The sequence below is a fragment of the Stutzerimonas stutzeri genome (genome assembly GCF_038561965.1).
Lineage (GTDB): Bacteria > Pseudomonadota > Gammaproteobacteria > Pseudomonadales > Pseudomonadaceae > Stutzerimonas > Stutzerimonas stutzeri_AA.
This window is the reverse complement of sequence record NZ_CP139348.1, coordinates 3,158,672-3,213,137: the sequence shown is the minus strand read 5'-3', so window position 1 is coordinate 3,213,137 and position 54,466 is coordinate 3,158,672. Positions and strand designations below refer to the sequence as shown.

Sequence of the window (54,466 nt, the reverse complement as noted above, 5' to 3'; positions counted from 1 at the left end):
TTCTTGATGGCGCGCTCGAGGGTGTCCTTGGGCATCGAAGCTTTCTTGGCCTGTTCGACGACCAGGCGCAGGCGCGGATTCATGTCAGGGTCGGCGCCGCTGCGGGCTGCGATCATGATTTCCTTCGACAGTTTGCCGAAGATCCTGCCCTTGGCGTTCGCCGCCGCTTCCTTATGCTTCGCTTTCCACTGTGCGCCCATGCTCGTCCCCGTCTGAAGTGATGAAGTCAGGCGCGGATTCTATAGCGTCCGTACGGGTTTCGTCGCCGGTGGCGGTCGAGCCTGGCATCGGTGTCCGTTCGGGGCGATAGGCGGTTGGCCGGCACTGTGCCGCTCAATTCGGCAGTCACTGTATGGAGCGTTAGTCGGAAGCGGCGTCTTTAATGCTGTTTTAGGTAATAAGGTGCGTCGCCATGTCGCCTCGGGATCTGTTGCTCGCGCTGGTCGTCATCATTGTCTGGGGCATGAACTTCGTGGTGATCATGGTCGGCCTGCACGATGTGCCGCCGATGCTGCTCGGGGCGCTGCGTTTCATGCTGGCAGCCGTGCCTGCGGTGTTCTTCATCAAGCGGCCGCAGGTGCCGTTGCGCTGGATGCTGGCCTATGGGCTGACCATTTCGCTCGGGCAATTCGCTTTTCTGTTCACTGCCATGAAGCACGGCATGCCGGCGGGGCTGGCTTCGCTGGTGCTGCAGTCGCAGGCGTTTTTCACCTTGTTCTTCGCGGCAATGTTTCTCGGCGAGCGGATACGCCCAGCCAATCTGCTGGGCCTGGTCATAGCGGCCTGTGGCCTGGCGCTGATCGGTGCGCAGAGCGGGTTGGGCATGACCCTGAGCGGGTTCGTGCTGACCATCTGTGCAGCGTCCATGTGGGCGCTGGGCAATATCGTCACGCGCAAGGTCGGCAAGGTGAATCTGGTCGGCCTGGTGGTTTGGGGCAGTCTGGTGCCGCCATTGCCGTTTCTGGCGCTGTCGCTATGGCTGGAAGGGCCGCACGTGATCGAGACGGCATTGCGGGGCATTGGTTGGCAAACGATTCTGGTGCTCGTCTACCTGGCCTTTGGTGCGACGATTCTCGGTTACGGGCTATGGAGTCGCCTGCTCTCGCGGTATCCGGCGAGTCAGGTGGCGCCGTTCTCGCTGCTGGTGCCGGTGGTCGGCCTGAGCTCGGCCAGCGTGCTATTGGGGGAGCGTTTGGGATCGCTGCAGCTGGGAGGGGCGTTGCTGGTGATGCTCGGGCTGGCGGTGAACGTCTGCGGTAGCTGGGTCGTCGGTCGCTTGCGTCTGGTCAGAGCCTGAGACGCCCGGCGTCGGGCCGGGCGTAGCGGTCGATTGCTTCAGTGCGTGGCAGCGTGGGTGCCGAGCAGAGTGGTGGAGCCACCTTTCTTGTCGCGCTTGGCCATGCGTTTCTCTTGTGCGGTTTTCAACGGCTTTTTCTTGCCGTCCTTCTTCGCGTCCATTCCCTTGCTCATGGTGTTCACCTCTGATTGCGTGGCTGGACAGTTCCTGATCTATGCAGACCTCGCGGCTGGCGGCACAAGCGCTCTGCGCTGGTACCTGGGCAGGTCCGGTGTCTTCCATGACCGCTGCAGTATGGCAGCGCTGCGCTGCTTTGCACGCAATGCTTTGCGAGGGGCTCAGTCGAACAGGTCGCGCTGGTCCCGGTGACCGCGACGGGCGTCGTAGCGTTGGCGGAAGATCGCCCGATAATGCGTGGCAAGACGTGGCAGCTCGGCCAGTTGCAGCAGTGTTTCGTCGGCCAGACCTGGATCGAGAAAGCAGCGCCAGAGATGCGTAACGCTGACGCCAGGGTGCGGGCGCTCGAGCAGTTGCAGCGCATCGCCCGGCCGCACGTGGCCTTCCTCGATGGTCCGGTAGAGCCAGCCGATGCGGCCGCTTGCTGACAGCTCGCGTGCCAGGCCACGGACGCCGTGGCGGCTGTCCAGTCTGATGCAGGGCGAGCGTGGCTGGCTGACCTCTATTAGCGCGCCGCCCCAGCGCAGCCGGTCACCGATGCACACCTGAGCCTCATCCAGCTGTTCGCTACCCAGGTTCTCGCCGAAGGCACCGAGGCCAAGCCGCGTACGCAGCTGCGCAAAGCGCTGCGCCCAGTAGACGTAATGCTGCGTCGGGTAATGGCAGAGCGTGCGCTCGGGGCCACCGTGAAAGCGCTGGTCCGCAACCCGGTCGCCCTGCAAGCCGGCCATGCCCAGCCAGAGCGGACCTGCGGACGCATGCTTGTCCATGGCGGTAGCCTTGCTGCTGCCGGGCAGGGGCGAGAATCGCTCGCACAGCAGCGGGCCGCTGACCGCCCAGATTTGCGGCGCGGTGGCCGCCAGGCTTTCGTTCAAGGCTGCTGCGCCTGATTGAGCTGCTCCAGCTCGCGACGCACCATTGCAGTGTATTCGGGCGGGCTGAGGCGATACAGCTCAGTGGCGACCCAAGGCAACCAGCGCGAACCCATTGCCTCGCGCGGGTCGAGCAGCCGCTGGGCTTCGGTACGGGCGCGCTCGGCGTTGTTCTGGTGGAAATCTGCTCGGCTCACGAATCGTCTCCGTTGCGGTAGCTGGCCATGAAAGGTGCGGCGATGGTAAACCCGGAACGCTCGCGTTAGGCTCGATGGCTTATTTTTCGCCACGAGAACGATGCATGCCGGTTTCCGTGAATTTCAAGCACAAGATCTCCCGCCAACGTCCCTACGGCAAGGCAGAGGCGGGCCTCAGAGCCAGTGATGGCGACCTGGTTGCAGTGCTCGATCAGCTGGAAAGCGATCGCGGGCGGATCATCAACTCGGCCGCGGTGCGTCGTTTGCAGCAGAAGACCCAGGTCTTTCCGCTGGAGCGCAATGCGGCAGTGCGCAGCCGTCTGACACACTCGCTGGAAGTGCAGCAGACTGGGCGTTTCATCGTCCGCACGCTCTACAAGCAGCTTGGCGACAGGGCTGGCGAGTTCGGCTTGGACGGGCTCGAGCCTGCGCTGCAGAGCCTGGTAGAGATGACCTGCCTGATGCATGACATCGGTAACCCGCCGTTCGGCCATTTCGGCGAGTACGCCATCGGAGAGTGGTTCGAGCGCCATCTCGATGCGCTGTTCACTGCCGCCGTGACGCCGGGGCAGGGCGATGCCGAACTGCGCAAGCGGATGCTGGTCGATCTCAAGCATTTCGAAGGCAACGCCCAGGCGATTCGACTGGTTGTCTCGCTACAGCGGTTGAACCTGACCTATACGCAGACCGCCGGCCTGCTCAAATACGTCCGTCCCGCCTACCAGGCCAAGCCGGCGAAGGGCAAGCCCGGCGCTTACCTGCTGAAAAAGCCCGGCTTCTACCTGTCCGAGGAACCCTTCGTACGTACCTTGCAGGCCACGCTGGACATGCAGCCGTGCACCCGCCATCCGCTGGCTTATGTGATGGAAGCCGCCGACGACATCGCCTACTGCCTGGCTGATATCGAAGACTCGGTGGAGAAGGGCATCTTCAGCATCGAGCAGCTGGCGCAGCTGCTGCTGGACAAGTTTGCCCTGCATGGTTCTGTGGATGCGCCGGTACCGGGACCGGAGCGCAGCTTCCGCAGCATGGTCAATTATGCGCTGGAGCGTGCGCACAAGGAGCCGATCAACAAGGCCGGCGAGTTCTTCATCTGGCTGCGTGTGAGCCTGATCCACCCACTGGTGCAGCACGCCGCTCGGCAGTTCGTCGACAACATCGAGGCTGTATACCACGGCACCCTGGACCGGGCGCTGCTGGAGGACGACAGCCTGCCGAATGCCATCGTGCAGACCTTCAAGGACGTGGCGATGGACAAGGTGTTCTGCCACCGCGAGGTTGAAACCTTGCAGTTGCAAGGCTATCGCATCCTTCAGGGCCTGCTGGAGTTCTATGCGCCGCTGCTGCGCGCGCCGGCGCCGGTGTTCGAAGCGCTCACCCTGGGTGGCTGTCGCAGCGAGCCCCATCTGCAGATGCTTGCACGGCGCCTGCCCAATCAGCTGGTCAAGGCTTATCACGAAGCGCTCAAGGCGCATGCCGAGGACGCGGCCGACCGCCCTCTGTGGGAGTTCTACTACCGCAACCGGATGCTTCAGGACTACATCAGCGGCATGACCGACCAGCTGGCCCAAGACGAATACCGCGCGCTCTCGGCGCTCTGACTGACGCAGCGCGACGCCCGCCGCTGCGCTTGGTACGGGCATTGCTACTCCTTGGTGCAGCAGTCGCCGTGCAAGCGCCTTAATGGCGCACGACGGAACCCCGGTATTTTCCATAACCTATTGATATCAAAGGTTTCATGGTGCTTCGATTGTTGGCTCGAAGCGATCCCCGGCTGCAGGTTACGGTAATAGCTCCTGGCGCAGTGACGCATCTCGGTGCGTGCGTTTGGCCGTGGTTACCGTTTTGGTGCGTAGTGTCCGCTGAGGCTGTAGTCACTCATGGAAAACCTCGACAGTGCCGTGCAAACCCTGGTTCACGGCTCGAATACCCTGTTCATACTGATTGGTGCGGTGATGGTGCTGGCCATGCATGCCGGCTTCGCCTTTCTGGAAGTCGGCACGGTACGCCTGAAAAATCAGGTCAATGCCCTGTCGAAAATCATCACCGATTTCGCCGTCTCCACCCTGGCGTACTTCTTCATTGGCTACTGGGTCGCCTATGGCGTGACCTTCATGCAGCCAGCGGATCAGCTGGTGTTGGATCACGGCTACGCGCTGGTGAAGTTCTTCTTTCTGCTGACGTTCGCTGCGGCCATCCCTGCGATCATTTCCGGCGGCATTGCCGAACGTGCGCGATTCGGTCCGCAGCTGTGTGCAACGCTGCTGATCGTCGCGTTCGTCTATCCGTTCTTCGAAGGGCTGATCTGGAACGGCAATTTCGGCGTCCAGACCTGGCTCGAGCACCAGTTCGGTGCATCCTTCCATGACTTCGCGGGCTCCGTAGTGGTGCACGCGATGGGCGGGTGGCTGGCATTTGGAGCGGTGGTTCTGCTCGGACGGCGCAACGGTCGTTATCGGGACGGCAGGTTGGTGGCTTTCGCGCCGTCGAATATTCCGTTTCTGGCGCTGGGATCGTGGATTCTCATCGTCGGCTGGTTCGGCTTCAACGTGATGAGCGCGCAATCCATCGAAGGCATTAGTGGGCTGGTAGCCGTCAACTCGCTGATGGCGATGGTCGGGGGAACCGCCGCTGCATGGCTGGCTGGGCGCAACGACCCGGGCTTCCTGCACAACGGCCCGCTGGCCGGCCTGGTGGCGATCTGTGCCGGCTCCGACCTTATGCATCCAGTCGGTGCGCTGGCTACCGGTGCTATCGCCGGGGCGCTGTTCGTTTGGGCATTCACCGCCACGCAGAACCGCTGGAAGATCGACGATGTGCTGGGTGTGTGGCCACTGCACGGCCTGTGTGGCGTTTGGGGCGGGGTGGCTTGTGGAATCTTCGGTCAGGCGGCACTCGGCGGACTGGGTGGCGTGAGCCTGATCAGCCAGGTGATCGGCAGCGGCCTGGGCATGCTGGTGGCGTTGCTGGGTGGCTTCGGCGTCTACGGCTTGCTCAAGCTGACCACAGGTATTCGCCTGAGCCAGGAAGAGGAGTTCAACGGCGCGGATCTCTCCATTCACCGGATCGGCGCCCTGAGCCAGGATTGAGGCGCTCGAGCTCGCCTGTTGCCGCAGCCGCGCCCTAGTAACCGCGGCTGCGCTCCACCAGATCGCTCAGCGGCTGGCCATCCTGCAGCGCTCGCAGGTTGTGCACGACGACCCGCGCGGCACTGCGCATGTCCGTTGCAGCAGCCACGTGCGGCAGCACAGTCACTCGCGGATGGCTCCAGAGCGGATCGTCTGCCGGCAGAGGCTCACAGCGAAATACGTCGAGTACGGCGTGCCCGACCTGGCCACGCTCCAGCGCATCGAGCAGATCGGCCTCGACTACGTGGCCTCCGCGCGCGAGGTTTATCAGCCCGGCGCCGGGAAGCAGAGCGTCGAAGAAGCGCCGGTTCAGCAGATCGCTGGTCTGTGCGGTCAACGGCAGCAGGTTGATGACGATGTCACTGCGGGCCAGCAGGGGCCAGAGTGCATCCATCCCGTGTTCGAGCGAAAGGCCTTCCAGTGTGCCGCCGCGCAGGTTCCAGCCAGTCACCCGATAGCCTAAGGCGAGCAGGCGCATGGCGCAGACGCGGCCCATCTGACCCGTACCGAGCAGCGTGACCTGAATTTCATCGGCACGCCGTTGCGGCAGTTGCCGCCACTCACAGGTGCGCTGTTGCCGGGCGTAGGCGTAGAAGTGCCGGTGCAGCGAGAGCGTCGCCCACAGCGCGGTTTCAGCCATGGCCGCACTCATGGCCGGATCAACCATGCGCGCCACCGGCACATCAGGAAGACTCGAGTCGTTCAGCAGGCGATCCACGCCGGCCCACAACGACTGGATCAGGCGCAGATTGGGCAGCCCTTGCAACGAGCCGGGCGGCGGGTTGGCGACCACCGCTGCAGTAATTCGCTCGGCGTTTGCCGGCGTTACGGTCAGGTGCCAGCGGGCATCGGCCAGGGCGTCCTGCAATTGTGCGAGCCAGGCGTCGCGCTCGTCATCGTCGAAGCTACCGCAGAGCAGTATGTCCATGCAGATGTCCCTCCGGGATTGGTCCTGGGTCCAGGCGGAACTGTACCCAGCCATAGGGCCTCTGAATAGACAAGTAGCGGAACGCGCCCGGTGCGCCTTTCGGCCTGTTAACGAGCCCCAGGAGAACACTATGGAATTGCCCAACAAAAATCTCGGTACGCTGTTCGATCAACTTGGCCTGGAGTCGGATCCGGCGAGTATCGATGCGTTCATCGCCAAGAATGGCCGCTTGCCGGAAGACGTGCGGCTGGCCGATGCGCCGTTCTGGAACGAGTCGCAGCGCTCGTTGCTGCGCGATGAATGGATCGAGGATGCGGAGTGGGCGCCCATCGTCGACGAGCTGAACGTGCGCATGCACGAGCACTGATCGCCGATGTCCAGGCTGCGGCAAGTGCCGCAGCCCGATGTTGCCGTTCAGGTGATTCAGTCCAGCAGATCGGTTGGAACGTTTCCGCCGTTTTCGACCAGCTTGTTCAGCACCGTCTTGTGCAGCCACATGTTCATCTGGGCCGAGTCACCCATCTTTTCAGCGGGGCAACCCAGCTCGGTGGCGAGCTCCTTGCGTGCAGTCAGGCTGCTGTCCAGGCCGAGCAATTTCAGCAGATCGACGATAGAGGTACGCCAATTGAGCTTCTCCGGATGGTTGTGCGCCATGCCATCGAGCTTGGCGGCGACGTCGACCTGATCCACGGCCGGCGCAGCGAGCGCCCCGGCACCGCCTGTAGAGGCCTCAGGGGGCGTGGTGGGTGCGGTGGAATCCGGCGTGGTGTGCGTCTGGCCGAGACCGATCTTTTCCAGTATCGAGTTGAACAAGCCCATGGGGATCTCCTGTCTGCGTGGTGAGCGGTGCCTGAGTAGGACCGCTCGCCTATCGATTCGTCGCGCAAGCACTCGGGCGGCCCAAGAGCTGTGTTAGCGAGCGTCGCGAGCAGCTGACCTTGAAGTACCAGGGTGGCCATGTGGTCTACCCCTAGGTCAGGTAGGTCAGGCTTCGTCGCTGCGCTTTCGGTTCCCTGCGCCCTCGTGCTGCAACAGCAGCCTGTCTAGAATGCCGTTTTTGTTTCCGGAGCCCACCATGAGCGAGCCGACCCAACACGACCTCGATATCGATGCCCGCTACGCCTGCGCCAAAAGCCTCGCGCTGGAAGCCGCGCAGCTGGGTATGGATTTCTATCGGCAACGCGAGACGCTGGATGTCGAGCACAAGGGCAGCGACCAGCAGGATGTGGTCAGCATCGCTGACAAAAGCATCGAGGACTTCATTCGCGCACGGCTGGCCGAGCAGTTTCCGCAGGATGGCTTTCTCGGCGAGGAGAGCGGCTCGGCCGACCTCAAGGCCCGCTGCGTCTGGGTCATCGACCCCATCGACGGCACCGCCTGCTTCGTCAACGGCTTGCATAACTGGTGTGTATCCATCGGCTTGTTGGTCGACGGCGAGCCCCATGTAGGCGCTATCGCCGATCCCAACCATGACGAGCTGTTCCATGGTTGTCTGGGCCAAGGTGCTTATGTCAACCAGACCCGGCTCAGCGCCAGCGCCGCGACCCACGTGCGCGAGGGGCTGACCGGAGCGGGCACCTTCCACCCGCGGGGCAAGGAGCACTTCATTCCGTTCCTGGAAAAGCTTCTGGCTGAAGGCGGCATGTTCATCCGCAACGGCTCCGGTGCGCTGATGACGGCCTATGTCGCAGCGGGTCGGCTAATCGGTTATTACGAAACCGAGCTCAAGAGCTGGGATTGTCTGGCTGGCCTGGTGCTCGTGGCCGAAGCAGGCGGCCTGCGCAATGATTTCTTCCGTAACGAAGGCTTGCTCAGGGGGAACCCCTATCTGGTCGCGGCGCCTGGTGTGTACCAGCAGCTGGTCGAGCTCATTGGGCCTTCGCTGGACGCCTGAGCGGGTCACGTTCGTCGATCAGACTGGCCCGATCGGCACGGGCCGTACAGCCTGTGCTATACCGTTGTGACGCATTGGGCCGGCGAAATCGGCCCGTTTACAGGGGGGATAATCGGCGGTCCATCAGGTCCGTGTCTCCTGCGTGTCCTGATGGCTGCCCGCACAGAGCGAGGTAACGATCATGACCATGATGCAATGCACCTACCGCGACCATCTCATCACCGCCGAGGTGATGGAGTATCCAGGCACCCCGACCCCGTGGGCGGGTGGCTGTCGGATCACCGACCCCGCCGGGAACATGACCCGCCGCATGCCGCTACCGATCGAGCATGTCTTTATGGACGAGCTGGATAAAGCCCAGCGTATTTCCATCGCTCATGGCAAATGGCTAGTGGACCAGCACCTGGACCATGGCCGACAGTTGTTCCAGCAGGCGGCGTAGCGAAAGCTGACGCCTTGCACGCGTCGGATCGAGTCATCCGGCGCGTGTCTCACGATGCCGAGTCCCGATGTATCTATGCGGTCGCTGGCGTACCGTTCCCGCGCGTGAATAACCGGTGGCGCGCTTGCGTGGCTATCTGTCCGCCTTATGCCAGCAACGGTGTCGATCGCGCTAAGTTTCGGATAGCAAAGCAGAAACCCAATCGCCGTAGGGACAGCTTTGGCGACATTTTGGCCGTTGCTTATTAAGCGAAAGGGTGGCATAGCTATCACCGAGCCACCCGCAACGGTGGTGCTCATAAGCGGAAGTAAGGACGACTTATGCAAATCCAGGTTCACAGCGATAACCACATCGAAGGCAGTGCCCGTCTGGCAGATTGGGTCAGTGCCAGTGTCGCAAGCAAGCTGGACCGGTACGACGACGAGCTGACTCGTGTCGTCGTACACCTCAACGACGAAAACGGTGACAAGGCCGGCGCGCAAGACAAGCGTTGTCAGATCGAAGCGCGTCCGAAGGGGCTGCAGCCGATTTCCGTTACGCACAAGGCCGAATCACTGGAGTTGGCCGTTGATGGTGCGGTCGACAAGTTGAACAACGCGCTGGCGCACCAGTTCGGTAAATTGCGCAGCAAGCGTCCCGGCGCCCAACCGCAGATGATCGACGGCGCTGTCGCCGGCCGCGATGCGCTGCTGGAGGAAGATTTCCTGGCGGACGAGCAGGTCCGCAACTCATAAAGTCCACAAGCAAGGGCCTTCCGTGAGGAAGGCCTTCGCGTATCAGCCCAGCAGTTCCGGCGGAATGCTACCGCCATTCTCAGCCAGCTTCTTCATTACCGCCCGGTGCAGCCACATATTCATCTGGGCCGAATCGCCCATCTTGTCCTGCGGACAACCCAACTCGGTTGCCATCTCGCGTCGTGACTCCAGACTGCTGTCCAGGCCTAGCAATTTGAGCAGGTCGACGATGGACGTACGCCAGTTCAGCTGCTCGGCGTGACTGGCGGCCATGCCGTCGAGCTTCGCCGAAACATCCACGCCGGAAGTTGAATGCGCTACGCCTTCTGGGCTGGGCGCCACGCCCGGCGGGGTGGTGGTGGCGTTGTGGGCCGCGGTGGGCCGCTCCGAGTCGACGACCGTGTCCGGCGCATGTTCGTTCGGCGTGTTGCGTGGGTCGATCGGCTTGTGTGCTTCGTTGCTCACGCCGCCCATGCCCAGCTTTTCTTTGATCGTATCGAACAGGCCCATTTCATTTCCTCTAGTCGTCAGTGGTTGTTTTTGGACCACTGTGAGGCGCTGGGGATCGTCGCCACAGGTCGGATCAATCACGTGGCCGGCCTAGCGAGTGGAGACCGCTGCCCGTCTCTTCGTTCCGGCCTGGTCCGGCGCTGACGCGGACTCCAGACCACCGCCCAATGCGACATATAGGCTGACCAGATTCTGCACCTGCGCACGTTTGACCTCGATGAATCCCTGTTCCGCGTCGAACAGGTTGCGCTCGGCATCCAGAACCTGCAGGTAATTAACCACGCCCTCGGCGTAGCGGTCCCGGGCTAGATTGGCGATGCGCCGCAGCGTGGCGACATTTTCTTCCTGCGCGGCAACCTGTTCGGCTAGGTAACGTCGGCCCGCCAGTGCGTCTGCCACTTCCCGAAAGGCGGTTTCGATGGTGCTTTCATATGCGGCCACGGCGACATCTTCCCGTGCCTGGGCAACAGTCAGGTTGCCGCGGGTGCGGCCGAAATCGAACAAGGGCAGGGAGAGGCTTGGGCCGATGCTCCAGGTCTGGTTGTCTCGGCTGATCAGGTTGTTCAGCTCGCTGGACATGTAGCCGAAGCTGCCCGTCAGTGAAATTTGCGGGAAGAATGCAGCCCGTGCTACGCCGATATTGGCGCGCGCCGCGCGCAGGTCATGCTCTGCACCGAGAATGTCCGGGCGCAGCAGAAGTAGTTCGGATGGTAGTCCGGCCTGGAGCTGACGCGGTTCGATCTGTTCGTCGAGCGGTAACGGAACCGGCAGGTCGCGCTGTAGCGGGCCGCCGGTGAGCTGGTTCAGGTAGTTCACTTGCTCGGCGCGAAGCAGCTTCAGACTGGCCAGCTCGGTTCTGGCCTGGGTCAGCAGCGCTTGCGCCTGGTTGTAATCAAGGGCGGAGGTGATGCCAGCATCGAAGCGCACCTGGGCAATGCGCAGGCCATCGATGCGGCTTTGCAGCGTGGCTTGGGCAAGGTCCATGCGTGCTTCGGCACCGCGTATCGCCAGGTAGGTCGACGCCACGTCGGCAATCAATGAAAGGTGGAATGCGCGTTGCGCTTCGATCGTCGACAAGTACTCAGCGCGAGCGGCTTCCGTGAGATTTCGCACCCGGCCCCAGAAGTCGAGTTCGAAGGCCGAGATGCCGAGGCCAATGGAAAATCGCTCAGTGATCTGGCCGCTCGTGCCGCCAGATGAACCGGCCGAGCCGCCTGCCGGCCCGCCGGCGGCGCCTTGGCCCGCTGCGCTGCCGATGGGAAATCGTCCTCGGCTTGCATCGGCCGTGGCGGAGAGAGTCGGATAGCGATCAGCGCCTCGCACGCCGAATTGGCCACGCGCTTCCTCGATACGCGCTACGGCGACGCGCAGATCGCGGTTTCGCTGCAGCGCCGTTTCGACGTAGAGCTGCAGCCGTGGATCATCGAAGAATTCCCGCCAACCGATTTCGCTCGCCTGCCGGTCACCGCCTGCCGGCTGATAGTCGGTGGGATATTGTGTCGCGATGGGCGATGGCGGTCGCTCGTTTGGCGGTGCCAGCTGGCAGCCGGCAACCAGCCCAGCGATACACAGAGCCGCGAAATTACGCATGGCCTGGCCCCTCCCGTTCCTCTACCGGCAGTGCCTTGTCCTCAGCCGACGGCGGCCGGCGTTTGGTTAGCCAGCGACGTACGGACAGATAGAACAGCGGGATGTAGAACAGCCCCAGCAACGTCGCCACGATCATGCCGCCCATGACCCCGGTACCTACAGCGATGCGGCCTGCCGCACCGGCTCCGGTCGAGAGCACCAGTGGCAACATCCCGAGGATGAACGTAAGCGAGGTCATAAGGATCGGTCGAAAGCGCAGGCGCACCGCACTCATCACTGCATCATTCAGGCTTTTGCCGTGGCCTTCCTCCTCGATGGCGAACTCGACGATGAGGATCGCGTTTTTTGCCGACAGACCAATGATGGTGACCAGGCCCACGTTGAAATACACGTCTGCTGGAAGGTCACGAATCATTGCGAACAGCACGGCGCCAAGCGCTCCAAAAGGCACTACGAGCAACACCGCAATAGGCACGGTCCAGCTCTCGTAGAGGGCTGCCAGCACCATCAACACCACCAGCAACGACAGGCCGAGCAGCAAGCCGACCTGACCGGATGCTTGCTGTTCCTCCAGCGAAGCACCCGTCCATTCATAGCCAAAACCGCCTGGCAGTTCGGTTGCCAGCCGCTCCATCTCGGCCATCGCCTGGCCGGTCGTGGAGCCAGGCGCGGCGCTACCGGACAGCGTCAAGGCGGGGTAGCCGTTGTAGCGCTGTAGCTGGGTCGGCCCCTTTGTCCATTCAACTGAGGTAAAGGCGCCAAACGGCACACTCTCGCCCTGATCGTTGATGACTTTGAGGTCGAGCACATCCTGCGGCGTCATCCGGTAAGGCGCATCAGCCTGCAGCAGCACCTGCAACACCCGCCCGTCACGGTTGAAGTCGTTGGCGTAGGCGCTGCCGAAAGCGATCGCCAGTGTCGCGTTGACGTCGCTGATCGAAAGTCCCAGCGCCCGCGCCTTGATGCGATCGACGTTGACCCGCAGACGCGGCGCGTCGTCGGCCCCTTCAGGTCGCACGTTTTGCAGGACCGGACTTTCGCTCGCTTTACCCAGCAGCTGATTGCGCGCGTCGAGCAAGGCCTGGTAACCCAGCCCGCCGCGATCCTCGAGCTTGAAGGTGAACCCTCCGGCCACGCCAAGCCCAGGTATCGAAGGCGGATTGAGGGCGAACACTCGTGCTTCCTTGATCTGCGAAAAGCGGCCCATGGCTTCGCCCACCAGTTCCTGTGCCGAAGTGCCTTCGTCGGTACGCTGGTCCCAGGGGATGAGGCGAACGAAAGACATCGCGTGCGCCTGGCCCTGGCCAAAGAAGCTGAAGCCATAGACGGTAATGGCGTCATCCACCAGCGGGTGCTCGGCGTAGAACGCCTTGACCTGACTGATGGCTTCCTCGGCGCGCTCGGCCGTGGCACCTGGCGGGGCCTGTATGACCGTCATGATCGAGCCCTGGTCCTCGTCCGGGAGAAAGGCGCTGGGCATCCGCAGGTAGAGAAACGCGGTCAGCGCTAGCAGGCCGACGAAAGCCAACAAGAACCAGACGGGGCGGGCCAGCATCGCGCCCACCGAGTGGTGGTACCGATCCGTGGTGCGCTCCATCCAGCGATTGAATGGCCCAAAAATGCGCTGCCCTAAACCGGTTTTGCCGTCGTCGGGTTGACTGGGTTTGAGCAGTGCCGCGCATAGTGCGGGCGTGAGTACGAGCGCCAGCACCGTGGAAGTGCCCACGGCAATCGACAGCGTGATCGCAAACTGTCGATAGATGCCGCCCGTGGAGCCGGGAAAGAACGCAAGTGGTACGAATACGGCAATCAGTGCCAGGGTCGTACCTATGATCGGGGCGGTGACTTGTTCCATCGCCTTTACCGTGGCCTGGTAAGGCGGTAGCTGTTCTTCGTCCATGATCCGCTTGACGTTTTCCACCACCACGATGGCGTCGTCCACAAGGGTGCCGATAGCCAGCACCATGCCAAACAGGCTTAGCAGGTTGATTGAAAAGCCAGCCAGCCAGAGGCCAAGGCAGGTCCCCGCGAGGGTGATGGGAATGACGATGGTGGGAATGACTGTGGTGCGCCAGTTCTGCAGGAACAGCAGCATCACCAGGATCACAAGCGCCATCGCCTGCAGCAGGGTGACCACCACCTGCTTGATGGACGCCGAGATGAACGGCGTTGAGTCGAACGGCACCGTCCAGGAAACGTCGTCGGGAAAGCCTTCAGCGAGTTCGGCCATCCTTTGCTTGACGGCCTGCGCGCTATCCAGCGCATTAGCCCCAGGCGACAGCTGCACGGCGAGGCCCGCCGCTGGTTGGCCGTTGAGCTCGCTGCGTGAGGTGTAGTTCTGCGCACCCAGTTCAACCCGCGCCACATCGCGCAGGCGTATCGCCGAGCCGTCCGGCCCGGCACGCAGGATGATCGCGCCGAACTCTTCCGGGGTGGTAAAGCGACCACGGGTTTCCAGCGGCGCGTTTATCTCGATTCCTTCGGCCAGCGGTAAATCGCCCAGCGCGCCGCCAGCCGACTGGCTGTTCTGCTCCTGCACCGCGCTCAATACCTCCGTCGCGGAAAGGCCGAAATTCGCCAGGCGGTCTGGGTTGAGCCAGATGCGCATGGCGTAGGCGGTGTAGAACTCCCGGATGTCACCAACGCCCGGCACACGCCGCAGCTCGTCGAGCACTCGGGTGGTGGCGAAGTGGCCGAGCTCCAAAGTGCTCATGGTGCCGTTGTCTGAAAACAGGGAGATGATCAGCAGGAAATCCTGCGACGCCTGGAACACCTGGATGCCCTGCCGTCGAACTTCCTCCGGGAGTCGCGGTTCGACACGACTCAGGCGGTTCTGTACCTCCATTTGGGCAATGTCGATGTCGGTTCCGGCTTCGAATGTCAGCTCGATCGAAGCCGTACCGTTGGAGCGGCTCGAAGAGTCCATGTACAGGAAGCCTTCGACGCCGTTGAGCTCCTGTTCAATCACCTGCGTGACATTGGTTTCCAACACCGACGCGTCAGCCCCTGGGTACGTGACGCTGATGCGCAGGCTAGGCGGTGCAATGCTTGGGTATTGCTCGATGGGCAGCGAACGAGCCGCCAGCAGGCCGCCGAGCAGGATGCCCAGGGCAATGACCCACGCGAATACCGGCCGGCGGATGAAAAATGCTGGCGTCATGGGTTCGACCCGGCAGGGGCGTTCGGCTCCTGGCTCCCTCTGGCTTCGAACGGTACGGTTCGTACTGTTGAACCGTTACGTACGTTGGTACCGCCCTCGACGATTACCAGATCTCCACGACTCAGACCGTTTCGAATGAACCACTGGCTGCCCTGCAATTCGCCCAGCTCCACTTCCCGCGAGGCGACCGTATCGTCTTCGCCGACCAGTAGTACTCGGGCCGAACGGTCATTGATCATCACGGCACGTTGTGGGACCAACACGCCATTCGGGCGCGTGCCTGCATTAACGCGCGCGCGCACGAACTGGCCGGGCAGGAGCAACTTGTCCGGATTTGGAAACTCGGCGCGCACGCCCACGGTTCCGGTGCTCTGGTCGATACTCATGGCATAGAAGTCTATGTAGCCCGGATGGGGGTACTCGCTGCCGTTCTCCAAGATTAGCCGGACCTCGACACGACCTTTCTCGGGAAGCTCAAGCGCACCCGAGGCGAGCTGCGCACGAATCTCCAGCAGGTCGGAACTCGACTGGGCGAAGTTCACGTACACCGGATCGAACTGCTCGACGGTGGTCAGCAGCGTGCCTTCGCTGGCGCTGACCAACGCGCCCTCGGTGACCTGGGCGCGACCCGCGCGACCGGTGATGGGGGAAGTGACGAGGGTGTATTCCAGATTCAGCTCGGCCGATTGCACGTTGGCCTCAGCTTGCGAGACGTCAGCCCGAGCGGAGCGCAACGTGGCCAGTGCGGTGTCGTATTCCTGCTGGCTGATCGCCTGTTTGGCGACCAGACCCTTGTAGCGACGAACGTCCTGGGCTGCATTGGTAGCAGTCGCTTGGGCACGTTCGAGGCCTGCCTGCGCCGCCTTGAGTGCGGCGCGCATTTCGCGGGGGTCGATCTGAAACAGAGGCGTGCCGACCTCGACTTCGGTGCCTTCTTCATAGAGTCGTTTCTGGATGATGCCGCCAACCCGGGCGCGAATCTCGGCAATGCGCACGGCCTGGACCCGCCCCGGAAGTTCGATAACGTAGGCGATCGGCTGTGGGTCGACTGTTATGACCGCCACCTCGGGTGGCGGGGAAGTGGGTTGTTCGGCTGTCTTGTCTTCTGAGCACGCCGCCAGTAGTAGCGTCGTGGCGCTGATTCGCACCGCGTTTAGCAGTAAGTGCCTCATTCGGTCTGCCTTCTGTTGCACCGTCTTCGCCGCGGTATAGCGCGCTGACCTACACTCGACCGCTGCTGCCTGGCACGGTTCCGGTGCGCTTGTGCTTGAGAGGTGCGCTTGGCATCAGCACTCGCCGCACATTGGTAAGCAGGTGTTTCGAGGCGGCCGCTGCGCCAAGTCAGTGCTTTGGTGTATGCACCACGACGTTCTGCTGTGCCTGGTCCGGTAGCCTGACGCCAGCCGAGCGCAGCGCGGCAACCAGGCTCTTGCGTACCTCGGAGGCGGTGGCGACGAAGTCAGAGCGACGCGAGTCGCACCAGAACTGCACGTCGAAGACCAGATGCGTCTGGCCCAGGTCAATGAGCCGCACCGAGACCTCCGGCGTGGTGAGCACGCCGGCGGTGCGCTGGGCGGCTTCGCGCATCACCTTGCTGGTCGCCTCGATGTCGATCTCATAACCCAGCGTGCAGACGACCTTGCCGCGCCGGACCGGCGCCGCGGTGTTGTTGGTCACGCGTGAAGTAAAGGTTTCGGCGTTGGGAACCAATACCCGGCGACCGTCGTAGGTACGAATCTGAGTGGCGCGCAGTTCGATACGCTCCACGCTGCCTTCGGTTTCGCCAATGATGATCTGATCGCCCAGCTGGAACGGCCGCAGTGTCAGGATCAACAAGCCACTTACGAAATTGGAGAGGATGTCCTTGAGGGCGAAACCCAATGCGAGGCTGGTCAGGCCCAGCCCGGTCGCGAGGGTGCTCGGCTCCAGCCCGAAGGCACTCGCGGCTACGATGATGCCGAGCAGCCACACCGCGTAGTAACTCACCTGGTGCACAAGGTTTTCGACTGTCAGGTCGTTGGCCAGCCGGCTGGCCAATTTGCGCATCAGTGCGCGAACCGCGGTGGCCAAGCCCCAGAACAGCAGCAGCACCAGCAGCGCGGCAAGCACTCGCGGGATGATGTTGATGGCCGATTCGAGCAGCCGTGCAAATGCAGTTTCAACGCTGGACTGAACGGAGGTAATGAATCGCCCCCGGTCCGACTCTCTGCGTTGTACCGCAGTCGCGAGCGCGCGGTCGATCAGCGCGGCCCAGTCACGCGCGAGGCGGTCGATCGGTTGTCCGTTCGCCTCGGCATCGGCCGGCCACACTACCAGTAACGGTCGACCCGCCACGCTGATCTGCAGACCGTCGTCTTCGGTTTCGGTCGGGGCAATGCGTGCCGGGGTGACCCCTTGCGGCGTTTCAAGCACGGCGGCCAGCTGACGCTCTACCTGTCGCGCACGGGGCCTGGCCTCGAGCTCCTCGGTCGGACCGATGCGGAACAGTGCGCGCCCATCCAGGCGCACAGTTGCGAGGCTTTCCTGCGCCCAGGTCCGCGTCGCTGGCAGCAGCGCGAGGCACAACAGAGTGGCGATCACGAGGGCGAATGCGCCAAACGAGGCAGTGGGCGTATTGGCGAGGCGAAAAAGCTTGATCATGGGCGTCTGGGTCTGGAGCCATAAACGAGCGGGCCGCCATGAGTGAGGCGGCCCGTCGATGATTCTTCCGATATGCACAGGTGCGTATGAAACCCCCTGGCCGCATGGGTACGACCGTTAGAACACCAGTGCAAACAAGCCGATCACGATCAGCAAGCCGATCAGAAAAATGATGCCGATGGTGCTACCCGGGACTTCAGGATGGGGAGGACTCCGTCATAGCGGGTTCACTGTTTCCGACTGAGGTCGGCGGTGAACGTTCAGAAATGCCGCCCCGCCGTTGTGTCTGGCCGGGGCCTTACAGGTTCTTCCAGATCAGCTGCAGCCCGGCTACCAGCATGCCAACGCGAGCGATTCGGTAGAACCAGGTGTGGTTGATACGTTTGTTCAGCCAGAGCCCAGCCCATACACCAAACGGCACGACCGGAGCGAGCGTCAGGCTCAGCAGCAGGTTTTCGCGGCTGAACTGGCCGAGCGCGGCGTAGGGAATCAGCTTGATGGCGTTGGTCATTAGAAAGAACAGGTTGATCGTTGCCACGTAGCGCAGCTTGTCCAGCTGCTGTGGCAGCAGGTGCATCATGATCGGCGGTCCGCCGGCGTGCGCAACGAAACTGGTGAACCCGGCAATCGAAGACAACAAGGTGCCGCGCCCGCGTTGCAGAGGGCGTGGCTTGTTGTTTCCCGAGAAAAGCCCCAGTACGACGAACCCTACCGCAATGGCGCCCATCATCAGGCCAATCATGCGTTCGTCGAGCATGCCAAAGGTCAGCGAGCCCAGCGCAATGCCAATCAGGGCGCCCGGCATCATCACTTTCAGATTCGCTACATCCCAGCTGCCGATGTACGCCCTGAGGCCGACGACATCCGCCAGGCAGAGGATCGGCAGCATGACGGCCGCTGCCTGTTTTGGGGAGATGGCCAGGGCCAGCAGCGGTACGGCAATGCCGCCCAGCGCGCCGCCGAAGCCGCCTTTGGACAGGCCGGTCAGAAAGATCGCCGGAAGGGCGAAGAGGAGAAAGTCGGAGAGCGTCATTGGGCCGGGTCGTGTGCGAAGTCAGATACGGCTTTGCCTTAATCATCGCATCTTTGCTCGGGCTGTCCGCCGTCAGGTGACTTCACCGTGTGGATCGCTGACGGACGAGTGCGGTCAGCATGACTAACCGCAGGCTTACAGGTGACCTATGACTTCTCATGACTCGAAAGCACAGGCGAGGCCGGCCACCCCGGCTCCGTTGGGGGCTGGCGCCGTGCTGATAGCGACCGCCTTCCTCGGAAACCCGGCCGCCGCGCAGGAGACCGACCCATTGGTGAGCTTGATCAACGAATTCCGCGGAGCCACCGAAGCCTGTGGCGGCAGTAAACCGAGCGCAGCCGGACCACTGGCCCCCAACGAAGCATTGGTGATAACGCCAGCGAGCAGCGGAGCGCAGCTGCAGCAAGCCTTGCAAGCGTCGGGCTACCGACCAGCGAAGCTGCAGGCCATCTCGGTTTCGGGCCCAAGGAATGCGCAGGCCGCCATGCGAGCCTTGAAGCAGCGGTACTGCGAGCCGCTGCGCAGCGAAGAATTCGCCGAGATCGGCGTCTCGCACAAGGGCAACACTTGGCAGGTGCTCTTGGCTCAGCCCATGTTGGCACCTGACCTCGGGGATTGGCAGCAAGTCGGCAGGGATATCCTGCAACAGGTCAACCAGGTGCGGGCCAGACCTCGCAATTGTGGCAGCAAGCGCTTTGAGTCGGCACCAGCCCTGAGCTGGAATGCCAAGCTGGGTGATACTGCACTGGCCCATAGCCGCGACATGGCCAGGCAGGACTACTTCAGCCACCAGGCACCGGACGGCAGCCATGTGAGCGACCGCGCCGGCCGTGCCGGTTATGCCTGGCAGCGAATCGGCGAGAACATCGCAGCGGGGCAGGGCTCGGCGGAACAGGTGATGGCGGGGTGGCTGGCCAGTCCTGGGCACTGCAGCAACATCATGAATCCGGACTTTACGCAGATGGGCGCGGCTTATGCCACGAATCAGGACAGCGCCGCTATGAGCTACTGGACTCAGGTCTTCGGCGCGCCTCGCTAGGTGGAGCGCTGACTCAGCCGAGGCTGCTCAGCCAGCTGTGCGCATCCACGCCCTGATGTTCATCGAATGCTTTTACTGTCAGGCCTGGAATCATGGCGCCCTCGATCTCACTGGCCCTTCGCAGCCACTCTTTGCCAGATACCACCGCGCAGCGATCGAAGCGCCGGATGAAGCGGAACAGGTGTGGCAAGCGAGACAGTTCGACACCGATCGCGCCAAGGGTGGGCAGATCGAACTCGCCGATGCGAAAGAGCATTTGGCCATGGCTGATGCCTTCTGATTTGAACAACAGGTCGTCCAGCGCGGCGCGCATGGCCTGGCTGTCCAGCTTGCCGGAGAAGTCGATATCGATGCGGTTTTCGCCTCTGCGCGATACCTGAAACATGGCCTGATCCTCGGTCGTCCCATCATCTGCGAGTCGCCCCGCGTCACCTGACCTTAGTCGCTGTGTCGTATCCAGGCCAAAAAAACGACGTGTTAGGGTGTTTTTCGTTGATCTGCATCAGCATGCGAAACGCCGGAAAATGAGCGCGAAAAAAAATAGCAAACCCAGCTGCGGCGGGGCTTTCAGATAGGTGATAAACGGTATCAAGTTGCTCTTGCAGCGGCCGAGAACAGGGGTAGGTGCGACGCCTTCGGACGCTGGCGGCGCTTTCTTTCCTGTAGTTGGAATACTCCATGACCAGCACCTTGGCGAACGTTATTCAGTCCCTTTTACGCGGGCTGGGTCTACGTACCATCAACCATCAGTTTTTCTTCTCTTACAGCCTGATCTTCTTCTGTGCGGCATTGACGGCCGGTGTGCTGTTCATGTCGAGCAAGGACGCCAGCCAGATCGACATGGCCGGCGCGCAGCGCATGCTCAGCCAGAAAATGATGAAGGAAGCACTGTTGGCGGCGCAGGGCATTGGCAGCCCCGCGGATGTCGACAAGACCATCCAGCGCTTCGAACAGTCGCATCGGCTGTTGCTCAATGGTGACCGTGCTCAGGGTATCGCCCCGGTGGAACTGGCCAACGCGCAGCCGCACCTGCAGCGTGTCGACCAGATATGGCAGCGTTACCGCCCTGCGGTGCAGGCGTTGGCCGTAGGGCAAAGCGCCGATGTAAAGGCTATCGCCGCCGACTCCAACGACATTCTCGCCGCCGCCAATGAAGTGGTGTCGCTTATCTCCGCAGAGACCAATCGCAGCGCTTCGCAGCAACTCTGGGTCGCCCTGGGTTCCACCTTGTGCATACTGGTGCTGGTCATCCTGGGCCGGATTGCCGGTATGAACTGGTTGATGTTGCAGGTCGACCAGCTGCGCAGCCGCCTGGAGAAGGTCAGCCAGGGAGATTTCTCTTCGCCGCTACAGGTGCGTCACGCCGATGATGAAATGGGCTTGATCACGCTGGCTTACAACCGCTTGCTGAGGCAGGTGGGCGAAATGATCACGGGCGTGCGGCAGGCCGCTGATGATGCCGACGCGCAGTGCGTGCGCATGGCTGGTCTGGCCGGCGACAGCGCGCGCAACGTGGAAGGCCAGCAGGCTGAGATCGACCAGGTCGCTACCGCCATGAACGAAATGCTGGCGACCTCGCACGAGGTGGCCCGGAGCACCATTGAGGCCGCCAATGCTGCGGACGTTGCCGAGCAGGAAACCAATTCCGGCAGCGCGGTAATGAACGAATCCGTTGGTGCCATCCGCACACTCAGCGGCCATGTCGACGGTCTGTCCGATGTGATGCAGCAGCTGGTGCAAGACAGTCACGAGATCGGCAAGGTACTCAACGTGATCAGCGGGATTGCCGAGCAGACCAATCTGCTGGCCCTCAATGCTGCTATCGAAGCTGCCCGTGCCGGTGAGCAGGGTCGTGGTTTCGCGGTGGTTGCCGACGAAGTTCGCAGCCTTGCCAGCCGCACTCAGAGCTCGGCCAAGGAGGTCAGCGTGCTGGTCGAGCGTCTGCAGAGCCAGGCGACCCGCGCCGGTCACGCCATGGATGCATCGCGGCAGAGCAGCGCGATCACGCTTACGCAGATCGAGGCAGCCCAGCACGCGTTGGGGCAGATTGTCGGCGCTGTGCAGACCATTCGCGGCATGACCAACCAGATCGCTACGGCAGCCGAGGAGCAGTCGCAGGTTGCCGAAGACATGAACCAGTCGTTGACGCGCATCGCCCAGGTCGCCGATCAGGCGGCAGGCGTCACGCACGACACCGCGGCATCGGGAAATACCATCATGCAGAGCATGAAAGGGCTCAAGGCACTGACCGGGCGCTTCCGTCTGGAGTCGTGATCAATGTGCGGGCGTAGCGGGGGGCGGGGCGGGCGTCTATCCAGCTTCAAGTAGTGTCCCTGCACCTCGGTGCAGGGACAGACAACGTGATCAGTCCTGGCGGCTGGTCACTTCCAGCAGGTGATAACCGAACTGCGTTTTCACCGGGCCCTGGACGACGTTGATCGGGGCGCTGAACACCACAGTGTCGAATTCCTTGACCATCTGGCCGGGACCGAACGAACCCAGGTCGCCGCCTTGACGGCTGGACGGGCAGCTGGAGTTTTCCTTGGCAACCTCGGCGAAATCGGCGCCGCCTTCGATGGCAGTTTTCAGTTCATTGCACTTGGCTTCGGTGGAAACCAGGATGTGGCGTGCGGTGGCTCGAGCCATTTGGGCGTACTCCTATGAGAAAGGTGCGAGCCTACCGGAATTGCCCGACGATTCAAGCGCCGCCGACGTCCGCTTATCCTCGGCGTCGAGCCTGCAGCGCTTCGGTCATGATCCCGTCATCGCCGCTGGCTAGCGTGAGTTTGCGCCACCTTTATGCGTGGCGCTCCATCACGCTTACCGGAAGCCGGCCATGACCGACGATATGCGCAGCTCGCACGATGTCTACCAACACCTGTTGCACGAGTTTCAGGACAGCCTCGACGAAGAGCTGGAAATGGAGCTGGACGACCTGCGCATGGATGCCCTGATCGCACGCGAGGGGTTGCCGCAGCCGCCAGGCGTGGGATTGTCCCGGCGGGCGTACTTTTCGGAACTGCTGCGATTGCAGGGTGAGCTGGTCAAGCTGCAGGACTGGATCGTGCATCACAAGTTGCGCGTCGTGGTGCTCTTCGAGGGGCGGGATGCCGCGGGCAAGGGTGGCGTCATCAAGCGTGTAACGCAGCGGCTCAACCCGCGCATCTGCCGCGTCGCGGCGTTGCCAGCACCGAACGATCGCGAGCGTACCCAATGGTACTTCCAGCGCTACGTTTCCCATCTTCCTGCCGCCGGTGAGATGGTCCTGTTCGACCGCAGCTGGTACAACCGCGCCGGCGTCGAGAAAGTGATGGGTTTTTGCACTGACGACGAATACGACGAGTTCTTCCGTTCGGTGCCGGAGTTCGAACGGATGCTGGTGCGCTCGGGCATCATCCTCATCAAGTACTGGTTCTCGATCTCCGATGACGAGCAGAACCGGCGCTTTCTGGCGCGCATACACGACCCGTTGAAACAGTGGAAACTCAGCCCGATGGATCTCGAATCCCGGCGCTGCTGGGAAGCCTATACGCGCGCCAAGGAAATCATGCTCGAGCGCACGCATATCGCGGATGCACCCTGGTGGATTGTCGAGGCCGACGACAAGAAGCGCGCACGCCTCAATTGCATCACCCATCTGCTCAGTCAGCTGCCTTACGGTGAAGTCGAACGTGCGCCGGTAAAACTGCCCGAGCGCGTTTACAACGCCGACTACCTGCGCAACCCGGTGCCGGACAGCATGATCGTCCCGGCCGTCTACTGAGCGATCCTGCTTACCTGGCGTCCGGCAGGCTCGCTGTCGACGCTTCGCCGAGCAACTCAAGGCTGCGCGCGTAGGTTTCCGCGCGCAGCGGCATGTAGCCGGTGAAATGGATCCAGCCAGGCAAGCCTTCCAGATAGTGCTGGACGAACGCTCTGGTGACTGGCTTGTGCTGCAGGCTCTGTTCATTGAGATAGATGAACAGCGGCCGTGTCAGCGGTCGATATTGCGCGTTGCTGACCGTGGCCAGCGTCGGATACACCGGTCCGTTGCCACTGTCGATGGCCAGCAGCTTCAACGCATCCCAGTGCCGGTGATAGGCGCCAATGCCGAAGAAACCGAGAGCATCGGGTTCGCCGGCAATCCCGGCAGCGAGCTCCTCCTCGTCCTCGCTGGCCGTGTAGTCCTGACGACTGCGATGGGCCTTGCCGACGATTTCTTCAGTGAAGACGTCGTAGGTGCCCGAATCCTGGCCGCGACCGAACAGCTTGATCGGCCGATCCGGCCAGTCCGCGCGCAGCTGGTTCCAGCGCATGATCTTGGCCTCTGCAGCCGGAGCCCAAAGTTTGTTCAGTTCCTCGACGGTAATCTGTGCTGCCCAATCGTTGCTCGGGTTTACCACCACGGTAATCGCGTCCATCGCCAACGGGATTTTCCGATAGCGCACCCCGTTCTCCGCGCACTGCGCTTGCTCTTCGGCAGTCATCTCGCGGGAGGCGTCGTTGACGTCCGTCTCGCCGGCACAGAAGCGACGGAAGCCCGCGCTGGTTCCCGAAAAGGCTACGTCTATCGCATGCCCAGGCCGCGCGCGCTGAAAGCGGCGCATGGCTTCCCTGGTCAATGGGTAGACGGTACTGGAGCCATCGATGAGCAACCCGGGATTGGTCGCCTCAGCGGCACTCGCAGATGGGTTCAATACCAAATGCAGTCCCAGCGTAATGCTGACCAGCAGAAGCGGGCCGGAATTGGCGTGCATGCTGTCGCTCCTCTTGCTGGCTCAGGGTTTTGCTTTCAGCCATTCGTGTTTCAGGGAGTTCCAGAACACTTGCAGGCTGTTGAAGCGCGTGTCGACGGCGTCGATGTAGTCATCCAGTCGATCAATCTCTCTGTGCTGAGCCTGTTGCTCATGGGCGTCGATCTGTTCGAGCTGGGCTTCCAGTTCGTTGAGTGATTCGCGCAGTTCGCGGATGCGGTTCTCGGTCTGGATACGGCGTTCGCTTTGCATAGAGTGGCCCTCCAGCCGGTCAGAGTTGGCTGCCACCGATCATCAACAGCGGTAGGCCGAAGAACACGCCGCCAATGTAGGCGCCGACATAAAGCTTGCTGCGTTGCGCCAGATCGGCCAGATACGTGGCGATCGCCGGCGGAACCCCGCGCAAGAACGGAATCACGTAGATGATGAGGATGCCGAACAGGTTGAACAGCAGATGCACCAGAGCGATCTGCATGGCCAGCTCGGCGGTGGGGCCTGATATCGCCGTGGCTGCCAGTAGTGCAGTGACGCAGGTTCCGATGTTGGTACCCAGGGTGAATGGGTAAACCTGCTTCAGCGAAAACACGCCGGTACCCGCGAGCGGCACGATCAACGCGGTGGTGGTCGAGGAGGACTGAACCAGAACGGTGATGATGGCTCCCGACGCGATGCCCGAAACCGGGCCACGTCCCACGCTGGCATGCATGATGTCCTTGGCGCGGCCGACCATGACCTTGCGCAGCACCTTGCCGATAGCCTGCACCACGAAGAGGATCAGGCCGATCCCGATGATGATCAGCGCGACGCCAGCCCAGACCTTGCTCGGCAGCCAGGCGACGCTTGCTTCGAGCAGTTCGCTGGCTGGGGTGAGTATGGTCTTCATGAAATTCACGCTCTTCATGTCGACGCTGGTGGTTTCGCTCACCAGCAATCCGGCGAGCGATTCGGACATGCGCTGCAGTGGATGGAACAGTAGCTCCAGCGGCAGCAGGATGGTCACCGCCGTGATGTTGAACGCATCGTGGACGGTGGCTGCGGAAAAGGCCCGATGAAACTCCGCACCACTGCGGATATGGCCCAGGCTGACGATAGTGCTGGTCAGCGAGGTGCCGATGTTCGCCCCCATGATCAGCGGGATCGCGATGGGGATCGGCAGGCCCCCGGCGACCATGCCAACGATAATCGAGGTTACGGTGCTGGAACTCTGGATAAGCGCGGTGGCGGCCAGGCCGATCATCAGCCCGACGAAGGGATTGGTGGCGAAGGCGAACAGCTCTTTGGCGTTATCACCCGTAGCCGCCTTGAAGCCATCGCCAATCGCCCCGACGGCAGCCAGCAGCAAGTAGATCAGCGTGACGACCAACAGCCAGGAAAGCCATTGGCGCGCAACTGGCGTGGAAGATCGATCAGCTAGGGCACCGGTATTGGTCGTCATCAGGCAACTCCCGAGAGCAGGTCAGTTGCTCGACGGTGTGCCATGGGTGTGAAAGCTTGATGACTACAGCGGCAAAGGCGGACGGATGGTCGCGCCCGGTGATGTCATGGGGCGTGCGTCCGGTTATGCGCAAGAGGCCTGGCGCAAGGAAGAGAGCCTGCCTTGCGCCAGGCTCTTCGCGGTATGTTCAGGCAGCGTCGCTGCTGCGTACGGCTTCGCTGAGTGGCCGTTCCAACAGATAGCGCGCCAAGCGCGCTTTTTCCGGTTCGCTGAAGGCCAGTCCGAGCTTGGTGCGGCGCCAGAGGACGTCGTCCACCTGCGTTGCCCACTCCTCGCGCCGCAGGTACTCGACCTCCTGCGCATACAGCTGCTGGCCGAGATCCTCACCCAGCGTGTCGAGCGAGCGCGCGTTGCCCAACATTCGCCATACGCGGTTGCCATAGAGGGTTGCCCAGCGCTTGGCGAGGGGCAACGTTACGCCCTGCACCTTGGCTACCAGCTCTTCGGTGAGTGCATCGGCAGTGCTCATGTCCTCGCCACCGGGCAGTGCAGCCAGCGCTGTCCAGCTTTCGCCCATCTCGGGAAAGAACGGCTTGAGCTGCGCCATCGCCGACTCGGCCAGCTTGCGGTAGGTGGTCAGCTTGCCGCCGAACACCGAAAGCAGCGGTGCCTGCTTTTCTTCCGCGGCCAGCGAAAGGGTGTAGTCGCGGGTGACGGCAGACGGATTGTCCGACTCGTCGTCGCACAGCGGCCGGACACCGGCGAACGTATGCACGATGTCGCGGGGTTCGAGCTGCTTGCGAAAGTGCGTATTGGCGACGCCCAGTACGTAGGCGATCTCTTCCTCGCTGATGCTCACCTTGGCCGGGTCGCCGCGATATTCGCGATCCGTGGTGCCGATCATGGTGTAGCGGTCCAGATAGGGGATGGCGAACACGATGCGCCGATCCTCGTTCTGCATGATGTAGGCCTGCTCACCTTCGTACAGCTTGGGCACGACGATGTGGCTTCCCTGTATCAGGCGGATGCCGTACGGCGAGCGCTGCTGCAGGTTCTCGCCAATGAACTGTGCGACCCATGGGCCCGCGGCGTTGACCAGTGCCTTGGCGCGCAACGAGAAGCGGCTGCCATCCTCGCGCTGCAGTTCGACATGCCAGATGCCGCCGGCGCGCTTGGCGCTCAGGCACTGCGTGCGGGTATGGATATGCGCGCCTTTTTCCCGCGCGGCCATGGCGTTGAGTACCACCAGGCGTGCATCGTCGACCCAGCAGTCGGAGTATTCGAAACCACGGGTGATTGCCGGTTTGAGCGGACTCTCGTTGCCGAAGCGCAAACCCCGCGACGCTGGCAGTTTTTTGCGCATGCCCAGGTTGTCGTAGAGGAACAGGCCGGCGCGGATCATCCAGGCAGGGCGCAGATGAGGGCGATGGGGCAGCACGAAGCGCATCGGCTTGACGATATGCGGCGCCTTGGCCAGCAGCACCTCGCGCTCTGCGAGCGCTTCACGGACCAGACGGAATTCGTAGTGTTCCAGATAGCGCAGCCCGCCATGGATGAGCTTGCTGCTCGCCGATGACGTATGGCTAGCCAGGTCGTCGCGTTCGCAAAGGAACACCGAAAGCCCGCGGCCGGCTGCATCGGCAGCGATACCGACACCATTGATGCCGCCACCGATTACGGCAACGTCATAGAGCTCGGAGACGGGCTGAGCGGAATGGGGCACGGGCTTCTCCTCGGAAACGAAAGATCATGTTCGGTTTGAACATGCTATTCGCAAAAGAATCCGTATGAAAGCAAAAATGTTCGAAAATAGATAAAAGAGAAAATATTCGAACTTTTATATTCGATTGACGGAAGCGTTGCGGGAGGTGCCGATAGCCACATACGGCCCGCTGGGCCAGATCTGCCCGCTCGCCAGCGCACGAGTTGGTATGAGCAGCCTTGGTTGCGAAGAATGCAGTGGAACGGGGCCAGTTAGGGGCGAAACTCGGAGTCCCCCGACCGCACCCATCAGTAAGCACGGCACCACCTGTGGGAGCGGGCCTGTCCGCGAAACGCCGTCGAACCTACTCGGCGCCTTGTAGCCTTACAGTATGTCTGGGTGCGTAGGAACGCCTTGCAGCAGCTACTCGGCGATCTCCAGCTGCACCTTGTGACGAGTAAGCAACTCGGCGAATACCTCGGAAGGCGGTGCATCGGTGAACAGGCAATCGATCTGTTCCAGCGAGCCCAGACGTGTCATGGCGCTGCGGCCGAACTTGCTGGAGTCGGCAGCCAGGAATACCTTGCGCGCGTTGTGGATGATCGCCTGGGAGACGCGAACTTCCTGATAGTCGAAGTCGAGTAGGGTGCCGTCCTCGTCGATGCCGCTGATGCCGATCAATGCGAAGTCGACCTTGAACTGGCTGATGAAGTCGGCAGTCGCCTGACCCACCACGCCACCATCGCTGCGCACGTTGCCGCCGGCGATCAGTACGTCGAAGTCTTCCTTGGTGCTGAGAATGCTCGCCACATGCAGATCGTTGGTAATGATCTTCAGGTCGCGATGGTTGAGCAGGGCTTGGGCAATCGCCTCGGTGGTGGTGCCGATGTTGATGAATAGCGAAGCCTGGTCGGGAATGCGTGCCGCCATGGCAGCGGCTATGCGCAGTTTCTCGTCGCGCATCTGATGCGCACGCTGGCTGTAGGCGGTGTTCTGTACGCTGGAGTCGTATGCCGCGCCGCCGTGGTAGCGTCGTAGCAGGCCGGCGTCGCCGAGCTGGTTGATGTCACGGCGGATGGTTTGTGGCGTGACGGCGAAATGCCGGGCCAGCTCATCAATGCTCACATAGCCGCGCTCGCGCACGAGTTCCAGAATGTTCTGCTGTCGGGGCGCCAGGCTCATGAGGCTTCCTTGTTCGCTGTTGTGCGGGAAGCATGCCGTAGTCTGGCGTTCGATTAAAGCGTCAGCTGTTCGAATTCGCGCATGCCGCGCCTGCTTCCGAACGATCGGAGCACAGGCGCGGGTAGCGTCAGATCAGTCCTCGGCCCAGTTGCGCGTGCGGTCGACGGCCTTCTGCCAGCCGCGGTAGAGCGCTTCGCGCTGTTCGCTTCCGCACGCCGGTTCGAACACCCGCTCAATGCTGCTCTTGCTGCGCAGCTCGTCCAGGTCACTCCAGAAACCGGTTGCCAGGCCCGCCAGGTAGGCGGCGCCGAGTGCAGTGGTTTCCTTCATTTGTGGACGTTCGACCTGGGTGCCGAGCAGGTCCGCCTGGAACTGCATGAGGAAGTTGTTGGCCACTGCACCGCCATCCACTCGCAGCGCGCGCAGTCGCTCACCGGCATCCTGCTGCATGGCATCGAGCACGTCGCGGGTCTGGTAAGCGATGGATTCCAACGCCGCACGGATCAGGTGATCGACCTTGACTCCGCGGGTCAGACCGAACAGCGCGCCACGGGCTCGCGGGTCCCAGTAGGGGGCGCCGAGACCGGTGAAGGCTGGTACCAGGTAGATGCCATTGCTGTCCGGAACCTTGGTCGCGAAGTATTCCGAATCCAGCGACTCGTTGAGCACCTTCAGCTCGTCACGCAGCCACTGCACGGTGGAACCGCCATTGAAGATGGCGCCTTCCAGCGCGTAATTCACTTCGCCACGCGGTCCGCAGGCGATGGTTGTCAGCAGGCCGTGTTCGGACTGCACCGCCTTGGTTCCGGTATTCATCAGCAGGAAGCAGCCGGTGCCATAGGTGTTCTTGGCCTGGCCAGGCTCGACACACATCTGGCCGAACAGCGCAGCCTGCTGGTCCCCGGCGATACCGGCGATGGGGATGCCGGTGCTCTGGCCCGAGCCAATGTAGGCGTGCCCGTAGATTTCCGACGAGGAGCGCACTTCCGGCAGCATTTCGCGCGGAATATCCAGCGCCTCGAGCATCACCGGGTCCCAGTCCAGCTTGTGAATATCGAACAGCATGGTGCGCGAGGCGTTGGTGTAGTCGGTGACGTGGGCCTTGCCCTGGGTCATCTTCCAGATCAGCCAGCAGTCGACGGTGCCGAACAGCAGCTCGCCGCGGCGGGCGCGTTCGCGGCTACCCTCGACGTGGTCGAGAATCCACTTGATCTTGGTGCCGGAGAAGTAAGGGTCGATCACCAGGCCCGTGGTCTTGCGGATGTGCGCTTCCATGCCGTCGCGCTTGAGCTGATCACAGATCGGCGTGCTTTGCCGGCTCTGCCAGACGATCGCGTTGTAAATCGGTCGACCGGTGACCTTGTCCCAGACGATGGCCGTTTCGCGCTGGTTGGTGATACCGATTGCCGCTACTTGTTCATTGGTGATACCGGCCTGGGCCAGGGCTTCGACGAATACGCCGCTCTGCGTTGCCCAGATTTCCATCGGGTCATGTTCGACCCAGCTTGGCTGTGGGTAGATCTGCGCGAACTCGCGCTGGGCGATGGTTACCACGTTGGCGTTGCGATCCAGCACGATGGCGCGGGAGCTAGTGGTGCCCTGGTCGAGGGCGACTATGAATTGCTTGTTCTGATTGCTCATGGCGTCGTTTCCTTAGCGAACTTTGCTGACATCGGGCTGGGCGGAGCCCATTTCGGCAGAGGCCTTTTCCTTGGGTATGGGTGCATCACAGGCGGCTGATCCGACGCCTGGCAGGTGCCGACAGATCAGTGCCTTATAACCCGCGGCGCCCAGGCAAGCGCCGAGAATCGGGGCGAGTATCGGCACCAGGAAATACGGAATGTCTTTCCCGCCAGTGAAGGCGACGTCGCCCCAGCCGGCGAAGAACGTCATCAGCTTAGGCCCGAAATCCCGCGCCGGATTCATCGCGAAACCGGTCAACGGACCCATCGCGCCACCGATGACGGCGATCAGCAGGCCGATCAGCAAGGGGGCCAGCGGGCCGCTGGGCAGGCCGTTGCCGTCGTCAGTGATGGCCATGATCATCGCCAGCAGGATCGCCGTGATCACCATCTCCACCAGGAATGCCTGGCCGAACGACAGCGACGCGTGCGGGTAGGTGGAGAAGATCGACGCAAGCTCGAGGCTTTCAACGCTGCCGCGAACCATCTGCTGGGCTTGTTCGAAATCGAAGAACAGGCTGCTGTACAGCCCGTAGACCAATGCGGCGGAACAAAACGCGCCAGCCACCTGGGCCAGGATGTAGGCCGGGACACGGTGCCGTTCGAAGGTGCCGAACAACCACAGGGCAATGGTTACGGCCGGGTTCAGGTGGGCACCGGAAACGCCGGCGGCGAGATACACCGCCATCGAAACTCCGATGCCCCAGATGATGCTGATTTCCCAGAGCCCCAGGTCGGCGCCGCCGAGCTTGAGCGCTGCGACGCAGCCGGTACCGAAGAAGATGAGGAGGGCAGTGCCGAGAAATTCGGCAATGCATTGTCCCTTTAGCGTCGGGACGATGGGCGTACTCATGCGCGGAGCCTCGTTCGTTTGTTTTTGTTTTATTCCGAGCACTGCTTTGGTTCGGAATTGTTCGGAAACGAAAACTTAGAGGCAAAGAAAGCGACTGTCAAAGTAAAAATTCGAACATTTTCGACGTTTGGCTATGGAACAAACGATGCAGGGCGCTGTCGCGTGATTGCCGCCGCGCCTTGCAAACGTCAATGCCGCGCAAACGTTTGGGCGATCTCGACCAGCGTTCAACGCCGCCGGCCTGCCTTGCGAGCACTGCCGCGTCGCGCTGCGCGCGGCTTGCGTTGGCGTGAAAGCTCACGGGTGATGGCATCGTTGAGCAGTTTGCGCGCCGCTTCGCCGTCGTCGTGCTCTGGGAAATGCTCGGGCAAGCTTCGGGCCAGGTGCAGGTAGGTTTCCACCACGTGCAGGGTGCTCTCCAGACTGGCCAGATCAGCGCCAAGCAGCAGTTTCGGCATCGGGATAGCGTGACCTTCGGCGACGCGCTTGATCCAGCGCTGGGCGTGTTGACTTGCCGGGCTGTCGAAGCCTCCGCGGATCGGCGTGCAGGCGAAGGTCCAGCGCAGCCAGAGCGGAGTCTTCGGGTCGTCGATCAACTCGATCCATTCGGCCAGCTCGTCCGGCAGTATCGAGATGAAGGCCTCGCCGTAGTTGATATTGCGATTGAAGGTCAGCCAGGCACGCAGCAGGCTCGGCTCACCCATCAGTTCGGAAATCGCCATGAGGTGATCGATCGACGGGCGTACCTGGAACTGGCTCAGGTCCACCGGTGCATCCGGACTGTTGAACAAGCGGCGGATGGACTTGAGTGTCTGCGGATCGAGTGTGGTGATCTCGCCGTTGTCGTGGTGGCCGAAGCGCCCGGCACGTCCGCCGATCTGCTTGACCTCCTGCACCTTGAGCTGGCGATTCTGAATGCCGTCGAATTTTTCGTCGGTGTAGAAGCAAAGCGTGTGTGCCGGCAGGTTGAGGCCCATACCGACCGCGTCGGTAGCGACCATGATGTCCGCCTCGCCTTCACGGAACCGCCGGGCCTGCTCGCGGCGCACCTCGGGAGAGAGGGCACCGTAGACCACCGACACGCTTTTGCCGGTGCTCTCGAGCATGCCCTTGAGCTCCAGCACCAGCTTGCGACTGAAGGCCACCAGCAACGAGCCGGGCTCGAGGCGCTCCAGCGTTGTGGCATGGCGGGCAACGTCCACGGGGGACAGGCGTTTAGTGCGTTGAACCACCAGGCGGTCTTCGCAGAGTTCGCAGAGGGTGCGCAAAGAGGGTTCGATCAGCGCCGGCCCGGTCATCATCAGTTGCGATGTATGCGCGCTGACCAGTGCATCGACCCAGGCCCAGCCGCGCTGTGGGTCGGCCATCATCTGTACTTCATCGACCACCACCACATCCCAGTGCTGGTGGCGGAAGCGGGCGAACTCCTCCACGGTGCAGCAGATGTGCGTGGCGCCTTCGCGAATGATTTCCTCCTCGCCGGTCACCAGCGAGCAGGGCACGCCCATCGACTCGATGCGCTCCTGGTTCTCCAATGCCATCAGACGCAGCGGCGACAGGTAGATGCCATGCTCGGCCGCCGCCATCGCCTCGATGGAACGGTGCGTCTTGCCACTGTTGGTGGGGCCGAGCAGGGCGGTCCAGCGTCGCGTCAGACGGCGAGCAGGATAGAGCTTGTGGTAATGGACGAAGCGCGGGTTGTTTTCCAGCAGCACGGCAAACGCCATCTTCTCCTCGTGCTCGCGGCGAGCGGCACGAATTGCTTTGCGCATCTGTCCGGGTTCCAGAGCGATGAGTTCGGTAAGGCGCTTGTGCCCGAGCTGCTGCAGCTCGAAATCACCGGCAAGCTCCAGCATGCGATCGAACGTGGCCTGCAGCTCTTCACGATCCTTACGTTTCCATGCCTCGATCTCGGTCCCGCTGAGCAGGTGATCCTGGCCAGCAGGAATGCGCCGCTGCAGTTCAAGCGTCAGACTGCCGTGCTGCAGCGGCACCACGTAGCGCAGCTCGTGGCGAATCTCGTTGAGGGTCGCGACGGCGTGCGGCAGGAATTCATCGACTCGCGAAAGCTCCGGGCGGATGCGCGCCAGGCAGCGCTGCCGATCGTCTTCGTCCATCTCGGCGAAGGGGCGTTCAAGCACCTGCAAGCGGCCGCGAATGTAGGCCTGCACCGCCAGTCGCAAGTTGCCTGGGAAGTCGTCGCGCTGCGGGCTATCGTCCAGACGCATCGCCCAGTCAGGCTCCAGCAGATGGGGCGGTGAGCCCAGGCTGAAGGTTTTCTCGCTGCCGAACACATCCACAGTGCAGTGAATCTCGCCGACGTCCCGGCTGACGACTCGATCGAGTAGCTCGTCTGTGGCGGGCTCGGCGAGCAGATCATCCACCGCCTGCGCGTGCAGTCCCAGCCAGAACGCCTTCGCAGCGCGACCCAGGCCGGCGATGGGATAGCCGATGTAAGGCGTGAACCACTTTTCCTGATGATGCTTCTTCGCAATGAAATCCGGATAGCGTGCCGACGCCCATTCGATGAAGCGCGCCAGGCGTTCGAGCCTGATGGATTTGAACTGCTTGCCCCCGGCCTTGGCCATGATCGACACCTTTGCTGATCAGTCTTCTTTTCTACGACTCGCGATGCGCTCATTTGCTCGGCGGGGCGCATGACCGGTCGACGATTATAGAGGCCGGTGTCGTGTTTTCTCGTCATGCGTGACGGCTATCAAGAAAGCATGCCGTCGGTGAGGGTGGCTGTTGGCCATTAATCGCCGATGCCCTATAGTGCGCGCCGCAATGGATGGCCAACAGCCCCGGTAGAGCCGGCTGGATGAGAGCTGTCGATTTTTCGATGGACAACAAGGGACTTAAAGATGAACGCCAAACACATTCTTGCCGTAGCCGTTAGTGCCGTACTGCTTTCGGCCTGCACCGCCACCACTTCGCTGCGCTCCACCGATCCGGATCTTGCCATCAAGATCAACCAGGACGCGCCGCTGGTGCTGAAGAACCCCGTCAGCAAGACTTACAAGGCCACCAGCTTCGGCCAGTACCGCTTCCGTGCCGAAAAGCCGGGGATGGAGCCGATGTATGGCCTGATGCCGTTGAAGTTCAACAGCGGCTATCTGGTTGCGGACATCCTGTTCTTCGCACCGGCAGCGTTCTACAACCTGCGCGAGGTCTACCCGTTCTACGAGTTCGATGTAGAGAAGAACGAGGTCCGCTACAAGAAGAATGCGGGTGACCAGTGGACCGTTTACAAGCCGACGCCAGCGGAAGTGGCGCGTGCACAGGCGTACTTCGCCAACTGATTGCACCGAGTGGCCCTTGCGCCTGATGGCGCAAGGGCTTTGCTCAACCCCCTTGCTCCATCGCATCCCCGTCGCTTCGGCGATTGTCCTCCAGCTGCAGCTTCAGGCTGCGCACCTCCAGAGTCAGCGATTCCACCTGTAGCAGCAGTCGCTGCATGGTTTCGCGATCAGCCAGCTGCTCACGGTTGTCTTCCCCGTGTCGGTCAGCGACAAACAGTGAACCGATGTACGCGGCGAAGCTGCCGAACAGGCCGACGCCTGAAACCATCAGCAGCACCGCAACGATGCGGCCCTGGGTCGTGACCGGATAAAAGTCGCCATAGCCGACCGTGGTCACGGTGACGAATGCCCACCACAACGCCTCTTCGGGTGTGTTGATCGAACTCTCGGGGTTCGGTGCTTCCACCAGCAACATGGTCAGCGCGCCGAAGGCTACCAGCAGCATGGTCGCCGTAGCAGCGGAGGCGACGATGCCTTCGGCACGGTTGCGGAACAGGATGCGCCAGATCAGCCGCAGCGACTTGATCGCCCGCAGCACTCGCAAAATCTGGAATGCACGGAACAGCTTGGCCGCCTGCAGCCCGCCGGCCGGCACGCTGGCCAGCAGATCGATCCAGCCCCAGCGCATGAAGCGCAGCTTGTTCTCGGCCTGTTGCAGGCGCATCCAGAAATCGAGGAAGAAAAAGAAGCAGACGATGTTGTCCAGATAACCAAGCAGCGTCGATATGTCGTCGGGCAGATCGAATACCAGATCGGCCACCAGCGCACCGATCACATAGACGGACAGCAGCAGGATAAGGATCTGAAATGGCGTGACGGCGCGTTGCTTCATGAGTGAACCGTGTGCTGAAGGGCGGGCGGCGCAAGTTTAAAGCACCCGACCCGCATGCGCTGACGAGCCGAAATGAGGGAACTGCCAATGAAACCAAACCAGACCGTTCGCCTTGGCTGCGCTGGCTGGAGCCTGCCGCGGCCGTCGTGGTCGGCTTTCCCGAATGAAGGCACGCATCTGCAGCGCTACGCTCAGCGGTTGCCGGCAGTGGAGATCAACAGCTCGTTCTATCGCCCCCATCGCCCCGGGACTTATCACAAGTGGGCGGCGAGCGTGCCGGAGGGCTTCAGCTTCTGTGTGAAGCTGCCTCGGCAGATCAGCCATGAGCAGCGATTGCGTGGATGCGACGGGGCGCTGGGCGTTTTCCTCGACCAAGTGACTGAGCTTGGTGCCAGGCTCGGCTGCCTGCTGTTGCAGCTGCCGCCATCGCTCGGTTTCGATAGCTCGGAGGCGGCGGATTTCTTCGGCGCCATCCGCGAGCGCTACGGCGGCCAAATCGCTCTGGAACCGCGGCATGCCAGCTGGCTGGATGCCGAGGAGCTGCTCGATCATTGGCACATCGCCCGAGTAGCGGCTGACCCTTCGCCGATTACCGGCGGCGACCGGCCAAGTGGCTGGTCGGGTATGCGCTACTACCGCCTGCACGGCTCGCCACGTATCTACCACTCCGCCTATTCCAGCGAATGGCTGGCGCCTCTGGCCGATGAGCTGCGCAGGTGCGCGCAGTCAGGCGTGCCCTGCTGGTGCATCTTTGACAACACTGCTAGCGGCGCCGCCGTGGCGAACGCGCTGGCAGTGCAGGCAATGTTGCGTGGTTGAGCTGGCTGCGCCGACTCAGCGTGGGATGATGCGCACTCGGCCTGCAGTGTTGTCGCGCCGCGCGGCTTTATCGTTTTCCGCGCGGCCGGGAATCGAGCCTGCATCCTGGCCGCGATCCGGCGTCGCGCTGCCGTCCAGTTCACGCTCATCGACGCTGATCGAAGTGGCATCCGGGTAACCAGTGGTCAACGTCTCGGTGCTGGCGGTCACCGGCGTGGCATTGTCGTCGCCCCACTTGGCACTGCGCTCATCGATATCAATGGCACCGTTGCGCTCCATGACTCGTTCGACCGCAGATACCCGGCTGTCGTCCTCGAGCGTTACGGTCACGATGGTTGAGCCGCGGCGGGCTGCCTCGGGATAACGGCCGGCATGCTGGCTCGATCCGTCGCCGAAGACCTTGTGAAAGAAACTGCCGATCTTGTCGGCAACCGTTGCGTCCTCATCCGGCTCTTCGCCGACCACTTCCACACGACTGCTGTCGACGGTGTCGGTATTGAACGATGCCGATATCTGGATGGCGTCGCTGGACACCCCCTCGCTCACGAGCTCGGCTTTGACTTGCTCTGCTTCGGCATAGCGGTCAAAAGCCGCAATGAGAATCTGGGTCATGACTTCACCTTTTCATATGCAGGCTGGCTGCGATGGTGTGCGCGGTGGGCGTCTGGAGCGATAGCTGCCATCGCATACGTACTGACTGTTGGGCGCGGCAACCCCGTCGATGGTTCCATGCGCTGTCATTACCCGATGCTTCGGGCAGGCCGCGGCCGTTTGTTGCTTGTATGCAGCGCACTTGAATCGATTGGCCTCGGTACGTGCGGGCGCCGCCGGGTCGCCGTGGAGGGGCGGTCAGCCGTTGACCACCTTGCCGCCGTTGATATGAATGGTCTGGCCGCTGACGTAGGAGGAGTCCTCGCAGGCCAGGTAGACGTAGGCCGGACCGAGTTCGGACGGCTGGCCGCAGCGGCCCATGGGCATCTGGCTGCCAAAATCTTCGAGCATCTGTGGGTCGTGTTTGCCGAGCGAGGGCGGCTGCAGGGGCGTCCAGATTGGGCCAGGCGCGATCTGGTTGACGCGGATCTCGCGCTCGATCAATTGCTGCGACAGGGCTCGGGTAAAGCCGTCAATTGCCCCCTTGGTCGAGGTGTAGTCGACCAGCAGCGGGTGGCCAATGAAGGAGTTGATCGAGGTGGTATTGATGATCGAGGCGCCGGCCTGCAGATGGGGCAGGGCGGCTCGGGTGAGATAGAAATAACCGTGGATATTGGTGGCGAAGGTTTTCTCCCACTGCTCGTCGGTGATGTCCTCCAGACGTGTCTGGACTTCCTGGCGGCCGGCGTTGTTGACCAGCACGTCCAGCCGGCCGAGGGTCTTCACGGTTTGCTCGACGGCATCGTTGCAGTGACTGCTGTCGCGGATATCGCCAGGTAGCAGCAGGCAGCGCTGGCCCTCGGCTTCCACCATGCGCTTGGCGTTTTCGGCGTCCTCGTGTTCGTCGAGATACATGATGGCCACGTCCGCACCTTCACGGGCAAAGTGCACCGCCGCCGCGCGACCGATGCCGCTGTCGCCGCCACTGATCAATGCCACCTTGCCGGCCAGCTTGCCACTGCCCTTGTAGCTGTCGCGTATGAATTCAGCCTGCGGGTGCATTTCAGTTTCGCGACCGGGCAAGCGATCCTGCTGCTGGGCAGGTATCTTCGGGTTAGCCATACGTTCTCCAGAGGTGTGAATGGGCTCTGTAGGTACGGCTGATGCTCGTCTGGAAAGTTTCGGCAAGACGCCGAACGGCGGTTTGTAGCGGTGGCAGGAGCAACCAGTCCAGCTCGCAGGCTTGGCCTACGCAGCGAGGTACGCCGAGCAACTGAATCCTTCGCCAGCTACTCACACGCAGCAACAGTCCGGTTCGCTTTCTGCTTTCGAGTGCACGACCGATCGGTACTACCATCTGCCTCGCCGCCACTCGTCGCAGATCACGCTGGCGACCTGACAGCCGCAGAGTGCGGGCGTAGAATCCGCGCCGCTTCGACTGTCCTGCTCCGCACCCCAATCGCTCCCGCTGGCATCCCGCGCGCTTTCTGCTAGCGGGCTGCATGCGTTGTGCGCCCAAGCAGAAACCGTCGCCCTTACACCCTACATTCGTTGCGCAGTGTTCATTCGGGCACACGGCGTACATCGAGTGAATCGCGTACCAGACCCATCTACATGAACGAATCGCAAAGCTCCCCAGCTGGGAGCTGGCTCAGCGTGATTTCACTCGCGCTGGCGGCCTTTATTTTCAACACCACCGAGTTCGTACCGGTAGCGCTGCTCAGCGACATCGGCGGCTCGTTCGACACGCCGCCGTCCCAGGTCGGGCTGATGCTGACCATTTACGCCTGGGTAGTGGCGCTGATGTCTCTGCCGATGATGCTGCTGACGCGTAATTTCGAGCGGCGCACGCTGCTGATCCTGGTCTTCGTGGTGTTCGTTGGCAGTCATCTGGTGTCGAGCGTGGCTTCGAGCTATGGCATGCTGATGCTCAGCCGGGTCGGCATCGCCCTGGCGCATGCAGTGTTCTGGTCGATTACCGCATCGCTGGCGGTGCGTGTCGCGCCCGCAGGTAAGCAGGCGCAGGCGTTGGGGTTGCTGGCAACCGGCAGTGCGCTGGCGATGGTGCTTGGCATTCCGCTCGGGCGGTTGGTGGGTGAGGCACTGGGTTGGCGTACGACCTTCTTGTCGATTGCCGTGATCGCCGCGCTGATTATGCTCGTGCTGGCGCGAACGCTGCCTTCGCTGCCGAGCCAGAACTCCGGCTCGCTGCGCAGCCTGCCGGTACTATTCAAGCGCCCAGCGCTGGTGGCCGCCTATGTGCTGACCGCGTTGGTCATCACTGCGCAGTTCACCGCGTACACCTACATCGAGCCTTTCGCACAAACCGTCGCTCACCTGAGTGGCGATATGACGACCGTCCTGCTGTTGCTGTTCGGTGGTGCCGGCATTCTCGGCTCGTTGCTGTTCAGTCGTTACAGCGCACGTTATCCGAGGGGCTTTCTGATCACGGCGATCTCGGCCATGGCGATGTGTTTGCTGCTGTTGCTGCCCGCATCGCGCGATAGTTCGCTGCTCGGGGTCGTGGTGGTTGTGTGGGGCATCGCGGGGATGTGCTTCGGCCTGGCATTGCAATCGAAGGTACTGAACCTGGCCTCGGACGCGACCGACGTCGCCATGGCTATGTTTTCCGGTATCTACAACATCGGGATTGGTGGCGGCGCTTTGCTCGGCAGCCTTGTCATCAGCCATCTGGGGCTTAGTGAAATCGGCATGGCCGCCGGCTTGCTCGCATTGGCTGGCTTGCTGCTGTGTGGCATTGCCACTTACCGATTCGCGCGTCCGGCCAGCACCACGGCGGTTTAGCGCGCCGCAACTGTCGCGCTATTTCGACAAGCTTCCCGTCCAGCACCGGCAGCGCACTGTAGGCGAACCGCGAACCGCGCGGATGAGTCCAGCGTTACGTTCTGAGCCGAGGGCCGTGCTCGGAGGAAGAAGTCTGCCGCGCCGCCTGCGCTGCTGGTTCGGCGGCAGCGTTGATGCCAGACTCGTTACGCTGGGTGCATGCGATATCCAACGCTGCACGCTCCAGACAGCGGCGTATGACGCGGTTGCGGTACTGGTTGCTGCGGATACCATCCAACACGGAACAGACCACGTATGTGACAAGTGCTAACGCCAGCACGAAGACGATGCCCTTGCCGGCAATCCAGGTATCAGTCCGCTTGATGGCGTCTGTCGAAAGGCTGACGATCGCCGAAACCAGCATGACGATCACCAGGTTTTGGGAGATCCAACGCTCCTGCGGCGGCGGGCTTGCGATTTCGGCGATGCGCGCCAGTTCGCCGACATGCTCCGCGTTGAGTCCACGCTCAAGCAATGCATCCCGGAAAAGTACGTAGCGCAGTAGCTCTTCGCGGCGCAGAAAACCGTAGCGATGTAGCGATTCGCGAGCGTAGATATCGCGGAAATACCACGCGCAGTAACGCTCCCGGGCCAGCAGCAAGCCAAACAGAGCAAGCAATGCGCCGGCCATGGCAGCCAAGCCCTGCAACGGTGACTGACCGTCTAGCCAGGTCGCGATCAGCAATGCACTGAACGCCAGCGTCAGCGCCCAGGAAGGCCAGACCATACGCAGTCCGCCATGCATGAAGCTCGCCTTGAATACGCTGGGCTGGCATGCCCGATAGAGCGAGCGAATCTCCGCCCATGTTGCGAGTAGAGTCACGGCCGCGCCCCCATGAATGTACGTACCTCAGGCGTGCGGCTTGCTGCGAATGGTCTTCATCAGATCATCCGGGGTGATGTGCCCGACCACGCTGCTGGCGCTGCCGGGCAGCGGCAGATTGAGGATGTTGCCCTTGATCTTGCCCATCACATGCATCTCGCACGGCTTGCAGTCGAAGGTCAGCGTCAGCACTTCGTCGCCGTGCACCAGCTGCATTGGGGCGACCTTGGTGCGCACACCGGTCACGCCTTTGGCCTGCTTCGGGCAGAGGTTGAAGGAGAAGCGCAGGCAGTGCTTGGTGATCATCACCGGCACTTCGCCCGTCTCCTCATGGGCCTCGAAGGCCGCGTCGATCAGCTGCACGCCGTAGCGGTGATAGAACGCGCGGGCTTTCTCGTTGTAGACGTTGGCCAGGAATGACAGGTGCGCTTCCGGGTACACCGGCGGCGGCACGCTGACTGGCTTGCGGCCGCCGCGCGGGCGGATGGCTTTGCGCGCTTCGCCCAGCGCCTCAATGGCTTCGCGGCGCAGCGCCTTGAGCTGGGAGTTTGGGATGAAGAAGGCCTGCGGTGCATCCACTTCGACTTCTTCAGCGTGGTAGATGGTGGTGCCCAGCTGGCTCAGCAGATCGGCGATCTGGCCGGGCACTTGTTCAGGCTTTTTCGCTTCGCCGAACGGGCCGGCCAGCGAGACGCTGGCATAGGCGCCTTCTTCGCTGGTGACGTGCAGTTCCAGCTCATCGGCGCGCAGCTTGGCCAGCCAGCGCACACCGATGCGGCGTTCGGCCGAAGTCTTCAACAGCGCGTTCTGCCAGTTGTGGTCCAGGTTGCGATTGAGCGGATGGTTCGGCCGCACCTGGTGCATTGCGGCGGGCATTTCGTTGGGCTCGACGCGGTACTGCCAGAACGACTGGCCGTCTTCCTCGAACTGCTTGAGCGGCTCGACCACACTGGCGCGGAAACCTACCACCTCGCGCTTGATCAGCACGTTCAGCCCATCGCCGTTGGACAGCGGCTCGCGGGTCTGCACGGTCAAGTCGTGCTTGCCGACCTTGAGCACTTCACCCACCGCAAGGCCGGTGAAGGTCGGCGAGTCGAAGGCGCCGATGTCGATCTTGCGGTCCGTGACGAAGTAGTCGGTGCTGCCGCGGTGAAAGGTCTTGTCCGGGTCCGGTACGAAGAAGTGATCGGTGCGACCGCTGGAGGCGCGGGCCAGGTCGAGACGGTCTGCGAGGATATCGTCGAGGCGCTGGCGATAGTAAGCCGTGATGTTCTTCACGTAGCTCACATCTTTGTAGCGCCCCTCGATCTTGAACGAGCGCACGCCGGCATCGACCAGCGCGCTCAGGTTGGCGCTCTGGTTGTTGTCCTTCATCGACAGCAGGTGCTTGTCGAAAGCGACCACGCGGCCCTGATCGTCTTTCAGCGTATAGGGCAGGCGGCACGCTTGCGAGCAGTCACCACGGTTGGCGCTGCGGCCGTTCTGCGCATGGGAAATGTTGCATTGCCCGGAAAACGCCACGCACAGCGCGCCGTGGATAAAGAACTCCAGGGTCGAATCCACCTGCTCATATATGGCGCGGATTTCGGCGAGGTTCAGCTCGCGGGCCAGTACCAGTTGCGAGAAACCGGCCTTGTCGAGGAATTTGGCCCGCTCCAGGGTGCGGATGTCGGTCTGGGTGCTGGCGTGGATCTCGATGGGCGGGATGTCCAGCTCCATGATCCCCATGTCCTGAACGATCAACGCATCGACGCCGATCTCATGGAGTTGCCAGATCAGCGAACGCGCCGCTTCCAGCTCATCGTCATGCAGGATGGTATTGATGGTGACGAACACCCGCGCATGGAACAGATGGGCGAATTTCACCAGCTCGGCGATGTCCGCCACGCTGTTCTCGGCGTTGTGCCGCGCACCGAAGCTGGGGCCGCCGATATACACCGCATCGGCGCCATGCAGGATGGCCTCACGGGCAATGCTGGCATCACGGGCGGGGGCGAGCAGTTCGAGATGGTGCTTGGGAAGGGACATGGGCACGGACCGGGTTTGAATCGAAAGGCGCGCATTGTAATGGCTTGCGGCCGGTTTGGGATTGGCCGCCGGGCAAGCCGCGGTGTGCAGGGATAAACGGCCCGCTGCTACTCAAGTCACTCGAGCGTTTGGTAGGCGTTGCTACACGGTGCATGGGGAATGATCGTTCATCGTCAGGCTGGGGGGCGTGGCGATGCTGTCAAAGCCCACCCAACAAATCGTGCGCATCGAGCAGGCGCCAGGCGATCTCCGGGTGCCTGTCCAGGCCGCGGCGTACGGCTGCGGCGATGGCGGGGCGGGTCTTGCGGCACAGGCCCGGTTGCTCGGCGAAGTCGATGGCGATGCCGCGCATGCTGCGCACTTCGTTGTGCCCGGGCGCGATGGTCATGCGGATGCCCAGCTGGTCGAGCATGCGCTGTTGCACGCGCTCGAGATCATCCAGGCTCTGGACGTTTTCCAGGCGTTCTAGCAGGCGGCGTTCTTCGTGACGGGTCAACCATAGGATGCGCACATCGGCGCCGGGTGTTTCCAACAGGTCGTCGCGCCGGCAGGTACAGGTGCCGGGCGGGCAGGATGGGCGGAGTGGCGGCTGGCTGTTCATGGCTTTCGATCATAGCCAAGCCTGCGCAACGCGCACAGCCAGTGGCCACATGCTGGCCCGCGGATGACAAGCGCGACAGCCTCGCGCACCATGGCACTTCTTTTGTGCGCCGGGTGCGCTTCGATCCATCAGGGATTTTGCTGGAGAACTGTCATGCGTGTTCTGTCATCCGTCCTGTTGATCGCAACGATGTTCGTTGCCGGCGTCGCCTCCGCCGAGGAGACCCGCCTGGTCGACTCGATCAATGCCTACCGTGGCGAAGTGCAGCGCTGCGGCAACAAGGCGAGTGAAGAGCTGCCGCCGCTGACTGCGGACTCGCGCTTGAACCTGCCGGTCGAGGGCGCTGGCGATTTGCAGCAGGCATTGTCCCGCGCGGGCTATCCGATGGTGACCGTGCAGGCGATTACTCTTTCCGGGCCGCGAGATGCGCAGGCGGCGATGCAGGCGCTGCGTGAGAGCTTCTGCCGGGTGATTCTCGATCCGCAATTCGCCGATATCGGTGTTAGCCGTAATGGGCGTGACTGGCGCATCGTGGTGGCGCGGCCGTTACTCGATGGCCGCCTGGGCGACTGGCAGGCCGAAGGGCAGAAGCTGCTGGAGCAGATCAACACCGCTCGTGCTTCGGCCCGCCGTTGCGGCAATCAGGACTTCGCCGCGGCCGGGCCGCTCGGCTGGAACGAAACGCTCGGCAGCACCGCCGAAGCCCACAGCCGGGCCATGGCCAACGCCAACTTCTTTAGCCACCTGAGCGAAGACGGACGTACACCGGGCGACCGCGCCGAGCTGGCCGGCTATGCCGGCAGACAGGTCGGCGAAAATATCGCTGCGGCGCTGCCGACCGCACGCAAGGTGCTGGAAGGCTGGCTGGCCAGTCCCGGGCATTGTGCGAACCTGATGAACCCGCAGTTCAGCGAGTTCGGCGGCGCCTATGCGGTCGATCCTCAGAGCGACGCGGCCATCTACTGGACGGCGATGTTCGGCGCGCCTTGAGCCAGCACTCGCCCGGTTAGCATCGGCGATGCACGCTCTGACCCGATAAAGGAGCGATCAGGGCGCGTGTGCTGTCAGACAAACCTGTTCCCATCATCAGGGTTGCCCTTGACCGACTTCTCTGCTCCTGACCACCTGCCCGCCGTATTGGCGGGCCCGCTATTGCGCCGTATCGAGCCTGATTGCCTGACCTTCTGGCTGGTCGGCTCGCGGCCGCTCGAGCTGTCGCTGATTCTCGAGATTCCGGCGACCGGACTACAACAGCGTGTGGCGCTCGACGAACTGAGCTGCCAGCGCCTGCCCATCGGCAAACACGCCGTGTTGCATCTGATCCATGTCGCACCCGATGCGCCGCTGCCCACCGACTGCCTGATCGAGTACGACCTGCGCATCCAGGAGGGTGCGGCGGAGCAGGGCATCGCTGATTGGGCGCCGCATCTGCTTTACCACGGCGCTACGCGGCCAAGCTTTGTCATCAAGTCGCGGCTCGATCGCGTGTTGCATGGTTCCTGCCGCAAGCCGCACCACGCCGCGGCAGATGGTTTGCTATGTGTCGATGAACTGCTGGGCGCCGCTTTGGACAAGCCCGCCGAGCGCCCGGCGTTGCTGCTGATGACCGGCGACCAGGTCTATGCCGACGACGTCGCCGGGCCGATGCTGGTAGCCATCCATGCGCTGGTGCGTCGGCTCGGGCTTTATGGCGAACAGCTCGAAGGCGCGGTGGTGAGCGACAGCGATGAGCTGATGACGCATCCGGCCACCTATTACCGGCGCGAGCAATTGTTGCCTGCGTTCAAGTCCAACGAGGCGCTGCGCGAGCGCTTCTTCGGTGGCGTGGAAAAGCCGGTGTTCACCACCGCCAATGGGCAGAACCATCTGATCAGCCTGGGCGAAGTCATGGCGATGTACCTGCTCGCCTGGTCGCCTACACCCTGGTCGCTGATTGCACCGCAAATGCCCGCGCTCGACTCCGCCCATGCCGAGCGCTATCGCTGCGAAGAAAGCTGTCTGCAAGGCTTCATTCATGGGTTGCCCAAGGTCGCCCGCGCCTTGGCTCATGTGCCGTCACTGATGATCTTCGACGACCACGACATCACCGACGACTGGAACCTCTCCGCCCGCTGGGAAGAAACCGCCTACGGCCATCCGCTGTCGCGGCGCATCATCGGCAACGCGCTGCTCGCCTACCTGCTATGCCAGGCCTGGGGCAACGAGCCGGAGCGTTTGGCGAAGCAGCTGGCACCGGTCCGTGAGCTGCTGGCGACGGCGAGTGACAGCTGGCTGGATTGCGCGGCACAGAACCAGCTGATCGATGCACTGTTCAAGCTCGACGGCTGGGGCTACGAGCTGCCCACCGATCCGCCGCTGGTAGTGCTGGACACCCGCACCCGGCGCTGGCGTAGCGAGCGCAACCTCAGTCGTCCGTCCGGCCTGATGGATTGGGAAGCGCTGAGCGAATTCCAACAGAACATCCTCGACAAGCCGTCGGTGCTGATCGTCTCGCCGGCACCGATGTTCGGCGTCAAGCTGATCGAGGCGGTCCAGCGGGTATTCAGCTGGGCCGGCCAGCCGCTGCTGGTCGATGCGGAGAACTGGATGGCCCATCGCGGCGCTGCACACGTGATGATGAACATCTTCCGCCACACGCGAACGCCGGGTAACTACGTGGTGCTGTCCGGCGACGTGCATTACTCCTTCGTTTACGAAGTGCACATTCGCGGTCGCAATACGGCTCCGCAGTTGTGGCAGATCACCAGCAGCGGCGTGAAAAACGAGTTTCCACGGCGGCTGCTGGACTGGTTCGACCGCCTCAACCGTTGGCTCTACGCGCCCTGGTCGCCATTGAACTGGCTGACCAAACGGCGCCGGCTGGAAGTCGTGCCGCGTGTGCCGGACCGTAGCCAGTCCGGCGAACGGCTGTGGAATGGCTCAGGAATCGGCCTGCTGGTGCTGGACGAGCAGGGCAAGCCCCGTGATATCTATCAGCTGAATGCCGATGGCTCTGCGCCAGTGGCGTTTCTTGGCGAGCGGCCGGACCGAACTGACGCTGAGCTCGGCCCCAGCCGCGGCTGACAGTCGCCTGTTGCGCTAGCGCTCGATCGCTTGCTGCAGCTGCCGCTCTGTCCGAAGTTCGCCCATGGCGTGCCGCGTGATCTGCACCGCCGCGCTGATGGAGAGCAGCGCCATGATCGTGGCCACTATCAGATCCGGCCAGCCGGCGCCTGTGCCGAATACGCCGAGCGCTGCCAGCATGACGGCGAGGTTGCCCAGCGCATCGTTGCGGCTGCACAGCCACACGCTGCGCATGTTGCTATCGCCTTCGCGGTAGGCGTAGAGCATGGCCGCCACCGCAAGGTTGGCCAGCAGCGCAACCACGCCGACGACGCCCATGGTCGATGCGTGCGGCACGCTGCCTTCGACGAAATTGCCAACCGCAACCACCAGAATGAACACGCCGAACAGGCCCATCGTCAGCGCCTTGGCCAGCGACGCCCGTGCCCGCATCACCACGCCAAGGCCCAGCACGAACAGGCTGACGCCGTAGTTGGCCGCATCGCCAAAGAAATCCAGCGAGTCGGCCAGCAATGAAACCGATCCCGAACGCACACCGGCACTGATCTCGATGCCGAACATGGCCAGGTTGATCAGTAAGGCAATCCACAGAATGCGCCGATAGCGCCCCCGTGCGGCCGTGGTCGCACAACCGCCGCTGCAACAATTTCCCGCCATGGCATCGCCTCCAGTTGTCGATAGCGCTACGCTAAACCCTGTAGCGACTACAGGGTCAAGCGATGCCTTTAACGATCGGCAAACTCAGCAAGGCCACGGCAGTGAACGTGGAAACCATCCGTTATTACGAACGTATCGGTCTGCTGGCGGCACCGTCACGTACCGAGTCCGGCTATCGAACCTTCACCGAGCGGGACACAGCGCGGCTGCGCTTCATCAAGCGCGGGCGGGAACTCGGGTTCACCCTTGATGAAATCCGCACCCTGGTTGAATTGGCGGATCAGCCCGAGCACGCCTGCACTGATGTCGACCGTCTGGTGCAGACGCATCTGGTGGAAGTGCGCCAGCGCATTGCCGATCTGCAGCGGCTTGAAGCGGAACTGCAGCGCCTGGCTGGCTGCAGTGAATCCTCGGTCAGCGAATGTCGAATCATCGAAACGCTGACGGGAGCAGGGCGCGTTTAGCGTTGCGCATGCTCAGTCGGCGCCATGCGGCTTATCCCGACCGCATATCGCGCATAGCCGTTTACTCATGAACGAGGGCCGCGCCCGCGCGTTCCAAGCAGACGAGCCCTGAGCTATTAGGCATCACCATGAGGACCGCTGCCATGATTGATCCAAACGACCCACTCAAGGATGGCCTGACCCCGCCGGATTACGACGAGTACGGTGACGTACCGGATTCCGGTGAAAACGATGCCGAGCCTGGCATCGAGCCGAAGGATGAGCCAAACGCGGGACAAAGCCCGCTAGGCTAACCGCGGCGAAGGCAAACGGGACGCCGCGTTGCCCAAGCGTTTCGAGGCATCTTGCTGGACAATTCGATTCGCCCGGCCTAAAAAGGCGCGCTGCGCCGATTGGTGTCAGCCGGCAGTAGCGTGTTTTCCAGAGTCAGGTGAATCGTGAGAAAGAAGAAGCCCGTAGACCCCGCCCGCCAAGCCCAGAAGAATCGCGCCCATCGCATTGGCTGGCTGATCGCCCTCGCCGGTATCGTGGTGGGTTTCGCGTTGGTGATGGGCAAGTAGGCAAAACTGCCCGTACAACTGTAGTAAAGCGCCTGAGCCTGTCCTCGCGCCGCGACTATTCCGTGAAATGGCCTAGCCGCAGCGTGCCAGGGAGGCAAAGCGTTACCGTGCGAAACCGCGGAGGCACGCGATATCAGGCGAACGTGGCGCCTCTGGCGTTCACAAACAGCGCGTATATCGCGTGGCTGCTGGCCATGAACAGGCGATTGCCCTGGGTGCCGCCGAAACACAGGTTCGCGCAGCGTTCCGGCAGGTGGATATGACCGATCGCTTTGCCCTCGGGGCTGAATACTCGGACGCCATCCAGGCCTTCAGGGCTTGCCTCCGGCGATCCGGAGCTCCCCCAGCCGCACCATAGATTGCCGGCCTCGTCGCACTTGATGCCATCCAACGCGCCATGGGCGGTTGCCTCGATGTGCTGAGTGCGTTCACCCAGCGTGCCATCAGCGTTGACCGTGTAGGCCCAGATCAGCCTGTTGGGCTTGGCGCGTCCTTCAACCACATAGAGCCTCGTCTCATCCGGCGAAAAACACAGGCCGTTGGGGCCGGCGATGCCTTCGATCACTCGCGTTACCTTCAACGTTTCACCGTCTATGCGGTAGACGGCATCCGGCAGTTCGGTCTGTATCTTGTGCCCCTCGTAGAAATTGCCGGCCTGGAACGGTGGGTCGCTGAACCAGATCGAACCGTCGCGCTTAACCACCACATCGTTCGGCGAGTTGAAGCGCTTGCCCTGGTAATTGTCGGCCAGCACCGTGATGGCGCCGTTGTGCTCGGTGCGCGTCACGCGCCGCCCCAGTTCATGGGTAGTCGAGCCCTCACAAACCACGAGGCGGCCCTGGCGGTCTCGCGTCAGGCCATTGGAAAAATTGGCCTGCTCCCGATAGACGCTGAGCGACTCGGTGATCTCGTCCCAGCGCATGATCCGGTTATTTGGAATGTCGCTCAGCAGCAGGTAACGCCCGTCGCCGACCCACACGGGGCCTTCGGCCCAGCGCAGGCCATCGGCGATCTTTTCGACGCTGGCGTTGAACAGACGCAGCTGCAGAAAGTTCTCGTCCAGCACCTCAAGCGAAGGATCGGGATAGCGCCTGCTCAGTAGTTCGGCGGAGTGGGAAAGGCGGGGCAGGGCAAGCCCTGAGGTCAACAGGGCGGAGCAAACGAATGACTGCTTCAGGAACTGGCGGCGGGAATCGCTTGATGGCTGTTGTTCTTGTTCGTTCATCGAAACACCTGTGAGTGAGATGTAAGGCGAATCTCATGTTAGTAGAGGTACGATGACTTTCAAGTGTCTGTCAGGTTCCTGTATGCGCTTTGTTTTTGTTTTCTATATAACTCACTGAAATTCAATAACAAATTTTCATAGTTAGGCTTTGGTGTTGTCTGATGACATTCACATTTTGCGTGGCTTGACGCTTTCACGGGATAGGTGAGCACAATGGACGGAAGCAACGTGCTAGCCAATCGCACCAACCGTAGCCGCGAATGGACGCTCTACGCAGGCGGCCGATATCGGAGCAGGTCGGTACTTGCTCAGCCATGACCTTGCGCCCCAAAACTCGGACGAACCGGGAGCGGCCCTCGTTGATCGGCCCACTTGTCAGCAGCCCCGTCGATCAGACTGGCGGCTAAGCACCCAGGCACGCCTTGCAGTCGAAACCATGTGGGCCACTGGCGGCCAACGTGAGAGGTGAGATATGGCTGACGAACCCGAGGAAACCCAAAGCGACATCAACCCGGTCGATTCGACGCAGGACGTGGATGATGGCGGCCTCACCGACGAGGACGTCGATATGTTCGAGGATGACCCTAGTATCCCCACCGAGTGAGCAAAAGCCCCGCGAATGCGGGGCTTTTGCTGCCGCGGCCTGCCTGATTGGAGCGCTCCAGGGCCATGCCAGGCAAAGTGATGGCATCCAGCCATAGTTTGATAAGCATTCTCATATACGAACAATTCGGCTGCCCTCTATAATCCGCCACCTTTTCTCCGAGGCGGCCATGCATGGGCGTTTTCGAGCCTTTCCAGCAGTACCTGATCGACCCGATCCTGCATCAGCTCACCAGCTTTTTCGACCTGAACGGACGCCTCGGTGTGCTGTTCCTTGCCGTCTCCTATGGGGTGGCCTATGCCTTGTTCCGCTATCGAAAGCGACACGCGCTGACGGAGGCCGGCTCGTTCTGGCAATTCGTTGGTGGCTGGCGTGTGCACTGGCATCCATCGGCGCGGCTGGACTACCGCTACTACCTCGTTCGCGGCGTGCTGAAAGTTGTTCTGGTAGTGCCTATCGTCGCGCTGGTTGACCCGTACATTCTTCGTTCGGGCGACTACCTCGCATTCTTCACCAACCTCTGGGGCGCACGACCGCAGCTCGGCCAGAGCCTGTCGTTGTCGCTGCTCTACGGCCTTGGCGTGTTCGTCATCAGCGACTTCGCCGGCTACTGGGTGCACCGGGCCTTTCATTGCCGCTGGTTGTGGGAATTTCACAAGGTGCATCACTCCGCACCGGTAATGGTCCCGCTGACGGCCAGTCGTGTGCACTTCCTGGAAAAGGTCGTCGGCCGGCTGGTCGATCTCGCGCTGCTGAGTGCCTATGCCGGCCTCTTCTGGTACGCATGCGGCGGGGAGATCAGCCGCTACACACTGTTTGGCGTGACCTATCTGGTGTTCATCTTCAACGCCCTGGCCTCGAACCTGCGGCACAGCCATGTCTGGCTTTCATTCGGCCCGCGTATCGAACACATCCTCAACAGCCCGGCGCAGCATCAGATTCACCACAGCGATGCGCCACGGCACTTCCACAAGAACTTCGCCACCAACCTGTCCGTCTGGGACTGGATGTTCGGCACGCTGTACGTCACCAGCGCCAGGCCGGAAGAGATCCGCTTCGGCACAGCCGAGCAGGACTCGCATCGCTACCTGACGCTCTACAGCCTGATCTTCATGCCGTTCGTGGATACCGCACGCAAGCTGCTCCCCACCGTTACGCCGCGTCGGGCTGATTCCTGAAGCCGCGTGCGCTTCGGCAGGCGAAGAGGGGATAGCGCGCCGCGGTAGAGTCCATACAATTGCCCGCTATGCACGGAACGCCATAGTCGTCCCGCGCAAGCTGCCGGCACCGCATCATTTCAAGAGGACTACCCATGCCAACCTACGACTACCGCTGCGAGGCCAATGGTCAGGTTTATGAAGTTCGCCACGCGATGGCCCTGCGGCCGAAAACCTGGGGCGAACTGCAAGCGGCGGGCGAGCTGGCCGAAGATGCAGCGATCCCGGAAGACGCGCCGGTGACCAGGCTGATGACGGCTGCCAGCGTGGTAAACAGCCGCGTGCTGAAGAATCCTGAAGCGCCGGCTTGCGCCCGGGGCGGCTGTGCTGGCAATTGCCGCTGAGCTGAGGAGTTGGGTGTATCGGCACGGCTTCGAATGTGCGCTGTTTCGTATCTCCATCGCTCTATGGTGTTCTGAGACCGTAGATGCCTACTTGTCGCGATAACATCCATCGTCCCGCGTTGCCCCCCTTGCGGGACCAAGCCCCTACCCAATAGGGAACAGCCTGAATTGCTTTGAAGGAAATATATGAGTATGGAGACTCAGCAGTCCCGCGCGTCTTTCGTGCGGTTTTTCGGCGTTCTATCACTGATCAGCCTGTTGGCAGCCTGTCAGTCAACTCCTCCGCTGACGGTAAAGCCTGATTCACGCAGCCGCGTTGCGGTAATGATCGACTTTGATGAGCAGAGCCGTACGGTCTGGATTGGTAACGGATTTGCGCACGAAAACATCAAATCGGCTCCGCAGCCTGGTTGGCAGCTGGATGAAGTACTCGGCGAAGCACTCATGGAGCGGCTCGCCGCAGATAACCATGACTATGAGCTAAGGAAGTTTGCCGGTCTTGGGTTGGTGATGCGCAGGCGTACTCACGGCGGCAGTACTGAAGGATTCATCACGCTTCCCCGTGCGATGACCAATCCCAGCATCGTGGCCTTCGCCAAGCCCGATCTGGAAAGCAATCTGAAAGAGCTTTTTGGGTTGGAGTACCAGGCGCTGCGGGAAGTAGGTACTGATTACCTGGTACTGCTACGTCAATTGCCGCTGGTCGCCGATCCTAATTCCAAAGACGGCTCGGACCGACGCATCCTCAACAGCTACGGCTATTACCTCAAGTGCGATCGCACCTATGCGGCGTGTGAAGTACCTCGCGCACTGTTGCGGGGCGTGGTTGAAATAGTTGACCTTCGTCAGATGCGTTACGTGGGCGGTTACGGCTTTTTCAGAAACATTCCCATGCCACTCGATCACAACGGCAGTGGTGAGGTCAGCCCTGAGGCGCGCGCTCTAATTGACGCGCACCTGAAGACGTTGAGCCTTGAAATCGAACAGTTCCTGAGTAACAAGGGGATTCTTGGTTCGCGCAAGCCGTCGGGACAGCTGGTCAAAAGCTGAAGCCTGCACAACGCCGATCACCTGCGATGGGCAACATACTGGCCCCTCGCAGATATCCCTTCATGTTGGGGCGGAAGCTCCGCTAGTAGCGCATCTCCAGGGTGATTTGGTTGGGCTCGTCGGCCGTGACCTGGAATGCACTGTCTTCGAACGACGGTGGTCCCATCACCTTGGGATTGTTCGACAGCCCATAGCCCTCGGTCGGGATCATGCCGAAGCGGCGGTCCAGCTCACCGTTGTCGTTCTCGTCATGGTAGGCCAGTACCGCGTAGCGCCCGGGCGGCACGTCCTTGAATACCAGCGTCACCGCTCCCTGCTCGGCCTTGGCCTTCTGCGTGGCGAATGCCTGGTCGGCCTTGCGGAAGGTTTTTGCGCTGGCATATACCGCCACGGCTACCTGGCCCTTGTCGTGTTGCAGGCCATCGAGCGTGACCTGCAACTCCTCGGCGTAGGCCGAGGGGACCAAGAGGGCGAGGGCAACGCCCAGAATCGGAAGTGCTTTCATGCTGTGCTCTGAAGTCGAGGGTGCGGAGGCGCCAGGTACGAAATGTGGCCGGCGCCGCGGAAGGCGATCGGTGACATATTCAGCGAACTCGCGAAGCGTTGTCCACGCGTAGGCGTCACGCAGCCATCGTGCGAATCAGAACTGCGGCCCGGAGCGCGTGTTGTTGCCCTTGGCCAGCCGGTCGTACAGCACCACATTGACCGTCGCGGCGAGATTCATGCAGCCCTTGGTGGGGATATAGACCACGTCCTCGCACCAGTCGCGAATCTCCTTGCTCAGCGAGCCGTCCTCGGCACCGAAGATGTACAGCGCGCGGTCAGGGTGGGTGTACTCAGGCAGGGCGCGGGCGCCTTCCACCAGCTCCACCGCAACCGGCACGCAGCCGAGCGGGAGGATCTTGCGCAGGTCGTCGATGTTGATCAGCGGAATGTCCTGGTGGACCTTCTTGGTGTCGGTGACGAAGTCCTTGGCGCGGTCGTAACGGGTGCCGGTGTAGAACACCGAAGCGGCGCCATAGCAGCCTGCGGCACGCATGATCGCCCCCACGTTGGATGGCGATTTCGGGTTGCTCAGGCCGATGCAGGCATATCGTTTGTTGCTCACGGAGAGGACTCGCGCGGAAAACGCGCGAGTATACGGGACAGTCGGGTCGGCGGACGGTTTTAGCCTGTGCAAACCGCTCAGGGAATGAGCTTGCTCGCCCGCAGCTTGGCAAATACTTCGAAGAACGCCTCGTCGCTGGCCTGGTAATCCAGAAAGCCGAGCTTGCGGCTTTTCGACATGTCGGTCACCACCTCGATCGGGCGGCCCAGATCGGCATCGGTGTGCCACGGCGAAATGAGTTTGCCAATGTCCGCTTCGGCCAAACCGAACTGCTTCGACATTTCGCTCCAGATTGCCGCGTCACCCGTCATCTGCTGCTCCAGCGGCGTCGGCCCTTCGAACGGCGCTGCTTCGATTCCGAACCACTCGGCAATCCGCGACCACATCCACTTCCAGCGGAACACGTCGCCATTGACGATATTGAAGGCCTGGTTGGCCGCTGCCGGCGTGGTCGCAGCCCAGCGCAACTGCTTGGCGAGCTGACCGGCGTCGGTCATGTCCGTCAGGCTGTTCCATTGCACCTCGGAGCCCGGAAAGCGGAAGGGGCGACCCGTGTGGCGGCAGATGGAAGCGTACACAGCCAGCGTGGTGGCCATATTCATCGCATTACCTACCGCAACGCCGCTGACGGTGTGTGGCCGATGCACGCTCCAGGTGAAGCCATCGCGCCGCGCGGCGGCGAACACTTCGTCTTCCTGCGCGTAATAGAAGTTCTCGACGTCCAGTCGCCCCTGTTCTTCACGGAACGGCGTTTGCGGCAACGTGCCTTTTCCATAGGCCTCAAACGGGCCAAGGTAATGCTTGAGCCCGGTGACCAGAGCAACATGGCGAACCGTGCCAGACGGCCGAACGGCTTCGAGCACGTTGCGTATCATCTGCGCATTGACGCGGATATTCTCCGCCTCACTGGCCTGGCGAGCCCAGGTCGTCAGGAAGATGTGGGTGGGCGAAACGCCGGCCAGCGCCGAGGCGAGCGCCGTCGGGTCCAGCAGGTCCGCGCTGATCGGGGTGATCCCGGCCTCGGCGTTTGGCCGTCGTGCCAGGCCAGCGACGGCCCAGCCCTCATCAGCCAGCAGCCGCGACAGCGCGCTACCAACGATGCCACT

Annotated in this window: 56 protein-coding genes (2 of these 56 cut by a window edge); 22 read left to right on the top strand and 34 right to left on the bottom strand. The window is 62.1% G+C overall.

Translation table 11 applies throughout. From position 1 onward, the window contains the following. A protein-coding gene (locus SM130_RS14575) for a YebC/PmpR family DNA-binding transcriptional regulator (protein ID WP_102825316.1) crosses the window boundary here: on the bottom strand, positions 1–200 show its beginning. It extends 499 nt beyond the left edge of the window; the window shows 200 of its 699 coding nt (coding positions 1–200); it begins with the start codon at positions 198–200; the stop codon falls past the left edge of the window. 212 nt (positions 201–412) lie between these two features. On the opposite strand from SM130_RS14575, the gene SM130_RS14570 reads away from it, so the two are divergent. After that, entirely contained in the window at positions 413–1,297 is an 885-nt protein-coding gene (locus SM130_RS14570; RefSeq protein WP_102825317.1) for an EamA family transporter, read from the top strand. Between the two features lie 38 nt (positions 1,298–1,335). On the opposite strand, the gene SM130_RS14565 is transcribed toward SM130_RS14570, so the two are convergent. The 3 genes from SM130_RS14565 to SM130_RS14555 all read right to left on the bottom strand — a co-directional run bounded on the left by SM130_RS14565 (position 1,336) and on the right by SM130_RS14555 (position 2,543). Next, on the bottom strand, positions 1,336–1,470 hold the full coding sequence (locus SM130_RS14565; RefSeq protein ID WP_256044950.1) for a hypothetical protein: 135 nt from the start codon (positions 1,468–1,470) through the stop codon (positions 1,336–1,338). Positions 1,471–1,635: 165 nt separating this feature from the next. Next, the gene (locus SM130_RS14560; protein WP_423835164.1) at positions 1,636–2,244 is read right to left on the bottom strand and encodes an MOSC domain-containing protein; all 609 of its coding nucleotides are present in this window, start codon (positions 2,242–2,244) and stop codon (positions 1,636–1,638) included. Between the two features lie 101 nt (positions 2,245–2,345). Beyond that, positions 2,346–2,543, bottom strand: coding sequence for a hypothetical protein (locus SM130_RS14555; RefSeq protein WP_102825318.1), 198 nt, complete (start codon positions 2,541–2,543; stop codon positions 2,346–2,348). Positions 2,544–2,647: 104 nt separating this feature from the next. Between SM130_RS14555 and dgt the strand changes: the two genes are divergently transcribed. Together dgt and SM130_RS14545 are read left to right on the top strand one after the other, a co-directional pair. After that, the gene (gene dgt / locus SM130_RS14550; RefSeq protein WP_102825319.1) at positions 2,648–4,144 is read left to right on the top strand and encodes a dGTPase; all 1,497 of its coding nucleotides are present in this window, start codon (positions 2,648–2,650) and stop codon (positions 4,142–4,144) included. 279 nt (positions 4,145–4,423) lie between these two features. Continuing rightward, positions 4,424–5,632: an ammonium transporter gene (locus SM130_RS14545; RefSeq protein ID WP_102825320.1), complete on the top strand. Its 1,209-nt coding sequence runs from the start codon at positions 4,424–4,426 to the stop codon at positions 5,630–5,632. 34 nt (positions 5,633–5,666) lie between these two features. Here the strand turns inward: SM130_RS14545 and SM130_RS14540 are convergent, their stop codons facing one another. Next, entirely contained in the window at positions 5,667–6,599 is a 933-nt protein-coding gene (locus SM130_RS14540) for a 2-hydroxyacid dehydrogenase (protein WP_102825321.1), read from the bottom strand. A 130-nt stretch (positions 6,600–6,729) separates the two neighbouring features. Between SM130_RS14540 and SM130_RS14535 the strand changes: the two genes are divergently transcribed. Continuing rightward, the gene (locus SM130_RS14535) at positions 6,730–6,966 is read left to right on the top strand and encodes a DUF2789 domain-containing protein (protein ID WP_102825322.1); all 237 of its coding nucleotides are present in this window, start codon (positions 6,730–6,732) and stop codon (positions 6,964–6,966) included. 56 nt (positions 6,967–7,022) lie between these two features. Here the strand turns inward: SM130_RS14535 and SM130_RS14530 are convergent, their stop codons facing one another. Continuing rightward, positions 7,023–7,418: a DUF3597 domain-containing protein gene (locus tag SM130_RS14530; protein WP_102825323.1), complete on the bottom strand. Its 396-nt coding sequence runs from the start codon at positions 7,416–7,418 to the stop codon at positions 7,023–7,025. 256 nt (positions 7,419–7,674) lie between these two features. Between SM130_RS14530 and SM130_RS14525 the strand changes: the two genes are divergently transcribed. From SM130_RS14525 to SM130_RS14515, 3 genes are all read left to right on the top strand, one after another. Continuing rightward, positions 7,675–8,493: an inositol monophosphatase family protein gene (locus SM130_RS14525; RefSeq protein ID WP_102825324.1), complete on the top strand. Its 819-nt coding sequence runs from the start codon at positions 7,675–7,677 to the stop codon at positions 8,491–8,493. Positions 8,494–8,674: 181 nt separating this feature from the next. Continuing rightward, on the top strand, positions 8,675–8,935 hold the full coding sequence (locus tag SM130_RS14520) for a hypothetical protein (protein ID WP_102825325.1): 261 nt from the start codon (positions 8,675–8,677) through the stop codon (positions 8,933–8,935). 320 nt (positions 8,936–9,255) lie between these two features. Beyond that, positions 9,256–9,669 carry an HPF/RaiA family ribosome-associated protein gene (locus SM130_RS14515; RefSeq protein ID WP_003282303.1) on the top strand — a complete coding sequence of 138 codons (414 nt, stop codon included), beginning with the start codon at positions 9,256–9,258 and terminating at the stop codon, positions 9,667–9,669. 42 nt (positions 9,670–9,711) lie between these two features. Here the strand turns inward: SM130_RS14515 and SM130_RS14510 are convergent, their stop codons facing one another. The 6 genes from SM130_RS14510 to SM130_RS14485 form a co-directional block, all read right to left on the bottom strand. Then, positions 9,712–10,179: a DUF3597 domain-containing protein gene (locus tag SM130_RS14510; protein ID WP_102825326.1), complete on the bottom strand. Its 468-nt coding sequence runs from the start codon at positions 10,177–10,179 to the stop codon at positions 9,712–9,714. Positions 10,180–10,269: 90 nt separating this feature from the next. After that, positions 10,270–11,769, bottom strand: a complete 1,500-nt coding sequence (locus tag SM130_RS14505; RefSeq protein WP_102825327.1) for an efflux transporter outer membrane subunit — start codon at positions 11,767–11,769, stop codon at positions 10,270–10,272. After that, complete coding sequence (locus tag SM130_RS14500) at positions 11,762–14,929, bottom strand: multidrug efflux RND transporter permease subunit (RefSeq protein WP_102825328.1); 3,168 nt, start codon at positions 14,927–14,929, stop codon at positions 11,762–11,764. Before SM130_RS14500 ends, SM130_RS14505 begins: the two co-directional genes overlap by 8 nt. Continuing rightward, positions 14,926–16,101, bottom strand: coding sequence for an efflux RND transporter periplasmic adaptor subunit (locus SM130_RS14495; RefSeq protein WP_102825329.1), 1,176 nt, complete (start codon positions 16,099–16,101; stop codon positions 14,926–14,928). Before SM130_RS14495 ends, SM130_RS14500 begins: the two co-directional genes overlap by 4 nt. 169 nt (positions 16,102–16,270) lie before the next feature. Further along, positions 16,271–17,569 carry a mechanosensitive ion channel family protein gene (locus tag SM130_RS14490; RefSeq protein WP_102825330.1) on the bottom strand — a complete coding sequence of 433 codons (1,299 nt, stop codon included), beginning with the start codon at positions 17,567–17,569 and terminating at the stop codon, positions 16,271–16,273. A gap of 298 nt (positions 17,570–17,867) precedes the next feature. Beyond that, entirely contained in the window at positions 17,868–18,602 is a 735-nt protein-coding gene (locus SM130_RS14485) for a sulfite exporter TauE/SafE family protein (RefSeq protein ID WP_102825331.1), read from the bottom strand. Positions 18,603–18,750: 148 nt separating this feature from the next. On the opposite strand from SM130_RS14485, the gene SM130_RS14480 reads away from it, so the two are divergent. Then, positions 18,751–19,641 carry a CAP domain-containing protein gene (locus SM130_RS14480; protein ID WP_102825332.1) on the top strand — a complete coding sequence of 297 codons (891 nt, stop codon included), beginning with the start codon at positions 18,751–18,753 and terminating at the stop codon, positions 19,639–19,641. A gap of 13 nt (positions 19,642–19,654) precedes the next feature. Here the strand turns inward: SM130_RS14480 and SM130_RS14475 are convergent, their stop codons facing one another. Together SM130_RS14475 and SM130_RS14470 are read right to left on the bottom strand one after the other, a co-directional pair. Then, positions 19,655–20,026: an STAS/SEC14 domain-containing protein gene (locus SM130_RS14475; RefSeq protein WP_102825333.1), complete on the bottom strand. Its 372-nt coding sequence runs from the start codon at positions 20,024–20,026 to the stop codon at positions 19,655–19,657. 43 nt (positions 20,027–20,069) lie between these two features. After that, a complete protein-coding gene (locus SM130_RS14470; protein WP_146029739.1) occupies positions 20,070–20,321 on the bottom strand; it encodes a hypothetical protein in 252 nt (83 codons plus the stop codon). Here SM130_RS14470 and SM130_RS14465 point away from each other — a divergent pair. Beyond that, positions 20,320–21,915: a methyl-accepting chemotaxis protein gene (locus tag SM130_RS14465; protein WP_102825334.1), complete on the top strand. Its 1,596-nt coding sequence runs from the start codon at positions 20,320–20,322 to the stop codon at positions 21,913–21,915. The two genes, SM130_RS14470 and SM130_RS14465, sit on opposite strands and share 2 nt — an antisense overlap. A gap of 90 nt (positions 21,916–22,005) precedes the next feature. Here SM130_RS14465 and SM130_RS14460 read toward each other — a convergent pair whose 3' ends face one another. Further along, positions 22,006–22,287 (bottom strand): peptidylprolyl isomerase, encoded by a 282-nt coding sequence (locus SM130_RS14460; protein WP_102825335.1) that lies wholly within the window; start codon positions 22,285–22,287, stop codon positions 22,006–22,008. Positions 22,288–22,489: 202 nt separating this feature from the next. Between SM130_RS14460 and ppk2 the strand changes: the two genes are divergently transcribed. Then, on the top strand, positions 22,490–23,404 hold the full coding sequence (gene ppk2 / locus SM130_RS14455; RefSeq protein ID WP_423835165.1) for a polyphosphate kinase 2: 915 nt from the start codon (positions 22,490–22,492) through the stop codon (positions 23,402–23,404). A 10-nt stretch (positions 23,405–23,414) separates the two neighbouring features. Here the strand turns inward: ppk2 and SM130_RS14450 are convergent, their stop codons facing one another. The 8 genes from SM130_RS14450 to SM130_RS14415 form a co-directional block, all read right to left on the bottom strand. Next, entirely contained in the window at positions 23,415–24,377 is a 963-nt protein-coding gene (locus SM130_RS14450) for a PstS family phosphate ABC transporter substrate-binding protein (protein WP_102825337.1), read from the bottom strand. Between the two features lie 21 nt (positions 24,378–24,398). Next, positions 24,399–24,626: a hypothetical protein gene (locus tag SM130_RS14445; protein ID WP_102825338.1), complete on the bottom strand. Its 228-nt coding sequence runs from the start codon at positions 24,624–24,626 to the stop codon at positions 24,399–24,401. Between the two features lie 19 nt (positions 24,627–24,645). Further along, positions 24,646–25,809 carry a Na/Pi symporter gene (locus tag SM130_RS14440; protein WP_102825339.1) on the bottom strand — a complete coding sequence of 388 codons (1,164 nt, stop codon included), beginning with the start codon at positions 25,807–25,809 and terminating at the stop codon, positions 24,646–24,648. 187 nt (positions 25,810–25,996) lie between these two features. Then, complete coding sequence (glpD, locus tag SM130_RS14435) at positions 25,997–27,532, bottom strand: glycerol-3-phosphate dehydrogenase (protein ID WP_102825340.1); 1,536 nt, start codon at positions 27,530–27,532, stop codon at positions 25,997–25,999. A 402-nt stretch (positions 27,533–27,934) separates the two neighbouring features. Next, positions 27,935–28,693: a DeoR family transcriptional regulator gene (locus tag SM130_RS14430; protein ID WP_102825341.1), complete on the bottom strand. Its 759-nt coding sequence runs from the start codon at positions 28,691–28,693 to the stop codon at positions 27,935–27,937. Between the two features lie 132 nt (positions 28,694–28,825). Further along, complete coding sequence (glpK, locus tag SM130_RS14425) at positions 28,826–30,334, bottom strand: glycerol kinase GlpK (protein WP_102825342.1); 1,509 nt, start codon at positions 30,332–30,334, stop codon at positions 28,826–28,828. Between the two features lie 12 nt (positions 30,335–30,346). Next, positions 30,347–31,228 carry an MIP/aquaporin family protein gene (locus SM130_RS14420; protein WP_102825343.1) on the bottom strand — a complete coding sequence of 294 codons (882 nt, stop codon included), beginning with the start codon at positions 31,226–31,228 and terminating at the stop codon, positions 30,347–30,349. A 227-nt stretch (positions 31,229–31,455) separates the two neighbouring features. Further along, positions 31,456–33,816: an SUV3 family DEAD/DEAH box RNA helicase gene (locus tag SM130_RS14415; protein WP_102825344.1), complete on the bottom strand. Its 2,361-nt coding sequence runs from the start codon at positions 33,814–33,816 to the stop codon at positions 31,456–31,458. 276 nt (positions 33,817–34,092) lie between these two features. On the opposite strand from SM130_RS14415, the gene SM130_RS14410 reads away from it, so the two are divergent. Beyond that, positions 34,093–34,530, top strand: a complete 438-nt coding sequence (locus SM130_RS14410; protein ID WP_102825345.1) for a hypothetical protein — start codon at positions 34,093–34,095, stop codon at positions 34,528–34,530. A 43-nt stretch (positions 34,531–34,573) separates the two neighbouring features. Here the strand turns inward: SM130_RS14410 and SM130_RS14405 are convergent, their stop codons facing one another. Next, entirely contained in the window at positions 34,574–35,362 is a 789-nt protein-coding gene (locus tag SM130_RS14405; protein ID WP_102825346.1) for an ion transporter, read from the bottom strand. 87 nt (positions 35,363–35,449) lie between these two features. Here SM130_RS14405 and SM130_RS14400 point away from each other — a divergent pair, with 87 nt between their 5' ends. Further along, on the top strand, positions 35,450–36,181 hold the full coding sequence (locus tag SM130_RS14400) for a DUF72 domain-containing protein (RefSeq protein WP_102825347.1): 732 nt from the start codon (positions 35,450–35,452) through the stop codon (positions 36,179–36,181). 15 nt (positions 36,182–36,196) lie between these two features. Here the strand turns inward: SM130_RS14400 and SM130_RS14395 are convergent, their stop codons facing one another. Both SM130_RS14395 and SM130_RS14390 read right to left on the bottom strand, forming a co-directional pair. Beyond that, on the bottom strand, positions 36,197–36,793 hold the full coding sequence (locus SM130_RS14395; RefSeq protein ID WP_102825348.1) for a hypothetical protein: 597 nt from the start codon (positions 36,791–36,793) through the stop codon (positions 36,197–36,199). Between the two features lie 237 nt (positions 36,794–37,030). Next, a complete protein-coding gene (locus tag SM130_RS14390) occupies positions 37,031–37,894 on the bottom strand; it encodes an SDR family oxidoreductase (protein WP_102825349.1) in 864 nt (287 codons plus the stop codon). 492 nt (positions 37,895–38,386) lie between these two features. On the opposite strand from SM130_RS14390, the gene SM130_RS14385 reads away from it, so the two are divergent. Then, the gene (locus SM130_RS14385; protein WP_102825350.1) at positions 38,387–39,577 is read left to right on the top strand and encodes a sugar transporter; all 1,191 of its coding nucleotides are present in this window, start codon (positions 38,387–38,389) and stop codon (positions 39,575–39,577) included. A 94-nt stretch (positions 39,578–39,671) separates the two neighbouring features. Here the strand turns inward: SM130_RS14385 and SM130_RS14380 are convergent, their stop codons facing one another. The 3 genes from SM130_RS14380 to SM130_RS14370 form a co-directional block, all read right to left on the bottom strand. After that, positions 39,672–40,439 carry a hypothetical protein gene (locus SM130_RS14380; protein ID WP_256044946.1) on the bottom strand — a complete coding sequence of 256 codons (768 nt, stop codon included), beginning with the start codon at positions 40,437–40,439 and terminating at the stop codon, positions 39,672–39,674. A 27-nt stretch (positions 40,440–40,466) separates the two neighbouring features. Then, a complete protein-coding gene (locus SM130_RS14375) occupies positions 40,467–42,467 on the bottom strand; it encodes a peptidase U32 family protein (RefSeq protein WP_102825351.1) in 2,001 nt (666 codons plus the stop codon). Between the two features lie 199 nt (positions 42,468–42,666). After that, positions 42,667–43,068, bottom strand: a complete 402-nt coding sequence (locus SM130_RS14370) for a hypothetical protein (protein WP_102825352.1) — start codon at positions 43,066–43,068, stop codon at positions 42,667–42,669. Between the two features lie 153 nt (positions 43,069–43,221). Between SM130_RS14370 and SM130_RS14365 the strand changes: the two genes are divergently transcribed. Continuing rightward, positions 43,222–44,058 carry a CAP domain-containing protein gene (locus SM130_RS14365; RefSeq protein WP_102825353.1) on the top strand — a complete coding sequence of 279 codons (837 nt, stop codon included), beginning with the start codon at positions 43,222–43,224 and terminating at the stop codon, positions 44,056–44,058. 108 nt (positions 44,059–44,166) lie between these two features. Next, positions 44,167–46,131 (top strand): hypothetical protein, encoded by a 1,965-nt coding sequence (locus SM130_RS14360; protein ID WP_102825354.1) that lies wholly within the window; start codon positions 44,167–44,169, stop codon positions 46,129–46,131. A gap of 15 nt (positions 46,132–46,146) precedes the next feature. On the opposite strand, the gene SM130_RS14355 is transcribed toward SM130_RS14360, so the two are convergent. Continuing rightward, positions 46,147–46,788 carry a cation transporter gene (locus tag SM130_RS14355; protein ID WP_102825355.1) on the bottom strand — a complete coding sequence of 214 codons (642 nt, stop codon included), beginning with the start codon at positions 46,786–46,788 and terminating at the stop codon, positions 46,147–46,149. 62 nt (positions 46,789–46,850) lie between these two features. On the opposite strand from SM130_RS14355, the gene SM130_RS14350 reads away from it, so the two are divergent. The 3 genes from SM130_RS14350 (at position 46,851) to SM130_RS14340 (ending at position 47,812) form a co-directional block, all read left to right on the top strand. Next, the gene (locus SM130_RS14350; RefSeq protein WP_102825356.1) at positions 46,851–47,252 is read left to right on the top strand and encodes a MerR family transcriptional regulator; all 402 of its coding nucleotides are present in this window, start codon (positions 46,851–46,853) and stop codon (positions 47,250–47,252) included. A gap of 143 nt (positions 47,253–47,395) precedes the next feature. Further along, the gene (locus tag SM130_RS14345) at positions 47,396–47,545 is read left to right on the top strand and encodes a hypothetical protein (RefSeq protein WP_181019258.1); all 150 of its coding nucleotides are present in this window, start codon (positions 47,396–47,398) and stop codon (positions 47,543–47,545) included. Between the two features lie 144 nt (positions 47,546–47,689). Continuing rightward, positions 47,690–47,812, top strand: coding sequence for a hypothetical protein (locus SM130_RS14340; RefSeq protein WP_256044947.1), 123 nt, complete (start codon positions 47,690–47,692; stop codon positions 47,810–47,812). 133 nt (positions 47,813–47,945) lie between these two features. Here the strand turns inward: SM130_RS14340 and SM130_RS14335 are convergent, their stop codons facing one another. Further along, complete coding sequence (locus SM130_RS14335) at positions 47,946–49,037, bottom strand: SMP-30/gluconolactonase/LRE family protein (protein ID WP_102825357.1); 1,092 nt, start codon at positions 49,035–49,037, stop codon at positions 47,946–47,948. 472 nt (positions 49,038–49,509) lie between these two features. On the opposite strand from SM130_RS14335, the gene SM130_RS14330 reads away from it, so the two are divergent. The 4 genes from SM130_RS14330 (at position 49,510) to SM130_RS14315 (ending at position 52,252) form a co-directional block, all read left to right on the top strand. Further along, entirely contained in the window at positions 49,510–49,641 is a 132-nt protein-coding gene (locus SM130_RS14330; RefSeq protein ID WP_256044948.1) for a hypothetical protein, read from the top strand. Positions 49,642–49,814: 173 nt separating this feature from the next. Then, positions 49,815–50,819, top strand: a complete 1,005-nt coding sequence (locus SM130_RS14325; protein ID WP_102825358.1) for a sterol desaturase family protein — start codon at positions 49,815–49,817, stop codon at positions 50,817–50,819. 134 nt (positions 50,820–50,953) lie between these two features. After that, a complete protein-coding gene (locus SM130_RS14320) occupies positions 50,954–51,202 on the top strand; it encodes a zinc ribbon domain-containing protein (RefSeq protein WP_102825359.1) in 249 nt (82 codons plus the stop codon). Positions 51,203–51,388: 186 nt separating this feature from the next. Further along, a complete protein-coding gene (locus SM130_RS14315; protein WP_146029740.1) occupies positions 51,389–52,252 on the top strand; it encodes a hypothetical protein in 864 nt (287 codons plus the stop codon). An 82-nt stretch (positions 52,253–52,334) separates the two neighbouring features. On the opposite strand, the gene SM130_RS14310 is transcribed toward SM130_RS14315, so the two are convergent. The 3 genes from SM130_RS14310 to SM130_RS14300 all read right to left on the bottom strand — a co-directional run. Then, entirely contained in the window at positions 52,335–52,757 is a 423-nt protein-coding gene (locus tag SM130_RS14310; protein ID WP_102825361.1) for a DUF2141 domain-containing protein, read from the bottom strand. Positions 52,758–52,892: 135 nt separating this feature from the next. After that, a complete protein-coding gene (locus tag SM130_RS14305) occupies positions 52,893–53,360 on the bottom strand; it encodes an RNA methyltransferase (protein ID WP_102825362.1) in 468 nt (155 codons plus the stop codon). Between the two features lie 77 nt (positions 53,361–53,437). Then, a protein-coding gene (locus SM130_RS14300) for an SDR family oxidoreductase (protein ID WP_102825363.1) crosses the window boundary here: on the bottom strand, positions 53,438–54,466 show its 3' portion. Its footprint extends 30 nt past the window's final position; only the last 1,029 of its 1,059 coding nucleotides appear in the window; its start codon lies off the right edge, out of view — the gene reads right to left on this strand; it ends in the stop codon at positions 53,438–53,440.

What these genes read in the sequence shown, in the direction of transcription:
- SM130_RS14570 (WP_102825317.1), top strand. Translation starts at nt 413, where the DNA reads ATGTCGCCTCGGGATCTGTTGCTCGCGCTGGTCGTCATCATTGTCTGG.
- SM130_RS14565 (WP_256044950.1), bottom strand. Translation starts at nt 1,470, where the DNA reads ATGAGCAAGGGAATGGACGCGAAGAAGGACGGCAAGAAAAAGCCGTTG.
- SM130_RS14560 (WP_423835164.1), bottom strand. Translation starts at nt 2,244, where the DNA reads ATGGACAAGCATGCGTCCGCAGGTCCGCTCTGGCTGGGCATGGCCGGC.
- dgt (WP_102825319.1), top strand. Translation starts at nt 2,648, where the DNA reads ATGCCGGTTTCCGTGAATTTCAAGCACAAGATCTCCCGCCAACGTCCC.
- SM130_RS14545 (WP_102825320.1), top strand. Translation starts at nt 4,424, where the DNA reads ATGGAAAACCTCGACAGTGCCGTGCAAACCCTGGTTCACGGCTCGAAT.
- SM130_RS14540 (WP_102825321.1), bottom strand. Translation starts at nt 6,599, where the DNA reads ATGGACATACTGCTCTGCGGTAGCTTCGACGATGACGAGCGCGACGCC.
- SM130_RS14535 (WP_102825322.1), top strand. Translation starts at nt 6,730, where the DNA reads ATGGAATTGCCCAACAAAAATCTCGGTACGCTGTTCGATCAACTTGGC.
- SM130_RS14530 (WP_102825323.1), bottom strand. Translation starts at nt 7,418, where the DNA reads ATGGGCTTGTTCAACTCGATACTGGAAAAGATCGGTCTCGGCCAGACG.
- SM130_RS14525 (WP_102825324.1), top strand. Translation starts at nt 7,675, where the DNA reads ATGAGCGAGCCGACCCAACACGACCTCGATATCGATGCCCGCTACGCC.
- SM130_RS14520 (WP_102825325.1), top strand. Translation starts at nt 8,675, where the DNA reads ATGACCATGATGCAATGCACCTACCGCGACCATCTCATCACCGCCGAG.
- SM130_RS14515 (WP_003282303.1), top strand. Translation starts at nt 9,256, where the DNA reads ATGCAAATCCAGGTTCACAGCGATAACCACATCGAAGGCAGTGCCCGT.
- SM130_RS14510 (WP_102825326.1), bottom strand. Translation starts at nt 10,179, where the DNA reads ATGGGCCTGTTCGATACGATCAAAGAAAAGCTGGGCATGGGCGGCGTG.
- SM130_RS14505 (WP_102825327.1), bottom strand. Translation starts at nt 11,769, where the DNA reads ATGCGTAATTTCGCGGCTCTGTGTATCGCTGGGCTGGTTGCCGGCTGC.
- SM130_RS14500 (WP_102825328.1), bottom strand. Translation starts at nt 14,929, where the DNA reads ATGACGCCAGCATTTTTCATCCGCCGGCCGGTATTCGCGTGGGTCATT.
- SM130_RS14495 (WP_102825329.1), bottom strand. Translation starts at nt 16,101, where the DNA reads ATGAGGCACTTACTGCTAAACGCGGTGCGAATCAGCGCCACGACGCTA.
- SM130_RS14490 (WP_102825330.1), bottom strand. Translation starts at nt 17,569, where the DNA reads ATGATCAAGCTTTTTCGCCTCGCCAATACGCCCACTGCCTCGTTTGGC.
- SM130_RS14485 (WP_102825331.1), bottom strand. Translation starts at nt 18,602, where the DNA reads ATGACGCTCTCCGACTTTCTCCTCTTCGCCCTTCCGGCGATCTTTCTG.
- SM130_RS14480 (WP_102825332.1), top strand. Translation starts at nt 18,751, where the DNA reads ATGACTTCTCATGACTCGAAAGCACAGGCGAGGCCGGCCACCCCGGCT.
- SM130_RS14475 (WP_102825333.1), bottom strand. Translation starts at nt 20,026, where the DNA reads ATGTTTCAGGTATCGCGCAGAGGCGAAAACCGCATCGATATCGACTTC.
- SM130_RS14465 (WP_102825334.1), top strand. Translation starts at nt 20,320, where the DNA reads ATGACCAGCACCTTGGCGAACGTTATTCAGTCCCTTTTACGCGGGCTG.
- SM130_RS14470 (WP_146029739.1), bottom strand. Translation starts at nt 20,321, where the DNA reads ATGGAGTATTCCAACTACAGGAAAGAAAGCGCCGCCAGCGTCCGAAGG.
- SM130_RS14460 (WP_102825335.1), bottom strand. Translation starts at nt 22,287, where the DNA reads ATGGCTCGAGCCACCGCACGCCACATCCTGGTTTCCACCGAAGCCAAG.
- ppk2 (WP_423835165.1), top strand. Translation starts at nt 22,490, where the DNA reads ATGCGCAGCTCGCACGATGTCTACCAACACCTGTTGCACGAGTTTCAG.
- SM130_RS14450 (WP_102825337.1), bottom strand. Translation starts at nt 24,377, where the DNA reads ATGCACGCCAATTCCGGCCCGCTTCTGCTGGTCAGCATTACGCTGGGA.
- SM130_RS14445 (WP_102825338.1), bottom strand. Translation starts at nt 24,626, where the DNA reads ATGCAAAGCGAACGCCGTATCCAGACCGAGAACCGCATCCGCGAACTG.
- SM130_RS14440 (WP_102825339.1), bottom strand. Translation starts at nt 25,809, where the DNA reads ATGACGACCAATACCGGTGCCCTAGCTGATCGATCTTCCACGCCAGTT.
- SM130_RS14430 (WP_102825341.1), bottom strand. Translation starts at nt 28,693, where the DNA reads ATGAGCCTGGCGCCCCGACAGCAGAACATTCTGGAACTCGTGCGCGAG.
- glpK (WP_102825342.1), bottom strand. Translation starts at nt 30,334, where the DNA reads ATGAGCAATCAGAACAAGCAATTCATAGTCGCCCTCGACCAGGGCACC.
- SM130_RS14420 (WP_102825343.1), bottom strand. Translation starts at nt 31,228, where the DNA reads ATGAGTACGCCCATCGTCCCGACGCTAAAGGGACAATGCATTGCCGAA.
- SM130_RS14415 (WP_102825344.1), bottom strand. Translation starts at nt 33,816, where the DNA reads ATGGCCAAGGCCGGGGGCAAGCAGTTCAAATCCATCAGGCTCGAACGC.
- SM130_RS14410 (WP_102825345.1), top strand. Translation starts at nt 34,093, where the DNA reads ATGAACGCCAAACACATTCTTGCCGTAGCCGTTAGTGCCGTACTGCTT.
- SM130_RS14405 (WP_102825346.1), bottom strand. Translation starts at nt 35,362, where the DNA reads ATGAAGCAACGCGCCGTCACGCCATTTCAGATCCTTATCCTGCTGCTG.
- SM130_RS14400 (WP_102825347.1), top strand. Translation starts at nt 35,450, where the DNA reads ATGAAACCAAACCAGACCGTTCGCCTTGGCTGCGCTGGCTGGAGCCTG.
- SM130_RS14395 (WP_102825348.1), bottom strand. Translation starts at nt 36,793, where the DNA reads ATGACCCAGATTCTCATTGCGGCTTTTGACCGCTATGCCGAAGCAGAG.
- SM130_RS14390 (WP_102825349.1), bottom strand. Translation starts at nt 37,894, where the DNA reads ATGGCTAACCCGAAGATACCTGCCCAGCAGCAGGATCGCTTGCCCGGT.
- SM130_RS14385 (WP_102825350.1), top strand. Translation starts at nt 38,387, where the DNA reads ATGAACGAATCGCAAAGCTCCCCAGCTGGGAGCTGGCTCAGCGTGATT.
- SM130_RS14375 (WP_102825351.1), bottom strand. Translation starts at nt 42,467, where the DNA reads ATGTCCCTTCCCAAGCACCATCTCGAACTGCTCGCCCCCGCCCGTGAT.
- SM130_RS14370 (WP_102825352.1), bottom strand. Translation starts at nt 43,068, where the DNA reads ATGAACAGCCAGCCGCCACTCCGCCCATCCTGCCCGCCCGGCACCTGT.
- SM130_RS14365 (WP_102825353.1), top strand. Translation starts at nt 43,222, where the DNA reads ATGCGTGTTCTGTCATCCGTCCTGTTGATCGCAACGATGTTCGTTGCC.
- SM130_RS14355 (WP_102825355.1), bottom strand. Translation starts at nt 46,788, where the DNA reads ATGGCGGGAAATTGTTGCAGCGGCGGTTGTGCGACCACGGCCGCACGG.
- SM130_RS14350 (WP_102825356.1), top strand. Translation starts at nt 46,851, where the DNA reads ATGCCTTTAACGATCGGCAAACTCAGCAAGGCCACGGCAGTGAACGTG.
- SM130_RS14345 (WP_181019258.1), top strand. Translation starts at nt 47,396, where the DNA reads ATGATTGATCCAAACGACCCACTCAAGGATGGCCTGACCCCGCCGGAT.
- SM130_RS14335 (WP_102825357.1), bottom strand. Translation starts at nt 49,037, where the DNA reads ATGAACGAACAAGAACAACAGCCATCAAGCGATTCCCGCCGCCAGTTC.
- SM130_RS14330 (WP_256044948.1), top strand. Translation starts at nt 49,510, where the DNA reads ATGGCTGACGAACCCGAGGAAACCCAAAGCGACATCAACCCGGTCGAT.
- SM130_RS14325 (WP_102825358.1), top strand. Translation starts at nt 49,815, where the DNA reads ATGGGCGTTTTCGAGCCTTTCCAGCAGTACCTGATCGACCCGATCCTG.
- SM130_RS14320 (WP_102825359.1), top strand. Translation starts at nt 50,954, where the DNA reads ATGCCAACCTACGACTACCGCTGCGAGGCCAATGGTCAGGTTTATGAA.
- SM130_RS14315 (WP_146029740.1), top strand. Translation starts at nt 51,389, where the DNA reads ATGAGTATGGAGACTCAGCAGTCCCGCGCGTCTTTCGTGCGGTTTTTC.
- SM130_RS14310 (WP_102825361.1), bottom strand. Translation starts at nt 52,757, where the DNA reads ATGAAAGCACTTCCGATTCTGGGCGTTGCCCTCGCCCTCTTGGTCCCC.